Below are 54,498 nucleotides of genomic sequence, written 5' to 3'. Positions count from 1 at the left end.
GGCTACCGGGAGATCGCCGAGATCATGGATTGCCCGGTCGATACCATCAAGACGCGGATGTTTCACGCGCGTCGGCACCTCAAGCGGAGCCTGGGCGGCGAGCTCGCCGACTGGGTCTAGGCAGGACGATGAACGAGACACGCCTTTCCTTCGATGACCGGCACGCCGCGGCGCAGCAGGTGCTGCCATGGTTCGCGACCGGCCGCCTCGATCCCGCCGAGCATGGCGCGGTCGCCGCGCACCTCGACGAATGCGCGGCGTGCCGCGCCGATCTCGCGACCGAGCGGACGCTGGCCGCCATGGTGGCGGAGCAGCGGGACGGGGTGGTGCCGCCATGGGAGCGGTTCGCCGCCCGGCTCGATCCGAAGCTGGCCGCCCCCGTCGCTCGCCGTCGAACCCGCGACGCCCTCGCCGGACTGCGCGGTGCGGCGTCACGACCGAACACGCTGCGTTGGGTGATCGCGGCACAGTTCGCCGCCGTCCTGGCGCTCGGTGCGTCGCTCGCGACCGAGCCGCGCACCGCCCCCTACCGCGTACTCGGCGATGCGCCGGCAGGCCGCGCCGGCAACGTCCTGGCCATGTTCCGGCCGCAGACCACCGAGGCGCACTTCCGCGCGGCGCTTCAGGCGAGCGGCGCGCGGCTCGTGGATGGACCGACGGCGGCGAATGCGTATGTTCTGGAGGTGCCGGGCGGCGAAGGCGGCGCCGCGCTGGCGCGGCTGCGCCGTGATCCGGAGGTGACGATGGCGGAACCGATCGACCAGGCCGCCGGCGAATGACGATCCGGTCGATCCTGGCGGCCGGCGCGATGATGCTGGGGACCGCGGCCCCGGTCGCCGCGCAAATGCCGGCGGCGGCGGCGGTCGCCAAGGCTCCTTCGGACGACCGGCGCGTGCTGGTGATGCTTCGGCTCGCCCCCGATCATTATCGCCCGAGCGCCGATTACGGTGGTGGCCGGTACGGCGACCCGACCGCCGCCGCCGCGCGCCGCCGGCTCGCGGCCCGGATCGCCAGGGACCAGGGGCTGACGCTGGTCGAGAATTGGCCGATGCCGCTGCTTGGGGTCGACTGCGTGATCATGATCGTCCCCGACGGCCGGTCCGTCGCCGACACCGCCGACGCGCTGTCGCACGTCTCCGGGGTCTCCTGGTCGCAGCCGCTCCACGAATACGAGACGCAGGCCGCCCCGCCATCGCTCGACGATCGGCTCTTCAGGGCACAGCCGGCGGCGCAGCAATGGGGCCTGGCCCAGCTGCACCGGATGGCGACCGGCAGGGGCGAGACGGTGGCGGTGATCGACAGCGGCGTCGACGCCACGCATCCCGACCTGCGCGGACAGGTGCTGCTGACCCGCGACTTCGTCGGCGCGGGGACGCCCCCGGCGGAGACGCACGGTACCGGGGTCGCCGGGATCATCGGCGCGCGTGCGAACAACGGCATGGGCATCGCCGGCGTCGCACCCGGCGCGCGGCTGATGGGTCTGCGCGCGTGCCGTCAGCGTCCGGGTGCGGGCGGAACCGTGTGCGACACGCTCAGCCTGGCGCGGGCCATGGTCTTCGCGATCGAGCAGCGCGCCGATGTCCTCAACATGAGCCTGACCGGCCCGCCCGACCCGCTGCTGACGCGACTGATCCAGACCGGGCTCGCGCGCCGGACCGCGATCGTCGCGGCGGTCGACCCGAAGACCGGCGCAGGGTTTCCGGCGTCGGTCCCGGGGGTGATCGCGGTCTCGCAGGACGGGGTGACAGGATCGCGCGCCGGCGTGTACAACGCGCCGGGTCGGGACGTTCCGACGACCGAGCCGGGGGGGCGATGGTCTCTGGTCAGCGGCAATTCCTACGCCGCAGCACACGTCAGCGGGCTCATCGCGCTGATCCGCGAAGTCGCCCCCAGGGGCGATGCCCGTACCCTGGTCTCGGCGCATAGAGGTGGTGGCGAAATCGACGCTTGCGCCTCGATCCGGCGCGCCGCGGCGAAGCCGCTGGCGCCGTGCGCGCGTCGTTGAGGCGGCGCTGCTCGCGGCGGGGACCATCGCGAATCCGGCACGGGCGGAGCCTGGCTTCGATCTGAGCGTCGCCAGCGACGACCGGTTCCGCGGTCAGTCGATCAGCGGGGCGCGTCCGATCGCGACCGCCCAGTTGAGCTACGACGACGTGCGCGGACCCTATGCGGGCATCTCGGGCACCGTGGTCGCGACGGGGCGCGACGGCGTTCAGCCCCTGCGCTCGGTCCAGTACCTCGGTTACGCCTACCGCCTGACATCGGCAGCGACGCTCGACATCGGCGTCACTCGCCGCGTCTATACGCGCTATTTCACCGGGGAGTACGGCCGCCGACTGGTCGAGGGATATATCGGGGTGGTCGGGGGGCGGGTTTCGGGGCATGTGTACGTGTCTCCCGACTATGACGGGTTCGGCGGAGACTCGGTTTATGGCGAAATCGACGCGCTGCTGATCCAGCGGGACGACTGGTCGCTCTCGGCCCATGTCGGCGGGCTCGTCCCGCCGCGCGAGCCCGGCCACACCTCGGCGACGCAGGCGTTCGACTGGCGGCTCGGCGCGACCCGGACGATCGGACGTCTCGGGATCAGCCTGAGCTGGAGCGGCAGCGGCCCCGATCATGCCAGTCGCGCCTGGCGAAGCGGCGCGGTGCTCAGCGCGACGCGCAGCTTCTGAGCGCCCACCGCGCGGCAGGACCGCGTTCGCGTCCGAGACTGCAATGCGGGAAATTGGCGCGCCCGGAACGATTCGAACGTCCGACCCTCAGATTCGTAGTCTGATGCTCTATCCAGCTGAGCTACGGGCGCGCATTGGAGGGGGCCGTCTAGAGGGGCGCGGACGAGGACGCAAGAGCGTTGCGCCGGGTTTTTGCGCGCTCTAGACGCCGGCTGCGATGACCCGTCGCTTCCCTCCGCCGATCGCCGCGCTCCTGCTCGCCGGCTGCGTCGCCGCGGAGCGTGGCCCCATCCCGTCGCTCGCGCCGCGCGCGGCCGAGACCCACGGGTTCGAGGAACCCTCGGGGCCGGCGCCGGTCGCCGCGCGCGCCGATCCCGCGCTGGACGCCGCGATCGCCGACCTGACCGCGAAGGCCGCGGCGCAGGAGCGGGCGTCCGCGACAGCGCGCGCGGCGGCCGAGGCGAAGGTCGCCGCCGCCAGCGGCGCGGCGCCGGGCAGCGACGCCTGGCTCGACGCGCAGGTCGCGCTCGGCGGGCTCGACGTCGGGCGCGCCGCTGCGGGAGAGACGGTCACCGCGCTCGAACAGCTCGCCGCCGACCGCGGGGTCGCGGGCGAGCCGCCCTATCCCGCGCTGGACGCCGCACTCGCCGCCGCGCGGGCAAACCTCGCCGCCCTCGGCGAGGCGATCGCGACGCTGAACGGCCGGCTTAGGCGGTAGCGGGGGCCCAGGCGTCGAGGTGATGCTCGCCGCGCACCCAGCGCACCGTGCCCGAGGAGGCGCGCATCACCACGCTTTCGGTGGTCATCCGCCCGCCCCGCCGCTTGACCCCCGCCAGGAGCGAGCCGTCGGTCACCCCGGTCGCGGCGAAGATGCAGTCGCCCGAGGCGAGCTCGGACAAATCATATTGCTTGTCGAGATCGGTCACGCCCCACTTGCGCGCCCGCGCCCGCTCGTCGTCGTTGCGGAACAGCAGCCGGCCCTTCAACTGACCGCCGACGCAACGCAGCGCCGCCGCGGCCAGCACGCCTTCCGGCGCGCCGCCGGTGCCCATGTAGACGTCGATCGTCGTGTCCGGGTTGGTGGTCGCGATCACCCCGGCGACGTCGCCGTCGCCGATCAGCATGACGCCGCAGCCGATCGCACGAAGTTCGGCGATCAGCTTCTCGTGTCGCGGGCGATCGAGGACGCAGGCGATGATCTCGTCCGGCGCGACGCCCTTGGCGGCGGCGATCGCGTGGACGTTCTCGGTCGGCGAGCGATCGAGGTCGATCACGCCCTCGGGCAGACCGGGGCCGACCGCGATCTTGTCCATATAGACGTCGGGCGCGTTGAGCAGCCCGCCGTGCTCGGCGATCGCCAGCACCGCCAGGCTGTTCTGCCCCGCCTTGGCGCAGATCGTCGTCCCCTCGAGCGGATCGAGCGCGATGTCGATGGCGGGACCCTGCCCGGTGCCGACCTTCTCGCCGATGTAGAGCATCGGCGCCTCGTCGCGCTCGCCCTCGCCGATCACCACCGTGCCGTCCATGTAGAGCTCGTTGAGGGCGGCGCGCATCGCCTCGACCGCGGCGGCGTCGGCGGCCTTCTCGTCGCCGCGGCCCGCCAGCTTGGAGGCGGCGACCGCCGCCGCCTCGGTCACGCGGACCATCTCGAGCACGAGGACGCGGTCCAGGACCGAGCTGGCGGTGATCGTCATCGAAGGAATCCCCTGCATCTTTTCGCCCGCGCGATAGGCGGGGGGCGGTGGCGTGTCGAGAGCGGCGACGCTAACCCCTCGCCCATGGCCAAGCTCAAGGTCTTCCGCACCGCCGCCGGCTTCCACGACGCCTATGTCGCCGCGCCCAGCCGCAAGGCCGCGCTCGCCGCGTGGGGCGCGGACAAGGACCTGTTCGCGCGCGGCGCCGCCGAGGAGGTGACCGATCCGGCGCTGACCGCGAAGCCGCTCGCCACACCCGGCGAGGTCGTGAGGGTCTCGCGCGGCGATCGTGAGGCGCAGCTGGCGGCGCTGCCGCCGGATGCGCCGCGCGCACGTGCCGCGCCGGAGGCGAAAACCGCGAGCACCCGAGGTCGCAAGGCGACCTTGCCCAAGCCGAGCCGACGCGATCTCGACGCCGCCGAGCGTGCGCTCGCCGATGCCGAAGCGCGCCAGGAGACCGATCGCGCCGCGCTGGCGCGCGAGGAGGCCGCGCTGGCGCGGCGCCGGGAGACGCTCAAGCGCGAGCAAGCGGCGGAGATCGCCCGGTTGGAGCGCACGCGCCGCGAGGCGGAAACGGCCTATCGTGCGGCGCTCGACGGCTGGCGGAACGCAGGCTGACCCCGCCCGGTCGCGGGCCGCGTCGGTGGGACGTCAGGGCATGCGCGCGGCCTTGCCGACCCAGGGTTCCAGATAGGACCGTTCGAACTCGGCCACCCGCTGGAGCGCCGCCACGTCGAGAATCCGCAACTCTTTGTCGTGCAACTCGATGAGGCCCTCGCCGCGCAGCTTCTGCACCATGCGGTTGACGTGGACCGCGGTGAGGCCGAGCGCGTCGCCGATCTCCTCCTGGGTCAGCGGAATGCTGCACGCGCCGCCGGCGGCAAGGCCGACGGCCGATGCCCTGGCGTGCAGCTCGCACAGGAGGCGCCCGATGCTCTGCCGTGCGTCGGCGGCATAGACCAGCCATTTGCGGAGGACCGCCTCCTCGATCAGCTTCGCGCGCCACACCGCATCGAAGATCGGCTTCGACCCGCGCATGACGTCGGCCATCGGTTCACGCTCGATCGCGCCCACCGCGCAATCCGTGAGCGCGATGATCGCATGGTCCATCGCCGCGTCGCAGACGGCATGGATGCCGCAGTCGTCGCCCGGAAGCAGGAAGCCGGTGATCCGCCGCGCGCCACTGCGCCGAACCTCGTAGCGCGCGGCCCAGCCGGACAGGAGGACGTAGAGGAAGGTCGGGCGGATCCCCGCTGGCAACACGTCCGCGCGCCGGGCGACCGTGAACTGCTTCATGTCGAGCCGCCGGACGGCGTCGACATCCGCATCGGTCAAAGGTGCGAGCGAGGTGAGTCTGGTGACGAAAGCCGAACGATCCATCCGTCTGTTCAAAAGGTCGTTTGCCGCTCTGTCTTTAACCTAGCTTAGGTCCGCGCCGTTGTCCCAGCCCTTGCGTCGGACAGGGTAATACGGTCGACCGGTGCCGGCCCGGCTGATCTGGGATAACGCCAAATCTCATTTTGTTTTGTAGCTTTAAGCTCCGCGACATGTCGCGTTCCATACGGATAAGTCATGGGGCACTACTATTTCCGGCTTTGCGACCGCCTTGGTTGGCTCGAGGATCCCGATGGCGTCGAGCTTCCCGACGTGCCGGCGGTGCGCCGCGCTGCCGTGGACGCCGCGCGGTCGCTGATCGCCGACGACGTCCGGGGCGGCCTGCTGGACCTGAACGGCCGGATCGAGGTGCGCGACGGCGCCGGGCTTGCGGTGCTGACCGTCCGCTTCGAGGATGCAATCGAACGTCGGACCTGACCTCGGCGGAATCGAGCCCCGCCGGCCGGGGATCGGGCTACCGTGCCGGCCAGGCGATGCGGAAGACCGTGGGCCACAGCTTGCCGGTGACGTAAAGCCGTCGTGCCGCCTTGTCCCACGCGATGCCGTTGGGCACCGCCTCGGGGTCGGTCGCCGCGACCTCGCGAGCGAGCGCCGACAGGTCGATCAGACCCTTCACCGCGCCCGTCGCCGGATCGATCCGCACGATCGCATTGGCATGCCAGACGTTGGCCAGGATCTCGCCGTCGACGAGTTCGATCTCGTTGAGGTCGGCGAGCGGCTCGCCGCGCAGCGTGACGTCGATGGTTCGGGTAACCGCCAGCGTCGTCGGATCGAGGACCCGCAGCCGTGGCGTCCCGTCCGACATCACCAGCAGCGCGCCGTCGCTCGCGAGCGCCCAGCCCTCGCCCGCGTAGCGGAAGCTGCCGAGCCGCTTGAGGTCCGCCCCGCGCCAGCGGAAGCCGACGCCGTCCTGCCAGGTGAGGCTGACGATCTGATCGCCGACCTTGGCGATCCCCTCGCCGAAATAGGGCGCAGGGACCGCGACTTGGCGGAGCACCTTGCCCGTTGCCCGATCGACGCGGCGGATGAACGATCGCCCGACGAGGCCGGTGCTCTCGTAGAACACGCCGTCGGCGGCGAAGAAGCCCTCGGTGAACGCGGCCGGATCATGTGGCAGCCGTTCGAGCACCTGCGCGGCGACGACCGGGAGCGGCGAGTCGGCGGCCGAAGCGGCCGAGACCAGCGCCAGCGCGAGCGCGAGCAGGCGCCGGAGGGTGTTGCGCATCAGTCCCGCAGCAGTTCGTTGATGCTGGTCTTGGACCGGGTCTGCGCATCGACGCGCTTGACGATCACCGCGCAGTAGAGCGCCGGCTTGCCGTCGCCGCCGCCGGTCGAGCCCGGCACCACGACCGCATAGGGCGGCACCTCGCCGCGGAACACCGCTCCGGTCTCGCGATCGATGATCTTGGTCGATGCGCCGAGATAGACCCCCATCGACAGCACCGCGCCCGCGCCGACGCGGACGCCCTCCGCGACCTCGCTGCGCGCGCCGATGAAGGCGCCGTCGCCGATGATCACCGGATCGGCCTGGAGCGGCTCGAGCACGCCGCCGATCCCCGCGCCGCCCGAAAGATGGACGTTGCGGCCGATCTGCGCGCAGCTGCCGACGGTCGCCCAGGTATCGATCATCGTTCCCTCCCCGACATAGGCACCGATGTTGACGAAGCTCGGCATCAGGATCGCGCCCTTGCCGACGAACGCGCCGCGGCGGACGACCGAGCCGGGCACCGCCCGGAAGGCCGCGGCGCGGAACTCCGCGTCGCTCCAGCCGGAGAACTTCGACGGCACCTTGTCGAACCACGCGCCGTCGCCGGGGCCGTTCGACATCAGCACGTTGTCGTTCAGGCGGAAGCTGAGCAGCACCGCCTTCTTCAGCCATTGGTTGACCCGCCAGCCGCCCTCGCCGTCCGGCTCGGCCACGCGCGCCTCGCCGCAGTCGAGCAGCGCGAGCGCGCGGTTCACCGCCTGGCGGATCTCGCCCTCGGTCAGGAAGGTCACCTTGTCGCGCGCCTCCCAGGCGGCGTCGATCACCGGTTCGAGATCGGTCACTCAGGTCTCCAGAACGTCGTGCAGCCAGCGGGTGATGTCGTCCGTACGGTGATCGACGAACGCGCGGTCGGCGTCGTGATCCTGTTCGCTGCCGTTGTCGACCCAGACGGTCGCCATCCCGATCGCCTTGGCTGGGCGCAGGTTGCGCGCCATGTCGTCGGCGAACAGCGCGGTGGTCGGGTCGATCGCGAGGGCGGCGCACAGCCCCGAATAGGCGCTGGGGTCGGGCTTCGGGATCAGGTCCATCGCATGGACGTCGTGGATCGCCTCGAACGACGCGCCCAGCCCCAGCCGGTCGAGAACCTTGAGCGCATAGGGCTTGTCGCCGTTGGTGAAGACCAGCTTGCGCCCCGGCAGCCGCGCGATCGCGGCGGCGAGCGGGGCGTTCTCCTCCAGCACGTCCATCTCGATGTCGTGGACGTAGGCGAGGAAGGCGGCGGGATCGACCCGGTGCTCGCGCATCAGCCCGGCCAGCGTGGTGCCGTGGGCGAGGAAATAGTCCTTCTGCACCCGGCGTGCCGCGACCGCATCGAGCCCGAGCAGCTCGCCGACGAACGCGGTCATCCGCGCGTCGATGCGCGCGAACAGGTCCGCGCTCGCGGGATACAGCGTGTTGTCGAGATCGAAGATCCACGTGTCGATATGCGCGAGCGCGGGAAGCATGGCCGCCGCCCTATAGCCCAACTGCGCCGCGCCCAAGCGCGATTGTCTGGCGCTCACCCGCTGCACTCCCCAGATCGGGTGTATGACCACGCTCTCCTTTCTCGATCTCGTCCCCGTCGTCGAAGGCGGCACCGTCGCCCAGGCGCTCGCCAACGCCGCCGATCTCGCCGCCCATGCCGAGGCGCACGGCTATCACCGCTACTGGGTCGCCGAGCATCACGGCATGGCGGGGATCGCCTCCGCCGCGACGGCGGTGGTGATCGCGCATGTCGGCGCGGCGACGTCGACGATCCGCGTCGGCTCGGGCGGCGTCATGCTGCCGAACCACGCGCCCTTGCAGATCGCCGAGCAGTTCGGGACGCTCGACGCCTTGTTCCCCGGCCGCATCGACCTGGGGCTCGGCCGCGCGCCGGGGAGCGACCAGCGCGTCGCCCATGCGATCCGCCGCACGCTCGACACCGATTCCAACGCCTTTCCCAACGACGTGGTCGAGCTTCAGAGCTATTTCGCCGACGACGGCCGCACCGGCATCACCGCGACCCCGGGCGCGGGCGCGAAGCCGCAGCTGTGGATCCTGGGCTCCAGCCTGTTCGGCGCGCAACTCGCGGCGATTCTGGGCCTTCCCTACGCCTTCGCATCGCACTTCGCCCCCGATCTGCTCGACCAGGCGATGGACATCTACCGCCGCGACTTCCGCCCCTCCGCAACGCTGGAGAGGCCCTATGCGATGGCGGGGTTCAACGTCTTCGCCGCCGAGACCACGGCGGAGGCCGAGTTGCTCGCCAGCAGCCAGGCGCAGTCGTTCGTCGCGCTTCGGACCGGCAACCCCCGCCAGCTGCCGCCGCCGGTCGAGGGCTATCGCGAGAATTTGCCCCCCGCCTACCGGGCGGTGCTCGACAGCGTGCTGCAATGCTCGGCGATCGGCGATCGTGCCACGGTCGCGCGCGGGATCGCCGACTTCGTGCGGCGCACCGGGGTCGACGAGGTGATGGTGTCGACCAGCACCTTCAGCCACGAGGCGAGGAAGCGCAGCCTCGCGATCACCGCCGATGCGGTGCGCGAGGTGGCGCAGGCGGCCTAGCCCGCCGCGGGCAGCCGCAGGCGCACCAGCAGCCCGCCCAGATCTTCGCTCTCCTCCAGCGCGACGGTGCCGCCGTAGATCTCCGCCACGTCGCGGACGATCGCGAGGCCGAGCCCGGTTCCGGGCTTGCCGGTGTCCAGCCGCACGCCCCGGTCGAAGATCCGCACGCGGTCCTCCTCGGGGATGCCGGCGCCGTCGTCCTCGACGACGATCTCGACGAAGCCCGCCTGCGCGTCGGTGGTGACGAACACGCTGCCGCCACCATATTTCGCGGCGTTCTCGACCAGGTTGCCGACCATCTCGTCGAGGTCCTGGCGCTCGATGTGGGCGACCACGTCGCGTCGCCCGTCCATGTCGATCCGCACGTGCGGATAGAGCCGCCGCACCGCGCGCTCGACCGATTCGACGCTCGTCCACACCTCCGCCCGGCTGTGCGCCGACCCGCGCCGGCCCACCGCGCGGGCTCGCGCGAGGTGGTGATCGACCTGCCGGCGCATCGTCCGCGCCTCGCGCACCACGGTCGCCGACAGGTCGTCGGCGTTCGCGGTGGCTGCGTTCATGATCACGGTCAGCGGCGTCTTGAGCGCATGGGCGAGATTGCCCGCGTGCCGCCGCGCCTCCTCCGCCTGCACTTCGTTGTGCGCCATCAGTGCGTTCAACTCCTCGACCATCGGCGCGACCTCGCGCGGCAGGCGTTCGTCGACGCGGCTCGACTGGCCGGCGCGCATCTTCGCGATCTCGCCCCGCACGCGGCGCAGCGGCCAAAGCCCGTAGAAGGTCTGCAGCCCAGCCAGCACCAGCAGCCCGAGCGCGAGCAGCGCGAAGCTGCGGACCAGCGTCCGCCGGAGCGCGGCGACCTGCGCGTCGAGCCCCTCGCGGGTCTGCGCGACCTGGAAGCGCCAGCGCGTCCGCGATCCGGGCAGCGTCACATCGCGCTCGACGATCCGCAGCTTCTCGTCGGGGAACTGGGCGCTGTCGTAGGCGTGCAGATCGCGATCGTCGTGGGTTCCGCCATAGGCGAGTTGGCGATCCCACAGCGAGCGCGAGGGAAACGGATCGTGCCCCTTGGCCGATACCTGCCAGTAGAGCCCGGAATTGGGCTCCAGGAAGCGCTGGTCGGCAGGCTCGCGGTTGAACATCACCTCGCCGTCGGGACCGATCTCGCTGGTCAGGATCAGCGCGTTGAGGACATATTCCAGCTGATCGTCGAAGTTGCGCGTCACCGCCGTGCCCAGCACCCGGTCCAGCGCCCAGCCGCCGCCCGCGAGCAGCACCCCGATCCAGACCGCGGCGATGAACAGCATCCGCCGCCAGAGCGAGCCGCGCGCGCGCGCGGTCATTCGACGCGACCACGGAACGGGAGGACGGCAGCGCCGTTCTGCGCCCGAACGAAGCGACGGAGATCAGACGTGGCGCACAACATTCCCGCGACGATCCTCGGCATGATGGCGGGCGCAGGCGTCAGCATCGCGAGCGGAGCCCTCCTCGGCTCCTATGTGGTGACCGGGATCGCTCCCGCCTATGCCGCGTCGGCCCCGCCGCGCATCCGGCCGGAACGGGTCGCCGTCGATGAGGACACCTGGCCCGCCCCCGATTACATGGCGGCGGTGTCCCGGCCCGGCGACGCCGTTGCCGGCACCGGCGATCAAGGCGCGCCCGATCAGGATTGGGGCGTCCGCGCCTCGGGGTCCTCCAGGCTGTAGCCGAGCCCCCGGATCGTCGTGATGACGTCCTGACCCAGCTTCTTGCGGATGCGGGTGACGAACACCTCGATCGTATTCGAATCGCGATCGAAATCCTGATCGTAGATATGCTCGATCAGTTCGGTGCGGCTGACGACCTTCCCCTTGTGGTGGAGCAGGTAGCTCAGCAATTTGTATTCCTGCGCGGTCAGCTTCACCGGCTCGCCCGCGCGCGTGACCTTGCCGCTGCGCGTGTCGAGGCGGACGTCGCCCGCCGTGAGCTCCGACGAGGCGTTGCCCGACGCGCGGCGGATCAGCGCGCGCAGACGGGCGATCAGCTCCTCGGTCTGGAACGGCTTGGCCACGTAGTCGTCGGCGCCGGCGTCGAGCCCCGCGACCTTGTCCGACCAACTGTCGCGCGCGGTCAGCACCAGCACGGGCGTTGCCTTCCCCTCCTTGCGCCAGCGGTCGAGCACGGTCAGCCCGTCGATCTCGGGCAGGCCGAGATCCAGCACGATGGCGTCGTAATTCTCGGTGGAGCCGAGGAAATGCCCCTCCTCACCATCGGTGGCGAGGTCGATCGCATAGCCTGCCCCTTCCAGCGTGGATTTGAGCTGCTGGCCCAGGTTGGGCTCGTCCTCGACGATCAATACGCGCATGAAAGCTCCCGTCAGCGGGTCCGTCCGAGCACCGCGCCGGTGCGGGCGTCGACGTCGATCCAGATCACATTCCCATCGCGCAGGAACTTGAGCGTGTAAACCGCAGCCCCGTCGAAGTCGAAGCCGAGATACTGTGCCCCCGGCATGGTCGGGATCACCCGCCGCTCGATCTGGCGGATGGGCAGCACCCGCCCTTCGCGCCGCGCCTCCCGCAGGACGCCCGCATCGTCGCGCCGTTGCGCCACCGCCGCGCCGATCGGCGCGGCGAGCAGGAGAGCAAGCAGGAGGCGAACGATGGACATTGCGCCGAGCCTCTAGGAGAACCGCATTGAATACCCAATGAATGCATTCGCCTGGCGGAGGGAAGTGGCATGATCGCAACACTGATGCTCGCGCAGGCGATGGTGGCGACGATCGATTATCGGGTTTCGCTAGCCACGGGACCGGTCGTCGGGATCGAGATGACCTTCCCCGGCGACGACGACGGCCAGACCGACATCGACCTGCCGGAGAAATGGGCGGGCAGTTCGGAGCTCTGGCGCTCGCTCACGCTGGTCGGGGTCGACGGCGGGACCGTCATCAAGAGCGCCGACGCCGCACACTGGCGCATCCGCCATGAGCCCGGCACCCGACTTGTCGTCCGTTACCGGTTGGCCGACGGGCAACCCGGCCCTCCGGACGCCGCGACCTTCGAGAAGGCGCGTCCCGTGATCGAGCGTGACTGGCTGTCGATCCACAATCAGGGGGCGATCGCCATTCCGCACGGCCGCGAGACCGCGCCGGCGACCTTCGCCTTCGGCCCGATCGCGAGCGGATGGAAGGTGGCGAGCGATCTCACCGCCGCCGACCGTCCGCTCGTGGCGAACGACATCGCCGAGGGCGTGATCGTCGGGGGCGCGGCGATGCGCCTGGCGACCCGCACCGTCGGCGGCCGGACCTTGCGGGTGGCGGCGATCGGGCGCTGGCCCTTTCCCGATGTCGCGCTCGTGGACCCCGTCGCGCGGCTGATGGCGAGCGAGAATGCGACGCTGGGCGCAACCGCGGTTGACTATCTGGTAACGCTGGTCCCGCTTGCCGGCTCGGCGACCGGCGCGGTCAGCTATGGCGGCACCGGCGCGACGGCGGGCTTCGCGCTGGAGGCGACCGACAATGTGCCGCTGAACGACTTCACCCGCACCCTCGCGCACGAATACGCGCACCGCTGGTTCGGACGCGCGTTCGGACCGTCCGACGACAGCGCCCGCGGCTATCTGTTCAGCGAGGGCTTCAACGACTGGTTCGCGCACCGGGCGATGGTGGCGAGCGGGCTGTGGACGCCCGCGCAATGGGCCGACCAGCTCGACCTCGTCCTGCTCCGCTACGGCAGTTCGACGGCGCGCGGGCTGAGCGAGGCGGAGATCATCGCCAGGTTCTGGGACGATCCCGACGCGATGCAGCTCCAGTACGATCGCGGGAACCTGACCGCGCTGCTGCTCGACGCGCGCCTGCGGGCGGCGGGCAAGCCGGGGTTGATCGCGCTGCTTCGGCGGATGACCACGGTCGAGGGCGACGAGCGGACCCGGATCGAGGCCCTGACCCAGGAGGCGCTGCCCGGCGCCTTCGCCATCGCCGCGAAGGATGCGATGACCGCACTCCCCGCCGACGCGGTCGCCGGCTGCGGCGCGCTCGGCTGGATCGAACAGCCTGCCTACGGCCGCGGCTTCGACGTCGACGCGGCGCGCCGGGTGACGAAGGTCGAGCCCGGCTCGGGCGCGGCCAGGGCGGGCATCAAGACGGGGATGATCTACCGGCGTCGCGTCTCGTTCACCTATCTGGACGCCGGCAAGCCCTATGTCGCCGAGTTCGCCGACGGGGCGGCGACCCGCACGATCAGCTGGCTGCCGACGCTGCCGAAGACGGTGCGCTTCCAGAAGCTGATCCGCGCCGGCCTCGACACCCTCGCCTGCCGCACGGCGATTGCAGGATCGCCCGCCACCCCCTAGCTCGCGCGGCGATGCCCGCACCTATCCTCTCCTACGAAGACCTCGGCCTGGTTCAGGGCTCGGGGTGGCTGTTCCGCAACCTCACCCTCCACGTCGGCCAGCGCGACCGGCTGGCGCTGATCGGTCGCAACGGTGCGGGGAAGACGACGCTGCTGAAGCTGATCGCCGGCCGGATCGACGCGGACGAGGGGCGTCGCACCATCGTGCCCGGCACCCGCGTGATCCTGCTGGAGCAGGATCCCCAGGTGACCGGCTTCGCGACGCTCGCCGACTACGTCCTCGCGGGCGACGACGCGCCGCTGCCTTACGAGGCGGAGGCGATCGCCGACCAGCTCGGGATCGACCTCAGCCGCGAGGCCGCGACCGCCTCGGGCGGCGAGCGACGCCGTGCCGCGATCGTCCGCGCGCTGGCGCAGGATCCCGACGTGCTGCTCCTCGACGAGCCGACCAACCACCTCGACATCGCCGCGATCGAATGGCTGGAGGACTGGCTCGCGCGGTTCCGGGGCGCGTTCGTCGTGATCAGCCACGACCGCACCTTTCTGACCCGGCTGACGAAGCAGACCTTGTGGCTCGACCGCGGCACCGTGCGCCGCGCCGAGATCGGCTTCGGCGGGTTCGAGGCGTGGACCGACCAGGTCCATGCCGAGGAGGCGCGCACCGCCGAGCGGCTCGACGCGCGGCTCAAGATCGAGGAGCATTGGCTCCAGCGGGGCGTCACCGGACGGCGGCGGCGCAACATGGGCCGCCTCGCGCAACTGAAGGAGATGCGCGCCCAGCGCGCGGCGATGATCGGGCCGCAGGGGACGGCCGCGCTCCAGATGGCGGCCGACGACGCCAAGACCAAGGTCGTGATCGACGCGGAGCATGTCTGGAAGAGCTATCCGCGCCATGGTGTCTCGACTTCGCCCGACACGAACGCGGTCGGTGCGAGCGCATCCCGTTCCACGGTCGCGCCGCGCGAAGTCGAAGAGCCGGGACGGCGCACCATCATCAAGGATTTCACTTTCCGCATCACCCGCGGCGACCGGATCGGGATCGTCGGGCGCAACGGCGCGGGCAAGACCACGCTCCTGAAGCTGCTGACCGGCGAGATCGCGCCCGACGAGGGCCGGGTGAAGCGCGCCAAGACGCTCGACGGCATCGTCATCGACCAGCAGCGCAAGCTGATGGCGCCGGAGAAGAGCGTCCGCGACGTGCTGGCCGACGGCGGCGAGTGGATCGACGTGCTGGGCGTCCGCAAGCATATCCACGGTTACCTGAAGGAGTTCCTGTTCGATCCGTCGCTCGTCGACGCGAAGATCGGGACGCTCTCGGGCGGCGAACGGTCTCGGCTGTTGCTGGCACGCGAGTTCGCGCGGCACTCGAACCTGCTCGTGCTCGACGAGCCGACCAACGATCTCGACCTCGAGACGCTCGACCTGCTCCAGGAGGTGATCGCCGATTACAACGGCACGGTCCTGATCGTCAGCCACGACCGGGACTTCCTCGACCGGACCGTCACGGTGACGCTGGGCCTCGACGGGAGCGGCAAGGTCGATGTGGTGATCGGCGGGTTCGAGGATTGGGAGCGCCAGCGCAAGCGCCCCGCCGAAACGAGGAAAGAGGCGCCGAAGCCGGCGGCGGCGGCGCTGCCTTCGCCGACTTCGCGGGTGAAGCTCAGCTACAAGGACCAGCGCGATTATGACGGTCTGCCCGCCAAGATCGAACAGCTCGACGCCGCCATCGCCCGCGACGAGGCCGCGCTCGCCGACCCGGACCTCTACGCCCGCGAGCCCGCCGCGTTCGACCGGCTGATGGCCGCCATCGCCAAGGCGCGCGACGAGAAGGATGCGGCGGAGCTGCGCTGGCTGGAGCTCGCCGAGCAGGTCGAGGCGCTGGGGTGAGCGACATCCCTCCCGTTCGTTCCGAGCGAAATCGAGGGACAGGGCGGGAAGGCGCGGCAGGTGTCTCGACCCCGCTCGAAACGATGATCTCGCCGCCCTCCAAGAAGCTCTGGGCCGCGGAGGTCCCGCGCGCGGCCTGGAGCGTGGCGACCTGGCCTCGCCACCGCGCCGCGCTCGCCGCCGCGCCGCGGGGCGACGGTCGCCGCGTGATCCTCCTGCCGGGCCTCTTCAACGACGACCTGTCGCTGACGGTGATGCGCCGGTATCTCATTGGCCTTGGATATGGGGCCGAAGGCTGGCGGCTCGGCAGGAACCTCGGCGTCCGCACCGTCGGCCCCGAGGCGGGGCGACTGGTCCAGCGGATCGCCGCCGTGGGCGAGCCGGTGTCGCTGGTCGGAGTCAGTCTCGGCGGCATCCTTGCGCGGATGATGGCGCATCGTCATCCGGAGCTGGTGCGCGAGGTGGTGACCATCGCCTCGCCCTATGCCGGCGATCCGCGCGCGACGAACGTCTGGCGCGCGTTCCAGCTCGTCACCGGCGAGCGGCTCGACGACCCGGCCGTGGTCGCCCGTTCGGCGGAGATCGCGCGGCCGTTGCCGGTCCCGGCCACTGCCGTCTGGAGCGCGAGCGACGGGCTGGTGAACGGCGCGATTTGCCACGATCCGAGCGCACGCTCCGTCGAGGTGCGCAGCTCGCATTATCTCGTGCAGATGCGCCCTGAGGTGCTGATCGCGGTGGCGGAGGCGCTGGCGACACCCCCCTCGTGTTGAGCCGGGGTCCAAGGCGATGGCGGGTTCATCGCTGAGCGTTCACGCATTCGCGCTTCGGTCCACGCTGGGCCCGGCTGGAAGCCGGGGTGACGGGAGGGGATGGACCCGCTTCCCCTTCGTCCGGCTCGTCAGATGGAACCTTCCGCAGCGGTCGCAGCGATAATGGCGCAGCATCACGCTCGCCGCGCGCGCCGCAACCTCGGCCTCGTCCGCGCTCGCGAAGCGCGCCTTGCGCCGGCAGGTGCTCAGCTTCGTCCGTGCCACCGTTACCGCGCCTGGTACCCGTCATACCCGTCGCACTCGCGCGGGTCCCGGCGGCAGCGCTTCTGATACTCGCGCCGCTCGCGCCCCTCGCGCGCTTCCTTCTTCCGCATCTTGCGGCCGTAGTTGCGGTCGGCCTCGTCCTGGCTCGTCGTCGCCCAGTCGACGGTCTGCCCCGCGACCTTGAACGGCGCGGTGGCCACGCTCGCCACCGTGCGGACGCATCCGCCGGTCGCCATCAGCGGCACGATCGCCGCAAGACCTATCCATCGCTTCACGCTACGACACTCCCCACGACCCGTCGTCCCATTGCCGGAAAATCGGTGAACACTCCGTCGACGCCCATGCGCAGCGCGTCCGAGATCTCGGCTTCGAGGTCGGCGTACCGCTCCGGCACGAACATCCGTTCCGCCCGGTACGTCCATGGATGCACCCGCAGCCCCGCCGCATGCGCGCGGTCGACCAGCGAGGGGGAGAGCATCGCCTTGCTCGGTCCGATCCCCCAGGCGTAGCGCGCCACCTCCGCCAGACCCGCCGGCGTCGCCATCGCCGCATAGCTCGCGACCGACCCGTCTGCCGGGCCGCCGCTCGCGTCCATCAGCTGGATCAGCCGCACCGTGGTCATCTCCGCGAGCCGCCGCAGGTTCGCGACCTCGAACGACTGGAGATAGACCGGCGCTTCGGCCGAGTCCCACCCGACCGCCCGCAAGGCCGCCAACACCAGCGCGTCGGTCGGCAGACCGATCGCGGCGAAATAGGTCGGGTGCTTGGTCTCGGGATAGATCCCCACCCCGCGCGCCTTCGCGAGCGCGAGCACCTCCGCGAAAGTCGGCACCTCGTAGCGCCCGTCATATGCGGTATTGCCCGGCCTGAGCTCGGGCAGGCGCTCGCGCGCGCGCAGCGTCTTCAGCTCCGCAAGGGTGAAGTCCTCCACGAACCAACCCGCCACGTCGGCCCCGTCGATCGTCCGCGTCGCGCGTCGATCGGCGAACTCGGGACGGGTGGCCACGTCCGTCGTCCCGCCGATCTCGTTCTCGTGCCGGGCGACCAGCACGCCGTCCCGCGTCGGCACCAGATCGGGCTCGATCACGTCGGCACCCTGATCGATCGCGAGGTCGTAGGCGGCGAGCGTATGTTCGGGCCGCTCCCCGCTCGCGCCGCGGTGCGCGATCACGATCGGTCGGGAGAGCGGGGCCATGACGCCACCTTGCCCGAACCCCCGCCGAAATGCGACGGGATTGATCCTCCCCGGCAGCGCGAGGACACCCTATCTGAGGACCCATGCCCGAAAACGATTCCGTCCTCGCCGCCGCCGCCCAGTGGAAGGGTGCGCCGCTCGCGCTCGCCACCGTCGTCTCGACCTGGGGCTCCGCCCCGCGGCCGAAGGGCAGCCACATGCTCGTCCATGCCGACGGCCGCTTCGAAGGTTCGGTGTCGGGCGGCTGCGTCGAGGGCGACATCCTCGACACCGCCGCACAGGTGATCGCGGGCGCGCCGTTCGCGGTGAAGACCTACGGCGTCGCCGACGCGAGCGCCTGGGAGGTCGGGCTCCCGTGCGGGGGCGAGATCAGCGTCATGGTCCAGCCGGTCACGGCGGACGGCTTCGACCCCGAGCTGTTCGACCGCATCACGGAAGCGCGCGAGCACGGCCGCTCGCTGACCGTCACCACCGATCTGGCGACCGGCCACAGCGACCTGCGGCCGACCGGGACCGGCGAGGTCTTCGCCAATCGCTACGATCCGCCGCGTCGGCTGCTGATCGTGGGCGCGGTCCAGATCGCGCAGTCGCTGGTCGGGCTGGCGCACACGCTCGGGATCGAAACCGTGGTGATCGATCCGCGCGCGCGGTTCCTGACCGAGGAGCGGTTCCCGGACACGACCCTGGACGATCGCTGGCCCGACGAGGCGATCGCCGCCTACCGCCCCGGTCCGGCGACGGCGGTGGTGACGCTGAGCCACGACACCAAGATCGACGATCCGGCGCTGATCGCCGCGCTCGCCGCGGACACCGGCTATGTCGGCGCGCTCGGCAGTCGCCGGAGCCATGCCAAGCGACTGGAGCGGCTGGCGGAGGCCGGTGTGACGGAGGCGGACCTGTCGCGGATCGACGGCCCGGTCGGGATCGACATCGGCGCGATCGGCCCGTCGGAGATCGCGCTTTCGGTCGCCGCAGCGATGGTCCGCGCGTTCCATGGTCGCGGCTGAATCTTCCATCAACCCGTTCGTCCCGAGCGAAGTCGAGGGGGCCGGGCGTGTCCCTCGACTTCGCTCGGGACGAACGGAGAAAGGCGAGTGATCGCGCCTGAACGGACCGTCCTGGCGCTGCTTGCCGCGGGTCGATCGACGCGGTTCGGCGGCGCGAAACTGGATGAGGAGCTCTGGGGTAAGCCGTTGGGTCGGCACGTCGCCGACACCTTGGCGGGCGTCGTGTTCCTCGCTCGCGTGGCGATCGCGGGCGACGCCCGCCTCGATTACGCGGCGGCCGGGTTCGAGGTCATCGCGAACGGCGATCCGGCGCGCGACCAATCTTCCTCCCTCCGCCTCGCGGCCGGATTCGCGAGCGCAAGGGGCGCCGACGCCCTCCTGATCGTCCTTGCCGACATGCCCTGCGTCACCGCCGTCCACGTCCGGCGCCTGATGGCGGCCGCGGACGGCCCGGCGGCGGTGGTCGCCTCGACCCACGGCGGGTCGCCCAAGCCCCCCGCCCTCTTCGGCCGCGGGCGCTTCGCCGAGTTGCTGACCATCACCGGCGATCACGGCGCGCGCAATCTCATCCGGGCGGGTCGGCTGGAGGCGACCGACGCGGCGGAGCTCGTCGACGTGGATACCCGCGCCGACCTCGCCGCGCTCGAGCGATCTACCCGATCGTGACGCCGACCACGCGCCACTCGCCGCTCTCGCGGTCGAGCGACACCGTCTCGATCGCGTCCGCCTTGTTCGCGAAGCTCGTCCGGAACTTGACCACCTGATAGCCGTGCGGCGGCGCGGGCAGATCTTCCTGGCTCAGCAGGCTGCGCGAGACCACCGCGCCGAGCGGCTTGCGCGCCCGGTCCGACGCCGCGGACCAGACCTGGAGCGTGTTGAGCCGCCGGAACGTGGTCGCGGTCGCGCGGTAGCTGTCGGCCCAGCGGCCCTCGTCGAGCAACGCCACGAACCGGCGTGCCGCATCCACGACCGCTGGGTCCGCGGCTTCGGTCGCGAGTGCGGGCGATGGCGACGGAGCGGTCTGGGGTGCGGCGGCGAGCGCCAGGAGACCGAGGACGAGAGACATGAGGCAGACTCCGAGGATGATGCGGGAAGGACGGTCGGACCGCCCGGCGCCGACGACCGGCGCAACCTCCCGATCCGCCTCTCGGCTCGGACGCGCATCCCCGATTTCGTCGGACCCGAAGGATTTGGGGTGGCTCGTCCCCTCCCCTTCCGCCGCCAGCAGCAGCCGCGCCGCCTCGCGGCTGCTGGGCACCGCCAGCTTCTGGCGCGCCGCGCGCAGCCGCTCGTTGATCGTGTGGACCGACAGGTCGAGCGAACGCGCGATCGACTTGGCGTCATGCCCGCGCACTATGAGGCGCAGCGTCTGCTTCTCGCGTTCGGTCAGCGACCGGAGACCGTGCTCGACCCGCATGTCCATGACCGCGGGGTAGGTCGCGGCTCCAAAGCTCGCCACCCCTAAAATCTCGTAGTCTCTACTCGTGTCGCAGCGCGTCGATCGGGTTGAGCGCCGCCGCCCGGCGGGCGGGGAAATAGCCGAAGACGACCCCGATCACCGCCGAGATCGCGAAGGCGATCAGGTTGATCTGGAGATCGAAGGTCCACGGCACCTGCATGAGCGGGGTCACGCCGGCGATCACGAGCTGCGCCACTGCGAGCCCGATGAGCCCGCCCAGCATCGACAGCGCCACCGCCTCGACGAGGAATTGCGTCAGCACCTCGTTCGCGACCGCGCCGATCGCCAGGCGGATGCCGATCTCGCGCGTCCGCTCGGTGACGGAGACGAGCATGATGTTCATGATGCCGATGCCCCCGACGATCAGGCTGATCGCCGCCACCGCCGCGACGATCCGGGTGAGCAAGGTGGTGGTGGAGGTCAGCGTGTCGCGGATCTGCGCGGTGTCGAAGATGTTGAAATCGTCGTCGCGGCCGGGCTGGATGTGCCGCCGCTGGCGCAAGAGATCCGAGATCGAGGATTGGACCGCCTCGTTCGAATAGGCGCCGTCGACACCCACCAGCATCAGCCGCACGTCGCGGTTGCCGGTGAAGCGCCGCTGCACGGTTTTGATCGGCATGACGACGACGTCGTCCTGGTCGCCGAACCCGCCCTGCCCGCGCTTCGTCAGCGTGCCGATCACGGTGCAGGTGATGTCGCCGAGCCGGAAGCGCTTGCCGACCGCGTCCGCGCTGCGGAACAGGTTCTGGCGCACCGTATTGCCGATCAGGCAGACCGCCCGGCCTGCCGATTCCTCCGCCGGCATCCAGTAGCGGCCGGAGGCGAGCGGCCACGGCTGGACGGTCAGGAACGCCGCCGTGGTGCCGTTGATCGTCGTCGACCAGTTCGCGCCTTCGTAGATCGCGGTCGCGGTGGCGGAGGCCTGTGGTGCTACCGCGGTGACGCCGGCGATCTGGGTCGCGATCGCGTCGACGTCGGTCATGTCGAAGTCGGGCGGTCGCGGGCCGCCGCCGCCGCGCCCGAAGCCCTGGCCCGGGCGGACCTGGAGAACGTTGGTTCCGAGCGCGGAGATGCTCTGCTGCACCGCCGCCGTGGTCGCCTTCCCCAGCGTCACCATCGCGACGACCGCGCCGACGCCGATGATGATACCCAGGATCGTCAGGAACGACCGCAGCTTGTGCCGGGCGATCGATCGGATCGCGAGCGTGACGGTGGTGCCGAACATCAGGCCGGGGGTCCCGGCATGTCGCGACCCGGCAAAGCCGCGTCGTCGGACGGGCGCTGCCCGCCGGCCGCGCTTTCGCGAGTCTGCCGATCGTCGTCGGCAGCCGAGCTGCGTGTAATCCTCTCGACCAGCCCGTCCTTGAAGTGGATCACCGTCCGCGCGAACGCGGCCATGTCGGGTTCGTGCGTCACCATCAGCACGGTGATCCCGCTCTCGCGGTTGAGATCGGTCAGGAGCTCCATGATCTCGACCGAACGCTCCGAATCGAGATTCCCGGTCGGCTCGTCGGCGAGGAGCACGTCGGGCCGCGTCACCAGCGCGCGCGCGATGGCGACGCGCTGCTGCTGCCCTCCCGAGAGTTCGGCCGGGGTATGGTCCCACCAGTCGGCGAGCCCGACCTTGTCGAGTGCGCCCATCCCCAGTTCGCGCCGCGCCTTCTTGTCGTCGCCGCGGTAGAGCAGCGGCAGCTCGACGTTCTCCAGCGCGGTCGTGCGGCTGAGCAGGTTGAACCCCTGGAAGACGAACCCGAGATACCGGCGCCGGAGCAGCGCGCGCTGGTCGCGGTCGAGCGTCTCGACATGGTGGCCGCGGAACAGAAAGGTCCCGGCGGACGGCACGTCGAGGCAGCCGAGGATGTTCATCGTCGTCGACTTGCCCGAGCCGGACGGTCCCATCACCGCGACGAAGTCGCCGCCGGCGATGTCCAGGTCGACGCCCTTGAGCGCCTGGAACGCGGTCGGCCCCGAGCCGTAGGTCTTGGTGACCCCGCGCAGCGCGATCAGCGCGTCAGCCACCGCCCGCTCCGCTTCCCTGCCGCCGTCGCTGGCCGCCGCCGCGCTTCGCACCGCCGCCACTGTCCCCGCCCGCCAGTTGGCCGGTGATGACCTCCATGCCCGGCTTGAGATCGCCGGAGAGCACCTCGGTCCGGACACCGTCGGTGTCGCCGGTCGTGATCTGGACCGGCTGCGGCGTTCCGTCCGCCCCCTTGACGTAGACCGTCTGCCGCGCCCCGCGACCGACGGTCACCTGCCGCTCGCCCTGGCCGCGCCTCGGGCGGAAGGTCAGCGATCCCGCGATCCCGCCGCCGTCGCCCGCGCCCGCGGCGGTCGGCTTGAAGCGGAGCGCGGCGTTGGGGACGAGCAGCGCGTCCTCCTTCGCCGAGGTGACGATGTCGGCGGTCGCGGTCATCCCCGGACGGAGCTCGCCGCCGGTGTTCGCGACCGACAGATCGGCGGCGTAGGAGACCACCTGCCCCGTCGTCGAGGTCGTGCTGGTCGTCGACGAGGTCGCCGAACTCACCGTCAGGTTCGAGCCCAAGTCGACCCGCGTGATCTTGGCCGGGAAGGTCTTGCCGGGAAACGCATCGACGGTGAAGCTCGCGTCCTGGCCGATCTTGACCTCGCCCACATCCGCCTCGTCAATCGCGACCTCCAGCTTCATCCGGGTCAGGTCCTCGGCGATCACGAATAGCGTCGGCGTGTTGAACGACGCGGCGACCGTCTGCCCGGGATCGACCGCGCGGGCGAGGACGACACCGGTGACGGGCGAGCGGATGATCGCGCGGCTGCGCTGGGTGCGGCTCTGCGCCAGCGTCGCCTGCGCCGCGGCGACGTTCGCCTGCGCGACCTTCAGCGCCGCGACCGCGCGCTGCGCATTGGCGCGCCCGGTCTGGAGCTCGGTCGCCGAGGGAACGCGCTTGTTCGAAAGGCGATAGACCTCCTCAAGCCGGGCGAGCTGCGCATTCGCCTCCGACACGGTCGCGCGCGCCTGATTGACGCCGGCAACGTTGGCGGCGAGCTGGGCCTCGCCGGCGCGGATCTGGTCGTCGATCTGCTCGGGATCGATCAGCGCCAGCGGCTGGCCGGCGGTGACGTGGTCGTTGACGTCGACCACCACCCTGGTGACCAGTCCCGACAGCTGCGAGCCGACCGTCACCTGGTTGGTCGGCGCGAGCTTGCCCGTGGCCGAGACGCTGACCGTCAGATCGCCGCGCTGCACCTTGCGGGTGGCGTACTGGACCTCGCTCGAGCCGCCGAAGACGCGCCAGGCGAGCAGCGCCAGCAACACGACGCCCAGGAGGACCGCGCCCCACTTGGCCCAGCGCCGCCATGCCGGCTGCGGCCTCACGCCGAGGAAATCGTCTAGAACCTGGTCGGCCATCAGGGCGTGTCCGTCGGGGCTTGAGGGGCGGCGCTCGGGTCCCAGCCACCGCCGAGGGCGACGTAGAGCTGGATCAGCGCGGTCGCGGCGTCGGCGCGGGCCTGGCTCGCGCCGTTCTGGGCGGAGAGCAGCGCCGCCTCCTGTTGCGACAGCGTGGTGAAGTCGGTCAGCCCGGAGCGGTACTGGCTGCGGCTGAGGAGGGCGGAGGTGTTCGCTGCGTCGAGCGCGACGGCGAACTCGCGCTCGCGGGCGATCGCCGACTGATAGGCGACGAGCGCGTTCTCGACATCCTCCAGCGCGGTCAGCACCGAGGCGCGGTACGCCGCGAGCGCCCCGTCGGCAGCGGCCTCCGCGCCGCGGACCTGGCTCCTCAGCCGCCCGCCGTTGAAGATCGCCTGGGTCAGCCCGGCGAACAGCCCACCGGTGATCGTGCCGGCGAGATCGCCGATCCTGGTCGCGTTGGTGGAGATGTTGCCGCTGATCGCGAGCGCCGGGTAGAGCTGGGCCTTCGCCACCCCGATCTGCGCGGTCGCCGCCGCGAGCGTCCGCTCCGCCGAACGGACGTCGGGACGCTGGCGGAGCGTGTCGGCGGGCAATCCCGCGCCGATCGCGCCGACGCCGGCCGGGATCGGCCTCACCGCCGCGATCAAGGGCTTGAGCGCGCCCGGCGCTTGCCCGGTCAGCACCCCGAGCCGCGAGACGGCGGCGTTATACGCCTGCTCCAGTTGCGGGATCGTCGCCGCGGTCTGCGCGCGCTGGACCCGCGCCTGCTCCTGATCGAGCGAAGACACGAGGCCCGCCTGGACACGGAAGCCGGCGATCTCCAGATTGTCGTCCTGCAAGCCGAGGCTGGAGCGCGCGTTGGCGAGCTGCGCCTGGTAGAGCCGCGCAAGCACGTAGTTTCTAGCGACCTCGCTCTCGACCGACAGCAGCACGGTCGCCGAATCGAAACTGGACGCCTCATATTGCGCGCGCGTCGCCTCCACCGTGCGCCGCACCTCGCCGAACAGCCCGACCTGATATTGCGCGTCGAGCCCGAGCGAGAAGCTGTCCTGCGAGCCCCCGCCCAGCGAAGTGACGGTACCGTCCGGCAGCGTCAGCGTCGTCCCGCCGCCGCGCAGGTTCGCCGACCGATTGTACCCGGCCGAGCCGGACAGCGTCGGCAGCAGGCTCGTCCGGCTCTGCAACAGCGATTCGCGCGCCTGGCGCAGCCGCGCCGCCGCCTGCGCGACGTCGAGGTTGGCAGCGGCGGCCTGTTCGACCAACTGGCCGAGGACCGGATCGTCGAACCGGCCCCACCAGCGCGTCAGATCCTCCCGCGTCGGCGCGGCGGCGACCGAGTAGGCGTCGGGTACGCCAAGCTCCACCGCCGAGCGGAGACGGTAGTTCGGTCCTACGGTGCAGCCGGCCAGGATGAGCGGGAACAGGAGAAACCGGGATCGCATCGCCGCTGGAAATGGCCAGCACGGCTGCCGCGGTCCAGCGAAACTATGTCGCAAAGTGTCGTCGCCGCGGCTTTACTCCAGCTCCAGGATGACCTGATCGACCGCCAGGCTTTCGCCCTGCTGCGCGCTGATCGTCTTGACCGTCGCGGTCTTCTCCGCGCGCAGGATGTTCTCCATCTTCATCGCCTCGACCACCGCGAGCGGCTGACCGGCCTGGACCGTGTCGCCCTCCTTCACGTCGAGGCGCACGAGCAGGCCCGGCATCGGCGCGATCAGGAACTTGGAAAGATCGGGCGGGACCTTCTCCAGCAGGTGATGCGCGAGCCCTGCGGCATGCGCGGGCAGGACGCGCGCGACATGGGTCGCGCCGCGCGCGTTGAGGCGGAAGCCGGTGCGGGTGCGCGACAGCTTGACGGTGAGCGGCTCGCCGTCTTCTCCATGGATCGGTTCGGCGGTGATGACGCGGTCGCCGGGGGTATATTCCAGCGCAACCGCCAGCTCCTCGCCGTCGACCGTCAGGCCGTCGAGCGAAACCGTGACGGCATGATCCGCCTTGTCGATCCGCACCACCCAGTCGGCGGGCGGCGGCAACGGCGCGCCGAGCTGGCCGTCGACGCGGCGGGCGCGGTCGGCCTCGGCGGTCGCGGCGAAGGCGGCGACGCCCGCAAGGGTGCGGATCAGCTCCGGCGCGGCGGGCGCGCCGTGGAAGCCGTCCGGGTATTCCTCGGCGATGAAGCCGGTGGTGATGTTGCCGCTGCGGAAGCGGGGGTGCTGCATGAGCGCGGAGAGGAAATCGAGGTTGGTCCCCGGCCCCTCGATCTCGAATTCGTCGAGTGCGGCGACCTGCGCGTCGATCGCCTGTTCGCGGGTCGGCGCCCAGGTGACGAGCTTGGCGATCATCGGGTCATAGAACATCGACACCTCGCCGCCTTCGCGGACGCCGTCGTCGACGCGGACCACCACTCCGTTCGTGCCGAGCGAAGTCGAGGCATCGCTCGGTCCATGTCCCTCGACTTCGCTCGGGACGAACGGGGACTGGCGCTTGCTCGCCTCCGGTGGATTGTACCGCACCAGCCGCCCAATGCTCGGCAGGAAGCCGCGATACGGGTCCTCGGCATAGACGCGGTTCTCGACCGCCCAGCCGTTGATCCCGATGTCCTTCTGCCCGAACGCCAGCGGCTCGCCCGCGGCGACGCGGATCATCTGCTCGACCAGATCGAGGCCGGTGATCTCCTCGGTCACCGGATGCTCGACCTGGAGCCGGGTGTTCATCTCGAGGAAGTAGAAGCTCTCGCCGGTGGTGTCCGCGCCCGAGACGATCAGCTCCACCGTGCCGGCGCTGTAATATCCGACCGCCTTGGCGAGCGCGACCGCCTGCTCGCCCATCGCGCGGCGCATCTTGGGCGTGACGAAGGGTGACGGCGCTTCCTCGACCACCTTCTGGTGGCGGCGCTGGACCGAGCATTCGCGCTCGTTGAGGTACAGGACGTTGCCGTGCTGGTCGCCGAGCACCTGGATCTCGATATGGCGCGGGCTCTCGATGAACTTCTCGATGAAGACGCGGTCGTCGCCGAAGCTCGCCAGCCCCTCGCGCTTGGTCGCCTCGAAGCCCTCGCGGACGTCCTGCTCGCTCCAGGCGAGCCGCATCCCCTTGCCGCCGCCGCCCGCGGAGGCCTTCATCATCACCGGATAGCCGATGTCGGTGGCGATCTTCACGGCTTCGTCGGTGTCGGCGATCTCCCCCAGGAAGCCGGGGACGACGTTGACGCCTGCGGCCTTGGCGAGCTTCTTCGATTCGATCTTGTCCCCCATCGCGGCGATGGCATTCGGCGGCGGGCCGACGAAGGCGATCCCGGCCTCGGCGCAGGCCCTGGCGAAGCTCTCGCGCTCGGAGAGGAAGCCGTAGCCGGGGTGGATGCAGTCCGCGCCGGTCTCCTTGGCGGCGAGCAGGATCAGCTCGGCCTTGAGGTAGGATTCGGCGGCGGGGGCCGGCCCGAGCCGGACGGACTCGTCCGCCATCAGCACGTGCGGGGCGCGCGCGTCGGCGTCCGAATAGACCGCGACGGTGGCGATCCCCATGCGCTTAGCGGTGCGGAACACACGGCACGCGATCTCGCCGCGATTGGCGACCAGGATTTTCTTGAACATTCTTGCTTAGCCTTGCTCGTCAAATCTGGTTAGCAGCACCATCGCTGCCCACGGCGTAATCTCGTGACCGCTCTCGCAATTTGTCCACGTGCTTGAGTGATCGACGTACTCAGCCAATGTGCTTACGACAGCGTCGAAATGATCTTGCAGCTGGTCCGGTGCAGCGAGAGCGCCTTCAAGGCGGCCATCTATCTTCCAGCCGCCGAGTGCAGCGCTGCCCGACACAAAGATGGTATCAACCGTCCGTCCATTGACCTGAACTTTGATGAGAGCAGTGTCGGGGTACTCCCTCACTCCGCCGCCTCACACACCTCGTCACCCCGGGCTTGACCCGTGGTCCCGCTTCTTCCTGCTGCGTCAAGGCAGCGGGACCCCGGCTCAAGCCTGTCCTGAGCTTCGCCGAAGGGGCCGGGGTGACGGGTGGGGGCTTCCGCCGCCATTCCCTTCAGCCCCAGCTTGACGAACAGCGCCGCATCCCTGTCATCGCCGGCGTTGGCGGCGGTCAGCAGCTTGTCGCCGGTGAAGATCGAATTGGCCCCGGCGAGGAAGCACAAAGCCTGGGTCGATTCCGACATGCTCTCGCGCCCCGCCGACAGCCGCACCATGCTCCGCGGCATGGTGATCCGCGCGACCGCCACCGTCCGCACGAACTCGATGTCGTCGATCTTCGCCAGCGGCGTGTCGGCGAGCATGTCGCCCAGCACCGTGCCCTTGACCGGGACGAGCGCGTTGATCGGCACGCTCTCGGGCGGCTCGGGCATCGCGGCGAGTGCGTGGAGGAAGCCGACGCGATCCTCGCGCGTCTCGCCCATCCCAACGATCCCGCCGCAGCAGGTCTTCATCCCCGCCGCGCGAACATTGTCGAGCGTGTCGAGCCGGTCCGCGAAGGTCCGCGTGGTGATGACGTCGCCGTAGCGTTCGGGCGAGGTGTCGATATTGTGGTTGTAGTAATCGAGCCCCGCCTCGCCGAGCGCCTCGGCCTGGGCGGGGGTGAGCATGCCGAGCGTCATGCAGGTCTCGAGCCCCATCGCGCGCACCCCGCGGATCATCGCCGCGAGCGCGGGAATGTCCTTGTCCTTCGGGTTGCGCCACGCCGCGCCCATGCAGAAGCGGGTCGAGCCGTGGTCCTTCGCCTGCGCCGCCGCCTGGAGGACGGACTGCACATCCATCAGCTTGGTCGCCTTCAGCCCCGTCTCGGCGTGGACCGACTGCGAGCAATAGCCGCAATCCTCCGGACAGCCGCCGGTCTTGATGCTGAGAAGGGTGGAACGCTGCACCGCGACGGGATCGTGGTGCTGGCGGTGAACCTCGGCGGCGCGGAAGACGAGTTCGGTGAAGGGCAGGTCGAAGAGGGCCGCGATATCGGCGCGGGTCCAATGAGCACCGTTCGTGCCGAGCGAAGTCGAGGCATCGTTCACCGCATGTCCCTCGACTTCGCTTGGGACGAACGGATGTGTGGTCACGCTGCTCACTCCGCCGCTTCCGCGATGTCGTCGCCCTGGGGCGGCATGTTGTGGCCGAGGAGGCGGAGCACGTCCTCCGCCGCCTTGATCAGGTTGGTGCCCGGGCCGAAGATCGCCTGCACTCCGGCGTCGTAGAGCGCCTGATAGTCCTGCGCGGGGATCACGCCGCCGGCGATCACCTTAATGTCCGCGCGACCAGCGTCACGAAGGTGGCCGATCAGCTCGGGGATCAGCGTCTTGTGGCCCGCCGCGAGCGATGACGCGCCGACGACATCGACGTCCTTCTCCAGCGCGGTCGCGGCGGCCTCCTGCGGGGTCTGGAACAAGGAGCCCGCGACGACCTCGAAGCCGAGATCGCCGAACATCGACGAGACCAGGTTCGCGCCGCGATCGTGCCCGTCTTGCCCCATCTTGGCGACGAACATGCGGGGCTTGCGGCCGAGCCGACGCTCGGTCGCCGCCACGCCGCGCAGGAGGCGCGCCCAGCGCTCGTCGTCGGTGTAGGCCCCGCCGTAGATCCCCTTCACCGGGGTTGGCGCGGTGCCGTAGCGGCCGAACACCGCCTCCATCGCGCTGCTGATCTCACCGAGCGTCGCGCGAGCGCGGGCGCACTCGACCGCGAGCGCCAGAAGGTTCGTCTTCTCCCACCCGTTCGTGCCGAGCGAAGTCGAGGCACTACCCGGCGCTTGTCCCTCGACTTCGCTTGGGACGAACGGAGTCGAGATGCGCGCACCTTCGGTCAGCGCCGCCAGCGCCGCCTGGCAAGCGGCCTCGTCACGGCCCGCCTTGACCTGCTCGATCCGCCGGATCTGCGCCTCGCGCACCGCGACATTGTCGACGTCGAGGATGTCGATCGCGTCCTCATTGTCCTTGCGGTATTTGTTGACGCCGACGATCACGTCCTCGCCGCGATCGACGCGCGCGGCGCGGGCGGCGCTCGCCTCCTCGATCATCGCCTTGGGCCAGCCGGCGGCGACGGCCTTGGCCATCCCGCCTTCGCGCTCGACGCGCTCGATGATCTCCCACGCGCCGTCGACGAGCTGCTGGGTCAGGCTCTCGACGTAGTAGGAGCCGCCGAGCGGATCGACGACCTTGGTCATCCCGGTCTCTTCCTGGATCACGATCTGCGTGTTGCGCGCGATCCGGGCGGAGAAGTCGGTGGGGAGCGCGATCGCCTCGTCGAGCGCGTTGGTGTGGAGCGACTGGGTGCCGCCCAGCATCGCCGCCATCGCCTCGATCGTGGTGCGCATGACGTTGTTGTACGGGTCCTGCTCGGTCAGCGAGACGCCGCTGGTCTGGCAGTGGGTGCGCAGCATCTTCGATCGCTCGTCCTTCGCGCCCAGGTTCGTCATCACCCGGTGCCACAGCACGCGCGCGGCGCGGAGTTTTGCGATCTCCATGAAGAAGTTCATGCCGATCGCGAAGAAGAAGCTCAGACGCCCGGCGAACTTGTCGATGTCAAGGCCGCTGGCGACGCCGTACTTCACATATTCCATGCCGTCGGCGATGGTGAAGGCCAGTTCCTGGAGCTGCGTCGCCCCCGCCTCCTGCATGTGATAGCCGCTGATCGAGATGCTGTTGAACTTCGGCATCTCGCGCGACGTATAGCCGAAGATGTCCGAGATGATCCGCATCGAGGGTTCGGGCGGGTAGATGTAGGTGTTGCGGACCATGAACTCCTTGAGGATGTCGTTCTGGATGGTCCCGTCGAGCTGCGCGCGGGGCACGCCCTGCTCCTCGCCCGCGACGATGAAGAAGGCGAGGATCGGGATCACCGCGCCGTTCATCGTCATGCTGACCGACATCTGATCGAGCGGGATGCCGTCGAACAGGATCTTCATGTCCTCGACGCTGTCGATCGCGACCCCGGCCTTGCCGACATCGCCGGTGACGCGCGGATGATCGCTGTCGTAGCCGCGGTGGGTAGCGAGATCGAAGGCGACCGAGAGGCCCTTCTGCCCCGCCTTCAGGTTGCGGTGGTAGAAGGCGTTCGATTCCTCGGCGGTCGAGAAGCCGGCGTATTGGCGGATCGTCCAGGGACGACCCGCGTACATCGAGGCGCGGACGCCGCGGGTGAACGGCGCGAAGCCGGGCAAGCCCGGATCGTCGCGCACGTCCTCGGCCGTGTAGAGCGGCTTGACGTCGATCCCCTCCGGCGTGCGCCAAGTGAGGTCCTTGCCCTTGACCTCCTTGGCGGCGGCGGCGGCCCAGGCGTCGAGAGTGGGCGCTCCCGCGGGCGCCGAAGCGCTCGGCTTGGGCGCAGCGCCGGAGTCCTCGCCGGTGTTGGTCTCGATCGTCGGGTCGGTCATGGCGGAATCTACCGTTCGTCCTGAGTAGCCATTGAGCTTGTCGAAATGGCGTATCGAAGGACAGTCGGTCCCATCTCCTTCGATACGGGTCTTCGCTCCGCTCAGCCCCTACTCAGGACGAACGGAACACATGGCCTACATGCCCTTGAACACCGGCTTGCGCTTCTCGAGGAAGCTCAAGCCCCCCTCCTGCGCGTCCTGGGACGCGCCGGCGATCCGCTGGCCCTCGGCCTCGGCGCGGAGCGTCTCGTCGAGCGTGCCGTCGAGCGCGATCATGATGTTGCGGCGCATCGTCGCGAGCGAGACGGTCGGCCCAGCCGCCAGCCGGGTGGCGAGCGCCAGCGCCTCGTCCATCAGCGCGGCGTCGTCGACCGCCTTGTAGATCAGCCCCCAGCTCTCCGCCTGGTCGGCGGAGACACGCTCGCCCAGCATCATCATCTGGGTCGCGCGCGCCTTGCCGATCGTCTTGGTCAGCAGCCAGGTCGAGCCGCCATCGGGGACCAGCCCGATGTTGACGAACGCCTGGAGGAAATAGGCCGATTTGCCGGCGAGGACGAAATCGCCCGCCAACCCCATCGAGCAGCCGACCCCCGCCGCGGGACCGTTGACCGCGGTGACGACCGGGACCGGCAGGCGCAGGATCTGCGACATCAGCGGGTTGTAATGGTTCATCAGCGCATGATGGCTGCCGCCACCCGCGGGACTGGAGGTGCCGCGCGCCTGGAGGTCGGCGCCGGAGCAGAAGGCGCGGCCCGCGCCGGTCAGCAGCACGCAGCGCGCGCCGTCCAGATCGTAGAGCGCGGCGGTCAGGTCGTCGGCAAGCTGGATCGACGCGGCGTTGAGCCGCTCGGGCCGGTTGAGCGTGACGACCAGAACATCGCCCTTCTTCTCGGTCAGGATCGTTTCGTAGTTCGCCATTATCGCTCTCCCTTGTTTCTCAGTGACCGCCTTCGGGCGTTTCCATCAGCTCGACCAGCATCCCACCGAAGGTCTTCGGGTGGACGAAGACGATCGGCGTCCCGTGCGCGCCGGTCCGCGGCTCGCCCAGCACGGTCGCGCCGTTCGCCTTGAGGTGCGCGACCGCTTCGTGGATGTCCGGCACCTCGAAGCAGACATGGTGCTGTCCGCCAGCCGGGTTCTTCTTGAGGAAGCCCGCGATCGGCGACGTCTCGTCATAGGGCTCGATCAGCTCGATCTGGGTGTTGGGCGCGTCGACGAAGCACACCTTCACCCCCTGCGCGGGCAGGTCGAACGGCACGCCGATCTTGTCGGCGCCGAGGAGGAGCCTGTACGTCTCGACAGAGTCCGCGATCGAAGGCGTCGCGACGCCGACATGGTTGAGGCGGCCGAGGGTCATGGTCATTCCTTCGGTAGAGATCGGCGGACGATCGCTGCGCCTTCGATCATGCCCTCGACGCGGGCGAGCCTTCGATCGATGTCAATGACGGCGCTGGTCAGCGACTTGGCGGCGCTCGCCTGCACTTCAAGTTCCTTGTTGAGCGCGTCGATCCGCGTCTGCATGACGACAACATCACGAACGGCCCGCATCGCATCGGAGAATGCGCTCACTTGTGAAGACCCGCCGCGCGAAGCATCGCGTCGATCTCCCGGTTGTTCGCCTGGAGCAGAGCAATCGACCGATCCAGGCTCTCGTGCATCTTTGGAATTGCTTCGCTAGCCTCTGCAACAAGCGCGGACAGCTCGGCCTCCTGCTCGGGCGTGAGGTCGTCTTCTTCCTCCACCTTACGGCGAACATACTCTCCGACCGAAATGCCTCTCGCCGCGGCCCGAGAAGCGATCACGGCCTTGCGGTCCGGCGTCGTAAGAAAGGTCACACGTTCGGTCTGCATCGGAACTCTCCTTCACATCACCTTATAATGTGCAGGTTGACCGGTCACAACGGGATGTTGTCATGCTTCTTCCACGGGTTCTCAAGCGCCTTGCCGCGGAGCTTTCGCAGTCCCAGCGCAATGCGGCGGCGGGTCGAGTGCGGCTGGATCACCTCGTCGATGAAGCCCTTCGACGCCGCGACGAAGGGGTTGGCGAAGCGCGCCTCGTATTCCGCCGTGCGCGCCGCGATCTCCTCCGGGGTCCGGCCGCGGAAGATGATCTCGACCGCGCCCTTCGCGCCCATCACCGCGATCTCCGCCGTCGGCCAGGCGTAGTTGAGGTCGCCGCGCAGGTGCTTCGACGCCATCACGTCATAGGCGCCGCCATAGGCCTTCCTCGTGATGACGGTGATCTTGGGGACGGTCGCCTCGGCATAGGCGAAGAGCAATTTCGCGCCGTGCTTGATGATGCCGTTATGCTCCTGCGCGGTGCCGGGGAGGAAGCCGGGGACGTCCACGAAGGTCACGATCGGGATGTCGAAGGCGTCGCAGAAGCGGACGAAGCGCGCCGCCTTCTTCGACGAGTTGATGTCGAGCACGCCCGCCAGCACCATCGGCTGGTTGGCGACGAACCCGACCGTGCGGCCCTCGACGCGGCCGAAGCCGGTGATGATGTTGCCGGCGTGCGCGGGCTGGGTCTCGAAGAAGTCGCCCTCGTCGACGACCTTCCGGATCAGCTCGTGCATGTCGTAGGGTTGGTTCGCGCTCGGCGGGATCAGCGTGTCGAGGCTCTCCTCCGCGCGGTCCCAGGGGTCGGCGGTCGGGCGCTCGGGGACGGCGGCGCGGTTCGATTCGGGGAGGAAGTCGACGAAGTCGCGGGTCGCGAGCAGCGCCTCGATATCGTCCTCGAAGGCGTTGTCGGCGACGCTGGTCTTGGTGGTGTGGGTGACCGCGCCGCCCAGCGCCTCCTGCGTCACGACCTCGTTGGTCACCGTCTTGACCACGTCGGGGCCGGTGACGAACATGTAGCTCGAATCCTTCACCATGAAGATGAAGTCGGTCATCGCCGGCGAATAGACCGCCCCGCCCGCGCACGGCCCCATGATGAGGCTGATCTGCGGCACCACGCCGCTCGCGAGGACGTTGCGCTGGAACACCTCGGCATAGCCGCCCAGCGAGGCGACCCCCTCCTGGATGCGCGCGCCGCCGCTGTCGTTGAGGCCAATCACCGGCGCGCCGACCTTCATCGCCATGTCCATGATCTTGCAGATCTTCTGCGCATGGCGCTCGGACAGCGAGCCGCCGAAGACGGTGAAGTCCTGGCTGAAGACGAACACCAGCCGGCCGTTGATCGTCCCCGATCCGGTGACGACGCCGTCGCCGGGAAAGACCTGATCGGCCATGCCGAAATCGATGCAATTGTGCTCGACGAACATGTCGAGCTCCTCGAACGAATGCTCGTCGAGGAGGACGTCGAGCCGCTCGCGCGCGGTGAGCTTGCCCTTGGCGTGCTGGGCGTCGATGCGCTTCTGTCCGCCGCCGACACGGGCGGCCTCGCGGCGGCGTTCCAGTTCGGCGATGGTCGACGACATCCGGCTCTCCTGAAGGTCGCGCCTTGTGCGCCGGGCTCACGCGCCACGCAAATGTGAACTTGCGAAGTTGCGAATGGGCGGGATGCGAAGTAATCCTCCCCGTTCACGGGGAGGTGGCAGCCGAAGGCTGACGGAGGGGGCTCTCCACGAGCGATACAGAGGAGGAGAGCCCCCTCCGGCGCTCCGCGCCACCTCCCCGCACGCGGGGAGGATTGAATGCGGCAACGCCTGTACGCCGGTGGCCGACTCCGCGAGCTGCGTCGTGCCGCGGGGCTCGATCAGCGGGCGATGGCGGCGCGGCTGGGCGTGTCTGTCAGCTATCTGTCGCAGCTGGAGACCGGGGCGCGGCCGCTGACGCCGGTGGTGACCGCGGCACTCGCCCGCCACTATCCGGCCGCGCTCGCCGCGATCGAGGGGGCGGGGCCGGCGCAGCGGGCGGCGGCGCTGGCGGAGGCGCTGGCCGATCCCGCCCTCCCCCCGCTCGATCCGCAGGAGGCGGCGCGGCTGGCGGAGGAGCGGCCCGATCTGGCCGACCGCATCGTCGCGATCCAGGTGGCGCGGCGGGCGGCGGAGGAGCGGCTGGCGCTCGCCGAGGAGTCGCTGGCGGCGGGCGCGGGGGCGCAGCTGCCGTGGGAGGCGGTGCGCGACTGGTTCCACGAGGCGGGGAATTACGTCCACGAGCTGGACGAGGCGGCGGAGGCGTTGCCCGACGTGCCGGTCGAGGCGCTGGCGGCGGAGTTCGGCATCCGCGTCGCGACCGATCCCGACGAGAGCGCCCCCCTCGCCCGGTTCGACGGGCGGACGCTGACGCTCAACGCCGCGCTCCCCGTCGAGAGCCGGCGCTTCCTCGCCGCGCACCGGATCGCCGCGACCGCCTTCGCGGAGACGATCGAGGGCGTCGTCGCGGCGGCAGAGCTACCCGGCGGCGAGGCGCGGCGGCTGCTCGCGGTCGGGCTCGCCAATTACGCGGCGGGGGCGCTGCTGATGCCCTATGGCGCGTTCAGGGCGGCGGCGCGCGAGGTGCGGCACGACATCGACCGGCTGGCGCGGCGGTTCGGGGTGAGCTTCGAGCAGGCATGCCACCGGCTGTCGACGCTCCAGCGGCCGGGGGCGGAAGGGGTGCCCTTCTATTTCTGCCGGGTCGACATGGCGGGGAACATCACCAAGCGCCACTCGGCGACGCGGCTGCGGTTCGCGCGGTTCGGAGGCGCGTGCCCGCTGTGGCACGTCCACGAGGCGGTCGCGATCCCCGACCGCATCTTGGTCCAGCACGCCGAGACGCCCGACGGGGTGCGCTACGTCTCGATGGCGAAGGGGCTGGTCAAACCCTCGGGGCGGTTCGACCGGCTCGCGCGGCGCTACGCGGTGGTGCTGGGGTGCGAGGCGACCCACGCGGCGGACTTCGTCTACGCCGACGCGGTCGACCGCGCGGCTCCACCGACGCCGATCGGGATTTCGTGCCGATTGTGCCCGCGGGCCGACTGCGACCAGCGCGCCTTCCCGCCGAGCGACCGCGCGATCCGGGTGGAGCCGGACGTGCGCCGGGTGGTGCCGTATCGGGTGTTGTGAAGGGGGGGGTGGCGATGGGCTAAAGGTCATACCAAGGTTACACTAGGCGCTATACGCGGCGAAGCTCGGAAGGTGCGCGATGTGCGACGCATTTGTCATCTTCCGCACCGATCGGCGAACGGGGGCGCGAGCACGGATCGACGGTGGGAAAGAGCGGGTCCGGGTACAGCGGGATGGTGAGCTGTAGGACAGAGGGTCGGCGGGATCGCGGGCGCGAGCGTGGACAGGAATGCTTGCGGGCGGCGATGGCTCTGGGGGGCGACGCAGGGCCACAGCTGTGATAGCCCTCTGCTATGAATTACTCGCTCTTGGACATTGAGGACTACGACAACGCGCCAGCCGAGCCGCACCGAAAGTTCGCGGCGTTGGAGCAGGCGGCAAGACGCAGAATGAATGAGCTAATGGACAACACCCAGTCGGGCGATTTGTCGACCGAACTGCGCAATCAATACACGACTCTCATGATCGCGGCCGCCAACGCCCTTGACATCCCAGGCGTCAGGTATCCGGATGGCGAATACCGGAACGAATGGGAGGAGTACCAGGCTTTCTCGAAATCGGTGCAGGGTGTCGTCGCACGGATCATGCTCAACCATGAACTGATCGGCGGTGCGCACTCGGTTCAGCTGGCGACGGCAACGAAGGCGAAGATCAAAGGCCAGCTATCCGTGCTTCGTGGCCTCATCGAGAACTCCGATATGCCGGCGAGGCGGCGCAAGAAGCTCATAGGTCAGCTCGACGATTTTGCCGTGGAGCTAAATCGTCCTCGTCTGAGCTATGCGGCTGTAACTGTTGTGGCCACTGTCTTCCTCGCCGGCATGCAAGGCATTACCTCGACGCTGGCGGATGCGCCGAACGCTTATCAAACAGTCGGAACAATTTTAAAGTGGATTGGGCAGGATAAGGAGGCGGAAGAACGTGAGCGCGAACGACTCGGCGCACCCGTGAAGATGTTACCGCCTCCCGCACCAAAGCCTACGCCTCCCGCTCCGCAGCCGTCTTCAGTAGGCGGCTTCGCCGACGATTGGGATGACGACGTGCCGTTCTGAAAGCCGCTCTGATAAATCCTACCTTCGTCACCCCGGCCTTGAGCCGGGGTCCCGCCAACTTCCCACAGAAAAGAAGCGGTGCCCCGGCTCAAGGCCGGAGTGACGGTCGGAGGTAACACTCTCCCCTCACACCTTGACCACCCCCTGGTTGATCAGGCTGCGCGCCGTGTCGACGATCGTCTCCTCCGCCGGGCGCGGAAACCAACCCAACACCTCGCGCGCGTGGGTAGCGGGGGTGGCGCGGGTCTTGCCGAGTTCGCCGACGATCTGTCGGACCACGGGGTCGAACACCGCCACCAGCCGCAGCAGCAGCGCGGGGAGGCGCCGGGTCGGGACCTTGCGCGCCTCCGGGCCGAGCCGGGCGCGCAGCACCTGCGCGACGTCGTACATCGACATGAACGGCCCCGAGGCGATGAAGCGCTCGCCCGCGATCCCCGGCGCGGTCAGCGCGCGGACGTGGAGGTCGGCGACGTCGCGGACATCGACCACGCCGAAGCCGATCGGCGGGATGCCGGGCAGGCTGCCCGAGATCAGCCGCTTGACCACCTCGACCGACGCGGAGAAGTCCGCGCTCAGAATCGGCCCGAGCACCAGCGCCGGGTTGACCGTGACGAACTCCAGCGCGCCGCCCTCGCGCGCCAGCCATTCGCGCGCGGCGCGCTCGGCGACGGTCTTGGAGCGCGGGTAAGGCATGACGCCGGGGTCGTCGAGGTTGGACCAGTCCGCCTCGCCGAACGTGTCGCGACCCTTGTGGCCGTAGGCGATCGCCGCGACCGAGGAGGTCATCACCAGCCGCTCGACCCCGGCGTCGCGCGCGAAGCGGAGCGCCCGCAGCGCGCCGTCGCGCGCGGGGACGATCAGCTCGTCGGCGGTCTTGGCGGCGTTGGCTGGGATCGGCGAGGCGACGTGGACGACGTGGCTGCACCCCGCGGTCGCCTCCGCCCAGCCGGCGTCGTTGGTCAGGTCGGCGGCGAAGAACGTGAGGCTGTCCTGCGGGACGCCGAGGGCCGTGCGCACCTCCGCCTCGCGCGACAGGCTGCGGATGGTGGTGTTGACCTGCCAGCCGTCCCCGACCAGCTGCCGGATGATGAAGCCCGCGATATAGCCGCTGCCCCCGGTCACGAGCACTTGCTTCGTCATTCTTGCCTCTCCGCTGCCGTTAGATCGGTTGTAACGTGAAACTGATCGCTCGCCAAGCTTGCCAATCCTTCGATACGCGCCTTCGACTTCGCTGCGCTCCGCTCAGTCTCTACTCAGGACGAACGGGTGGGGTTACGAGCCGGAGTAGGAGGAGAGTTGCATGGCCGAGCAGCAGGTGTACCCCGTGCCAACCGAATGGGCCGAGCGCGCCCGCATCGACCGGATGGGGTACGAGGCGCTCTATGCCGCCGCCGACCGCGATCCGGACGCCTTCTGGCTGGAGCAGGCGAAGCGGCTCGACTGGGTGACGGCGCCGACCCGCGCGGGAAACTGGTCGTTCGACGAGGCCGACTTCGGCATCCACTGGTTCGAGGACGGCGTGCTCAACGCCAGCGCCAACTGCCTCGACCGGCATCTCGCCGAGCGGGGCGATCAGGTCGCGATCCTCTGGGAGCCGGACGATCCCGCCGGGGAGCCGCGACGCTTCACCTACCGCCAACTCCATGCCGAGGTCTGCCGCTTCGCCAACGTCCTCAAGGCCGAGGGCGTCCGCAAGGGCGACCGGGTGACGATCTATCTGCCGATGATCCCCGAGGCGGCGTTTGCGGTGCTCGCCTGCGCTCGGATCGGGGCGATCCATTCGGTGGTGTTCGGCGGCTTCTCGCCCGAGGCGCTGGCGGGGCGAATCGAGGATTGTGATTCGAAGCTGGTGGTCACGGCGGATTTCGGACGGCGCGGCGGCAAGGCGATCCCGCTCAAGGCCAATGTCGATGCCGCCGCCGAGCGCGCGCCTTCGCTCAAGCGCGTGTTGGTGATCCGCGCGACCGGCGGCGCCCCTTCGACAAGCTCAGGGCAGGCTGTGACGATGGGCGCGCGCGACCTGTGGTATCACGAGGCGGCCGAGAGTGCCTCGACCGACTGCCCGCCCGAGCCGATGGGGGCGGAGGACCCTTTGTTCATCCTCTACACCAGCGGCTCGACGGGGAAGCCCAAGGGGGTGCTCCATTCGACCGGCGGCTATCTGCTATGGGCGAGCCTGACCCACGACTGGTGCTTCGATCCGCGGCCTGGCCCAAACTCGGGCGAGGTCTGGTGGTGCGCCGCCGACATCGGCTGGGTGACCGGGCACACCTACATCCTCTACGGCCCGCTCGCGAACGGCGCGACGACGCTGATGTACGAGGGGCTGCCCAACTGGCCCGACGCCTCGCGGATCTGGCAGGTGGTGGATCGCCACCAGGTCTCGACCGTCTTCACCGCCCCGACCGCCTTGCGCGCGCTGATGAAGGACGGCGACGCCTTCGTCCGCGCGACCGATCGCTCCTCGCTCAAGCTGCTCGGCACGGTCGGCGAGCCGATCAACCCCGAGGCATGGCGCTGGTATCACGAGGTGGTCGGCGAGGGGCGTTGCCCGATCGTCGACACGTGGTGGCAGACCGAGACCGGGGCCGCGCTGATCGCCCCGCTGCCGGGCGCGACCGACCTGAAGCCCGGATCGGCGACCAGGCCGCTGCCGGGCGTCTTCCCGCAGCTGGTGGACGAGACCGGCCAAGTGCTGGAGGGCGCGGCGAGCGGGAACCTGTGCCTGACGCGGAGCTGGCCGGGGCAGATGCGCACCGTCTGGGGCGATCATGCGCGCTTCTTCCAGACGTATTTCACCACCTATCCGGGGAAGTATTTCACCGGCGATGGCTGCCGGCGCGACGAGGACGGCTATTACTGGATCACCGGCCGGGTCGACGACGTCATCAACGTTTCCGGCCACCGGATGGGGACGGCCGAGGTCGAGAGCGCGCTGGTGCTCCACCCTCTCGTCGCCGAGGCGGCGGTGGTCGGATTCCCGCACGACGTGAAGGGACAGGGCATCTACGCCTATGTGACCCTCAACGCGGGCGAGGTGCCCTCCACCGAGCTGGCGACCGAGCTGCGCAACTGGGTGAGGAAGGAGATCGGCCCGATCGCGACGCCGGACGCGATCCAGTTCGCGCCCGGACTGCCCAAGACCCGTTCGGGCAAGATCATGCGTCGCATCCTGCGCAAGATCGCGGAGGGTGACGTGACGTCGCTGGGCGACACGAGCACGCTGGCGGACCCGAGCGTGGTCGAGGATCTGGTCGCGAACCGGGTGGGCTAGAGCGCGTCGAAATCGATCGGGGCGTGGCGGTCGAGGGTGCGGTCGGCCGCGGGCAGCGGGTATTTCAGCCCGGTCGCGCAGTTGAACAGGACCACGCGCTCGTCCTCGTCGACCTCGCCGTCGCGCAAGGCCTGCCGGTAGGCGGCCAGCGTCGCGCCGCCTTCGGGGCAGAGGAGGAGCCCGTCCTTGCGCGCGCAGTCGTCGACCGCCTTGAGGATCGCGGGGTCGCCGACGCCGAGCGCCTTGCCGCCGCTCTCGCGGACCGCGCGCAGGATCAGGAAGTCGCCGACCGCCTTGGGCACGCGGATGCCGGCGGCGACGGTGGCGGCGTCCTCCCAGCGCTCGGCGAACTCGACGCCCTCCTCGAAGGCGCGGACGATCGGCGCACAGCCGCTCGCCTGGACGGCGTACATCCGCGGCCGCTCGGAGCCGATCCAGCCGAGCGCCTCCAGTTCGGCGAACGCCTTCCACATGCCGATCAGCCCGGTGCCGCCGCCGGTGGGGTAGAAGATCGCGTGGGGCAGCCGCCAGCCGAGCTGGGCGGCGAGTTCGAGGCCCATCGTCTTCTTGCCCTCGATCCGGTACGGTTCCTTGAGCGTCGAGAAATCGAACCAGCGGCCCTCCGCCGCACCCTTGCCGACGATCGCGCCGCAATCGTCGATCAGTCCGTTGACCCGGTACACGCGCGCCCCCTGCATGGCGATCTCGCGGACGTTCACCTCGGGGGTGTCGTCGGGGCAGAAGACGATCGTCTCGATGCCGACGCGGCTGGCATAGGCGGCGAGCGCGGCGCCGGCGTTGCCGTTGGTGGGCATGGCGATGCGGGTGACGCCGAGCTCCTTCGCCATCGCCACCGCCATGACCAGCCCGCGCGCCTTGAAGCTGCCGGTCGGCAAGCGCCCCTCGTCCTTGACCAGAACATCGGCGCTGCCGGCCGAACGGGGCACCGGAATCAGCGGCGTCTCGATCTCGCCGAGACTGACGATGTTCTCGGTATGGCGGACCGGGAGGAGTTCGCGCCAGCGCCAGAGATCTGTCCCGCGCGCTTCGAGCGCGTCGCGGGACAGCGCCGCCTTCACCGCGTCGAGGTCGTAGCGAACCAACAGCGGCTTGCCCGCGCGCGACAGGTTGTGGAGCGTGTCGGCCTCGTAGCGCTCGCCGGTCAGCGAGCATTCGAGGCGGGTGACGAAGGTGGGGCGGTCGGCGGTGAGATTGGGAGACATGCGCAGACCTCTACCCGATCCGTTCGTCCTGAGTAGAGACTGAGCGAAGCGAAGGCTCGTATCGAAGGACAGTCCGCCTCCAGTCCTTCGATATGCCACTTCGCTGCGCTCAGCGGCTACTCAGGACGAACGGTAGGTATGGGCTGATGGTCAGGCGCGTCCCCACCACCACACGCCGTCGCGCTCCTCGCGAACCGCCCGGCCCTCGACCACCAGGTGGCGGAGGTGCGCCATGGCCTCGCCGGTGGCCATGCCGATCACCTCCGGGCCGATCGGGCGGCGGAACAGCAGCTTGAAGGCGTCGACCGCGCGGATCGGCGCGATCGCGATCGCCGCCTCCAGCGCGTCCAGACGGTCGCGGTGTTCGTGGTCCAGCGCGTCGAGCCGGGCGTGGAGTCCGTAGAACGGATCGCCGTGGCCGGGGAGGACGAGCAGGTCGTCGGGCAGCGTCTTGAACTTGGCGATCGAGGCGAGCCAGTCGCCGAGGGGATCCTCGTCTGGCTGCGACATGTGGAGCGAGACGTTCGAGCTGATCTTGGGCAGCACCTGATCGCCGGCGATCAGTATGCGGCGGCCCGGATCAAGCAGGCAGGCGTGCTCCGGGCTATGGCCCGCGCCGGTGATCACGCGCCAATCGTGCCCGCCGATCGACAGCGTGTCGCCGTCGCGCAGCCGAGTGTAGGTGATCGGGAAACGCGCGATCATCTTGCCGAAATTGCCCCAGCCCGCGCCCGCGCCGCGGGCGAGTTGCGCCTCGTCCCAGCCGGCGCCGCGCCAGAAGGCGATCTGTTCCTCCGGCACCTCGTCGCGTGCGTCGGAGGACAGCATCCGGACCATCAGCCATTCGGTGCGGGTCATCAGCAGCGGCGCGTCGAACTTGCGACACAGCCAGCCGGCAAGGCCGATGTGATCGGGATGCATGTGCGTTCCGAGCACACGCGACACCGGCCGTCCTGCCAGCGCGCCGTCGAGGATCGTGCGCCACGCCTCCGTCGAACGGGGAGACGCGGTGCCGGTATCGATCGCCAGGACGCCGTGCCCGTCGTCGAGCAGCAGGCCGTTGACGTGCTTGAGCGGCCCCGACATCGGCACGCGCCACCAGCGGATGCCTTCGGCAACCTCGATCAGCTCGCCCGGCTCGGGCGCGCGCGCGCCGAACGGGAAGGTCAGCCCGGCATGGCTGGTCGGCGTCAGACCCTCATCGCCGATGAGGGAGCGGGTGAGCGCGGTCATGCCGCCGCCATGCATCGGCCGGCGGCGGGCGTCACGCAAATTATTGAAGCGATCGGCTTAGCTGGGATGCCGGCCGAACAAGGCCTCTTCGTCGGTCATCACGCCATGCTCGGCGATCTCCGCGTCGCGGGCGGCCTGCTCGCGCTCGGCGCGGAGCTGCTCCAGCAGCGCCTCGCGGTCGCCGTCGAGCCGGGTGTCCGTGACGTTGGGCTCGATCCCCGCCGCCTTCGCCGCCTTGGCGACCGCAGCGTCGAGTTCGCGCTGCGTGGTGAGGCCGAGGGTCACCGGGTCCTTCGGCGTGATGTTGGCGATGTTCCAGTGGCTGCGATCACGGATCGCGGCGATGGTGGTGCGGGTGGTGCCGATCAGATTGCCGATCGCGCCGTCGGTGATCTCGGGATGGTTGCGGATGATCCAGGCGATGCCGTCGGGCTTGTCCTGGCGCTTCGACACCGGGGTGTAGCGCGGGCCCTTGGTGCGACGCACCTGATCGGGACCCTTGATCATCTTCAGCCGATAGGCGGGATCCGCCTGACCCTTGTCGATCTCGTCCTGGGTCAGCTCGTGCGCGCGGACCGGATCGCGACCCGTCAGCTTCGTCGTCGCGGTGTCGTCGGCGATCGCCTGCACTTCGAGGATATGGAGCCCGCAAAAGTCGGCGATCTGGTCGAACGAGAGCGACGTGTTGTCGACCAGCCAGGAAGCGGTCGCATGAGGCATCAACGGCTGGGACACGGGAAGAACTCCGGAGACAAAAAGGGCCGCCCCTCTTCGGAGCGGCCTCGCCATGACGAACGATCTAGTGCGCAGCGCGCGGAAGGGCAAGAACAAGCGCGAACGGACGTTGCGACCACGCCCGCGCGCGCCGATATGACGAGGGTGAACTTCCAGCCCGTGCTTTCGACCGTCGCCGAGACGATCTCGACCGCGATCGCCCCGGTGTTCCTTCTCGCCGGGATCGGATCGTTCCTGAACGTGCTGACCGGCCGGCTGTCCCGCGTCATCGACCGCGCCCGCGCGCTGGAGGATCTGCACCCGACGGCAAGCGGCGGCGCGCGCGACCGTTACGTGCGCGAGCTCCAGTTGCTCGATCGGCGGATGACCGTCATCAACTGGGCGCTGCTGCTCGCGGTGGCGAGCGCGGTCGCGATCTGCGTCGTCGTCGCGCTGCTGTTCGTCGCCGAGCTGCTCCACTTCAGGTTCGGCCGCTACGTCGCCGGGCTGTTCATCTTCGCGATGGCGATGCTGACCCTCGCCTTCGTCGGCTTCATGGTGGAGGTGCGGCTATCGCTTCGCGCCACGCGGATCCGACGCGAACTCATCCAGACGTTCAAGGACCCGGACATTTGACCCTCGCCCTCAAGATCGTCGGCGGCCTGCTGCTGTTCGCCGTCGTCGCCCTCGGCCTGCTGATCACGGTCGTCCCACGCTTCCTCGATCGGATCTATTACGAAGGACCCTCGTCTGATCACTATGACGGCGCCCGCTTCTTCAATCCCGACGGTGACGCCGACACGTTCCGGATGCCGACCGGAGGGGGCGGGCGCGCGAGCTTCTTCTGGCGTTACCTGACCGGGAACGACGGCCGTCCGAAATGGCCCGAGCGCGTGCCGGTGACGCCGGGCAGGCCCGAGCCGCGGGTCGAGGGCGACCGGCTGGTCGCGACCTGGATCGGCCATGCGACCGTCCTAATCCAGACGCAGGGTCTCAACATCCTGACCGACCCGATCTGGAACGACCGCGCGGGGCCGCTCGGCTTCGGGCCGAAGCGCGTGGCCGAGCCGGGGGTCCGCTTCGACGACCTGCCCAAGATCGACCTCGTGCTGGTCAGCCACAACCATTACGACCACCTCGACCAGGCGACGCTCAAGCGGCTGTGGGACCGCGATCGACCCCGCATCCTGACCAGCCTCGGCAACGATGCGGTGATCCGGGGCGCGGGCGCCGACGCGACCGCGCTCGACTGGGGGCAGCGCGCGACGATCAAGCCTGGGGTCGAGGTCGTCGTGACCCGCAATCACCATTGGGGCAGCCGCTGGTTCACCGATCGCAACCGAGCCTTGTGGTCGAGCTTCGTCATCACGCTGCCATCGGGCGGCAACGTCTTCTTCGCGGGCGACACCGGCCTGGGCGACGGCGAGTGGCCGCGCGAGGCCGCGGCGCTTGGCCCGGTGCGCCTGGCGCTCATCCCGATCGGGGCGTTCCGCTTCGCCCATGGCCAGATGGGGGCAGGAAGCCACATCGGGCCGCTGGACGCCGTGAAGGTCTTTGCCCGGCTCGGCGCGGCGCGCGCGGTGCCGATCCACTGGGGGACGTTCCGGCTGAGCTACGAAGGGTACGACACCCCGCCGAAGATGCTCGCGGCGATGCTGCGCTGCTCGGGGGGCGACCCGGCCGCGTTCACCGCAGCGACGTTCGGGCGCGCGATCGAAGTGCCGTCCTATGCACCGCCCGCCGAGGTGGACGAGGCGAAGCTGGCAAAATGTGCGGCGAGTGCCGAGGTGCAGGCGCTGCCGTAGCGGGGACGCCCCCGTGCAGGCGGGAGCCTGGAACGGCGGGCGCATGGCGGGCGGCGCCGGGTCCCCGCCCGCGCGGGGATACCCGCGTTACCGCTGCGGCTGCGGACCCTCGCCCGGAGCGGCCTCGGGCGTCGCCCCGGGCGGCGTCGCGCCGGGCGCCCCGCCGGCACCCGCGCCGCCGCGCATCTGCTGCTGCATCATCTGCTGCATCTGCATCTGGCGGATCGTCGCTTCGGGCAGGAAGTCGATCAGCTCGACGTCGAACTGAAGCGTGGAGTTGGCCGGGATCGGACCCATCGCCTTGTCCTTGTAGCCGAGCTCGGGCTTGATCCAGAACCGGTACTTCGCGCCCTTGCTCATCAGCTTCAGCCCCTCGCCGAAGCCGGGGACGACGCCCGCGACCGGCAGCGGCGTGGGCTGGGTCGACTTGTCGAACACGGTGCCGTCGGTCAGCTTGCCCTCATACTGGACCAGCGCGACGTCGGTGTCGGTCGGGTGCGGCCCCGTTCCCGCCTTCAGCTCCTTGTAGAGCAGCCCGGACGGGGTCGCCTTCATCCCGCTGTTGCCCGCGGCAGCGAGCGCCGCGGCGGCGACCAGCGCGGCGACCAGCCCCGCGATCAGCCATAGCCAATAGGCGCGGCGCACGGGAGCGATCGGAACGGCGGTGACGGTCGACATAAGCGGCCCTTCAGGTGGCCGCCTGCGTCACGGCCGCGAGGAGATCAGGTGGGCGGGAACGGGCGGCGCTTAGCGCGCGCCGTCCCGCTCGGCGCGCTTGCGATCAAGCTTGCGCGAACGACGGATCGCGGCCGCGCGCTCGCGGGCCCGCTTCTCCGACGGCTTCTCGTAATGACGGCGCAGCTTCATCTCGCGATATACACCCTCGCGCTGCAGCTTCTTCTTGAGCGCGCGGAGGGCCTGATCGACGTTGTTGTCGCGAACGATGATTTGCATGTTGTAGAGTGGCTCCGGAGCGAATGGCAAACGCGGCGCGAGCGTAGGCCCGTACCGCGAACGGAGCGCCGGTAGCAGAGGGCCGCTTCCCGCACAAGCCGGTCCTTGACCCCTGTCCTCCCCCGCGTGCCGTGGCGCGCTCGCCACAGCTGTGACGTGCCTCGCGATTGTTGCAGCCGCGCAATCCGCGCGATACGCCACGGGCGCAGCGTCTTGCGCATGTTAGCCGCATCCGAGAGCGATTTGGACCTCGCCACCCGTCTCCTCGTCGTCGACGACGACCCCGGCATCCGCGAACTCACCGCCGAGTTCCTGGCAGGGCACGGCTATGTCGTCGACACCGCCGAGGACGGCGCGGCGATGCGGCGGGCGCTGGCCAAGGAGAGCTATGCGCTGATCGTGCTGGACGTCATGATGCCCGGCGAGGACGGCCTCACCATCCTGCGCTCGCTGGACCGTGCAACCAGCCCCGCGGTCATCATCTTGTCGGTGATCGGTGAGGAGGTCGACCGCATCGTCGGGTTGGAGATGGGCGCGGACGATTACGTCGCCAAGCCCGCCAATCCGCGCGAGCTGCTGGCGCGCATCAGGTCGGTCCTGCGCCGCAAGGACGCCGCGCCCGCCGCCCCGGCCGCGCCCGGCGACCGGACCTATCTGCGCTTCGCCGGCTGGCGGCTCGATCCGATGGCGCGCCAGCTGAACGATCCCGACGATGTCGTGATCAACCTCTCCGACGGCGAGTTCCGGCTGCTCGTCGCGTTCGTCGAACACCCCCGGCGCGTGCTGACCCGCGACCAGTTGCTCGATTGGTCGCGCGGGGCGAACGTCGACTTCTTCGACCGCGCGATCGACGTCCAAGTCAGCCGGCTGCGGCGCAAGCTCCAGCGGCCCGGCAGCAGCGAAGAGCTGATCCGGACGATCCGCAACGAAGGCTATATGTTCACGGCCGACGTCGAGCGGCGCTGACCAGACGGTGGACGCGGCGACCCGAAGCGACGTCAAGCCCTCGAGCATCGTCTGGCCGATCCTGGCGCTGGTGCTGGCGTCGGTGATGGCGGCGACGACCGTCATCTTCGTCGTCACCTTCTCCGGTCCACCGCCGCGCGACCCGCCACGCGGGCTCCAGAGCATCGCGCGCGCGATGCGGGCGGGTGTGCCGCCGGCCGAATCCTGGCCGCCGCTGACGGTGCGCAGCGCCGCGCTGGCGCCGCTGCCGGTGCAGGACCGCGGCTTCCCGATGCGCGACAATCCGGTGATCCGCGGCCAGCTCGCGCGCCTGCTCGGCGCGAAGCTGGAGGACGTGCGCGCGTTCACCAGCCTCCAGCCTCCCGGCATCCCCGATGCGTTCGTCGGTCGGTTCCTGTTCGCGTGGCGGACCGGCGCCGGCTGGCGCGTGGTCGAGAACGCCCGGGCGCCGTGGTTCCTGCGCTGGCACTGGACGACGCTGGCGGCGACGCTCGCGACGCTGCTTGCCCTGGCGCTGCCGACATGGGCGCTCGCCCGTACGATCTCACGCCCGCTGCGCCAGCTCGCCGGCGCCGCCGAACAGGCCCGCGCCGGCGCGGCGCGGCCCGCCTTTCCGACCGGCGGGCCGGCGGAGGTGCGGGCGCTGACCGCCGCGGTCTCCGACATGCACGATCGGCTGATCGAACACGCCGAGTCGCGAACCCGGATGCTGGCGGCGATCGCGCACGATCTCGGCACTCCCCTCGCCCGGCTCGCCTTCTGGGTCGAGCATCTGCCGGAGCGCGCGCGCGACCGCGCCGTCGCGGACATCGACGAGATGCGCGCGATGATCGGCGACGTCCTGGGGTTTGCCCGCGACGAGGCGGGCGCACGCGATGCGACGCTGGTCGAACTCGGCAGCCTGCTCGACAGTCTCGCCGAGGACATGGGCGTCGACGGCGCGGCGGTGACATCGACGCCGGGGCCGCGCGCGGTGGTCCGCGGCGATCCCCGTCAGCTCCGCCGCGCCTTCGCGAACCTGATCGGGAATGCGGTGCGGTACGGCGGCGCGGCGGCGGTCACGTGGCGGGTGGCGGGCGGCGAGGTGCTGGTGCTGATCGAGGACGAAGGCCCCGGCATCGACCCGGCGCTCGCCGACCGACTGTTCGAGCCGTTCGTCCGCGGCGAGGAGTCGCGCAGCCGCGCGACCGGGGGAACGGGCCTCGGGCTCACCATCGTCCGCGCGATCCTGACCCGGCATGCGGGACGGGTGCGGTTGGCGAATCGTGCGGAGCGCGGCGCGGTCGCGACCGTCACATTGCCGCTCGCCCGGGCCTAGCGGCCGACACAAACCGACACATGATCGCCGAACGCCGACATCCGGCGGCGACGTTCCGCCGCCAGAAGGCCGGCAGGGATCGCGGCGTATCGGCGATCCCGCAAGTTGGCGCGGCGTCTCCCTGTCGTCGCGCCGCCCCGGGCGGACTCCCGGCCGCCCGGGGCCCCCTTGTTTGCAAGCGGGCCGCACCCCGCTAACCGCGGCCTATGACCGATCTCGTCCTGTTCGACAGCCTGACCCGCTCGCTTCGCACGTTCGTGCCGATCGACCCTGCGAACGTGCGCGTCTACACCTGCGGGCCGACGGTCTATAACTACCAGCATATCGGCAACATGCGCGCGTTCCTGTTCGCGGACACGCTGACGCGGGTGCTTCGCTGGAAGGGGTTCCCGACGACCCACGTCATCAACATCACCGACGTCGGTCACCTGACCAGCGACGCCGATGCGGGCGACGACAAGATGGAGACCGCCGCCGCGCGCGAGGGCCGTTCGATCTGGGAGATCGCACAGCATTATACCGACGCCTTCAAGCGCGACGTGGCGCGGCTCAACATCGTCGAGCCGACCCGCTGGTCGGTCGCGACCGAGCATATCGCCGAGATGATCGCCTTCGCCGAGCGGATCGCGCCGGCGCACTGCTACGAACTGGCGGACGGACTCTATTTCGACGTCTCGACCGTGTCGGACTACGGCCGGCTCGCCGGGTCGACGGGCGACGAGCGTGAGGCGCGGATCGCGGCGGTCGCGGGCAAGCGCCACCCGCAGGATTTCGCGATTTGGCGCAAGAGCGCGCCGGGCGAGCGGCGGCAGATGGAGTGGGACTCGCCCTGGGGAAGAGGCGCGCCGGGTTGGCACCTCGAATGTTCGGTGATGAGCAAGAAGTATCTCGGCGATCAGTTCGACATCCACACCGGCGGCATCGACCACCGCGAGATCCACCATCCCAACGAGATCGCGCAGAACCAGGCGCATTGCGACTGTGCGGACACCGGCGCGAACTGGTGGATGCACAACAACTTCCTGGTCGAACGCGGCGGGAAGATGAGCAAATCGGCCGGCGAGTTCCTGACGTTGCAGGCGTTGGTCGACCGCGGGTTCCATCCGCTGGCGTACCGGATGATGTGCCTCCAGGCGCATTACCGGAGCGAGCTGGAGTTCTCGTGGGAGAGCTTGCAGGCGGCGAGCGTGCGGTTGAAGCGGACCGTTCAGGCGATCGAGGGGCTTCGCGCGCGAGCCGGTGCGACAGGTGATCCAGGCGGCAGTGCGGCCGCGTTCCCCGAGCGGCTTGGCTGGGCGGTCTGCGATGACCTTAACACAGCGAAGGCCCTCCCTCTGCTCGATGAATTGCTGGCAAACAAGCGCCTTGCACCCGCGGGCCGGCTCGCGGCTTTGTCCGACTTTGACGACGTGCTCGGTCTCGAACTGGCGACGCTGACCCGCGCCGACCTCCGCGTTCGCCCAGCTGCGGCGGTGGTGGACGAGGCCGACGTCGATACCCGGCTCACTGAACGGCTCGAGGCGCGCAAGGCAAAGGACTTCGCCCGCTCGGACGCGATCCGGGACGAGCTGGCGGCCGTCGGGGTCGAGGTGATGGACGGCGATCCGCTCGGATGGGATTGGAAGCCGACGGTTTAGTCCCACCCTCCGTCACCCCGGCCTTGTGCCGGGGTCCACGGGTGTGCCGGGCGGATCGCTTCGGCGCTGAGCCTACTACCCGAACCACGGTGGACCCCGGCACAAGGCTGGGGTGACGAGGGAAGTCTGCCTGCTTAAACCACCCCAATGAAAGCCGTCCTCCCGCCCCTCGCCCGCCCCTTACTTGAGCCGCATCTGCCGCCGGACCTGGACGTGACGTGGTTCGCCTCTCCCGCCGACGCCAAGGCGGCCATCGCCGACGCCGAGATCGCCTGGGTCGACATGAACGAGACTGCCGACGTCCGCGCCACCGTCGCCGCGAGCGGGCGTAACCTCAAATGGCTGTCGACGATCTACGCCGGGCTCGACGCCTTCCCCCTCGACCACCTCCGCGCAAATCATGTCACCGTTACCAACGGGGCCGGGATCAACGCTTATGCCGTCGCCGAATATGCGGTGATGGGCGTGCTCGCCGCCGCCAAGCGCTTCGACGAGGTCGTGCGCGCGCACGACCGGCGCGAGTGGCTCAAGCGGCCCCCGGGGCGAACCGAGCTGTTCGAGACCGCGGCGCTGGTGATCGGCTATGGCGCGATCGGGCGGCTGATCGGCGAGCGGCTGGCGGCGTTCGGGGTCACGGTCACCGGGGTCACGCGGTCGGGCAAGGACGGCACGATCACCCCCGACGGCTGGCGCGCCCGGCTCGGCGAGTTCGACTGGGTGATCCTCGCCGCCCCGTCGACCGGCGAGACCAAGGCGATGATCGGCGCGGCGGAGCTGTCCGCCATGAAGCCGAGCGCCTGGATCGTGAACATCGCACGGGGCGACATGATCGACGACGACGCGCTGGTCGCCGCGCTTATGGCCGGGACGATCGGCGGCGCCTTCCTCGATCCGACCCATCCGGAGCCGCTGCCGCCCGAGCATCCGCTCTGGAGCGCGCCCAACACGATGATCACGATGCACCTGTCCGGGCAGAGCCAGACCAAGATGTTCCCGCGGGCGGCGGCGCTCTTTCTGCGGAACCTGGCGGCGTACCGCGCCGGCGAGCCGATGGCGAACGTAGCCGATCTGGCGGCGGGTTACTGAAGCGGCCGGTCCCGCGTCGTCAGCAGCGGCGGCGCATAGGGGACCGCGGCGCCGGCCGGGATCGCGGCCAGTTCCGCCGCCATCGCCTTGGCCCGGCTCCGCCCGCCCGCATGCGTCCGGCTGCGGAACGGTCCGCCGTCGATCTTCGGCGCCTCCTCCGCCCAGAACCGGATCGCGACCTGAGGATCATAGCCGGCGTTCCTCAGGAGATGGATCGAGAGCAGGTCCGCCTCGTCCTCGGTCCGGCGGATGAGTCGCTGGTTGCGGCCGACCTCGCTCAGCACCCCGCGGTCGACGTGGGCGGCGTCGAGCCGAACGCGATGACGGAGGATGTCATGGGCGAGCTCGTGCGCGACGATCGCCGCGACCTGATCGTCGGAGAACAACGCGAAGAAGCGCACGCCGATCCGCACCACCTGCCCGTCGGCGTCGGCGGTCAGGGCGGGGCCGAGGACCAGCTCGAACCGGGAGGCGCAGCCCGGCGAGGGCGCGATCGTCATCGTCCGCGATCGACCGTCGCGCAGCAGCGTCAGCACCAGCGGCTCGCCGGCGGCTTGCGCCTCGATCATCGACTCGGCGGCGTCGCGGTGCGCGCTCGAGGCGGTCGGCGACTCGCGGGCCGGCAGCGTCACCCCGGCGACCGCAATCAGCGCGTCGTCGGCGCGAACCCCCGCGCGCTCGGCCGCGCTGCCGGGCACGACCGTCTCGATCCCGATCGGGGCGACGAAGCCGAACGTCGCCCGTGCGGCGGCGCGGTAGGCGGGATCATATTGATCGACCGCGTGGAGCACGAGGCCGGGCGCGGGCGCCACCTTCGGGCAGATCGGCGCGTTGGCCGTTGCCAGCCGGTGCGCGATCGTCGCGAGTCGCGCATCGACGCCCCGCAAGCCCGCGAAGTCGAATGCCGCAGCGAGCAGGGAGGCGAGCATCATGCCGCCCAGCCGAGCGTCCGCGGATCGATCACCGCGTCGATCAGCGCATCGTCGACGGGGACGTGACCGTCGAGCATCAGCACGGCGAGCCCGTGCGCGAGCGACCATGCCTGGAGCGCGGCGACCTGCGCATCGACACCGGGCGGGGCGTAGCGTTCGGCGTTGGCGCGAAGCATCGACTTCGCCTCGTCATCCTCCGGAACGACGACGCCGCCGGACGCATCCGCGGGATGGGCGAAGACCAGGCGGAACAGCGCCGGGTTCCTCAGCGCGAATCGGACGTACGCCGCGCCCGTCGCGCCGAATCCGGCCGCGCCGCCGCCGACCGCCTCGGATGCGGCGCGCTGGTCCGCCGCGAGGGTGCGGAACGCCTCGCCCGCCAGCGCCTTGAGCAGGGCGTCCTTGTCGGGGAAGTGGCGGTACACCGCGGTCGCGCTGACCCCGACCGCGCGGGCCAGCGCACGCAGCGACAGGTCGCCCTCCTCGCGCAGCGCCGTCATCCCCGCCTCGATCAGCGCGGCGCGGAGATCGCCATGATGGTATTTGCTGTCTGCCACCGATCGGCCCTAACGCGACCGAGCGATGTTGACAACGTAAACACGTCGGTTATGTTGACGCCATCAACATGGGAGTCGAGCAATGGCCGATGTCGAAACGCTGATCCGTGCCGTCGTGGGGCGCGGGGTCGAACTGGTGTCGGACTTCAACCGCAAGCGCCTGCCCCAGCCCGAGCAGCCGCATCCGTTCCTGACCGGCATCCATCAGCCGATGACCGGCGAGATGACTCTGGTCGACCTGCCCGTGACCGGAGCGATCCCGCGCGAGCTGGACGGCCGCTACCTGCGGATCGGGCCGAACCCGATCGCGGCCAATCCGGCCGCGCATCACTGGTTCACCGGCGACGGCATGGTCCACGGCGTCGCGCTGAAGGACGGCAAGGCGCTCTGGTATCGAAACCGCTGGATCCGATCGAAGTCGGTCGCCGGCGCGCTCGGCGAGACCCCCGCACCGGGGCCCCGCCACGGCGGGCTCGACACCGTCAACACCAACGTCGTCGACATCGCCGGGCGGACCTGGGCGCTGGTGGAGGCGGGCAGCTACCCGGTCGAACTCGACGAGACGCTCGGCGAGCAGACGTACAACCCCTTCGACGGGACGCTCGAGGGATCGTTCACCGCGCATCCGCACCGCGACCCGTCGACCGGCGAGCACCATGCGATCTGCTACGAAGCGAGCGATCCCGGCACCGTCCGCCACGTCGTCGTCGATGCCGAGGCGCGGGTGATCCGCGAGGAGCCGATCCGTGTCCAGCACGGCCCGTCGATCCACGACTGCGCGATCACTGAGCGTTATGCGGTGATCCTCGACCTGCCCGTCACCTTTTCGATGAAGGCGGTGATCGGCGGACATCCGTTCCCGTACACCTGGAACGCCAGGCACCAGGCGCGGGTCGGGCTGCTGCCGCGAGGCGGGGTCGATGCCGACGTGATCTGGTGCGCGGTCGAGCCGAACTACGTCTTCCACGTCGGCAACGCCTTCGACGCCGATGACGGGCCGGTCTTGATGGACGTCTGCGCCTACGCCTCGATGTTCGACGACGGCCTCCAGGGCCCGAACGGGCGCGCGCTGGGCCTCGAGCGCTGGACGATCGATCCCGTCGCGCGGACGGTCGCGCGCCGGACGATCGACGCCGCACCGCAGGAGTTTCCCCGTCCGGACGAGCGGCGCTTCGCCCAAGCGTACCGCTACCTCTACACGATGGCGCTGCCCGAGACCGAGCAGGACGCCTTCATCGGCGCGACCCGTCTCTACAAGCACGACCTGGAGACGGGAGCCCGCGAGGCGCACGAGTTCGGCGTCGGACGCTATCCCGGCGAGTTCGTGTTCGTCCCGGCACACGAGGCAGCGGGCGAGGACGAGGGCTGGCTCGTCGGACTGGTCGTCGACCTGCCGCACGAGACCACCGATCTGGTCATCCTCGACGCCCGGAGGTTCGCGGAGGCGCCGGTCGCGAGCGTCCGCATCCCCCACCGCGTGCCGCCGGGATTCCACGGCAACTGGATCGGGCGTTAGGCCCGGCCGATGAGCCCGCGGGCGATCGTGTCG

56 protein-coding genes, 1 tRNA gene and 1 pseudogene (2 of these 58 cut by a window edge) are annotated in these 54,498 nt (G+C 69.9%); 24 read left to right on the top strand and 34 right to left on the bottom strand.

Features of this window, described 5'->3' with window-relative positions:
* The 4 genes in view from AC4GYY_RS02425 to AC4GYY_RS02410 are tightly spaced (at most 8 nt apart) and all read left to right on the top strand, a layout consistent with a single transcriptional unit that may run on beyond the window.
* Nucleotides 1-120: the 3' portion of an RNA polymerase sigma factor gene (locus AC4GYY_RS02425; protein ID WP_491118478.1), read on the top strand. Its footprint begins 486 nt before the window's first position; the window shows 120 of its 606 coding nt (coding positions 487-606); the start codon falls outside the window, past its left edge; its stop codon occupies nt 118-120.
* Between the two features lie 8 nt (nt 121-128).
* Nucleotides 129-779: an anti-sigma factor family protein gene (locus AC4GYY_RS02420; protein WP_491118476.1), complete on the top strand. Its 651-nt coding sequence runs from the start codon at nt 129-131 to the stop codon at nt 777-779.
* Nucleotides 776-2,005 (top strand): S8 family peptidase, encoded by a 1,230-nt coding sequence (locus AC4GYY_RS02415; protein WP_491118474.1) that lies wholly within the window; start codon nt 776-778, stop codon nt 2,003-2,005. Before AC4GYY_RS02420 ends, AC4GYY_RS02415 begins: the two co-directional genes overlap by 4 nt.
* The gene (locus tag AC4GYY_RS02410; RefSeq protein WP_491118472.1) at nt 1,899-2,675 is read left to right on the top strand and encodes a TorF family putative porin; all 777 of its coding nucleotides are present in this window, start codon (nt 1,899-1,901) and stop codon (nt 2,673-2,675) included. Before AC4GYY_RS02415 ends, AC4GYY_RS02410 begins: the two co-directional genes overlap by 107 nt.
* Nucleotides 2,676-2,729: 54 nt before the next feature.
* On the opposite strand, the gene AC4GYY_RS02405 is transcribed toward AC4GYY_RS02410, so the two are convergent.
* Nucleotides 2,730-2,806, bottom strand: a tRNA-Arg gene (locus tag AC4GYY_RS02405).
* Between the two features lie 86 nt (nt 2,807-2,892).
* Between AC4GYY_RS02405 and AC4GYY_RS02400 the strand changes: the two genes are divergently transcribed.
* A complete protein-coding gene (locus AC4GYY_RS02400) occupies nt 2,893-3,393 on the top strand; it encodes a hypothetical protein (RefSeq protein WP_491118470.1) in 501 nt (166 codons plus the stop codon).
* Here the strand turns inward: AC4GYY_RS02400 and glpX are convergent.
* Nucleotides 3,383-4,369 carry a class II fructose-bisphosphatase gene (glpX, locus tag AC4GYY_RS02395; protein WP_491118468.1) on the bottom strand — a complete coding sequence of 329 codons (987 nt, stop codon included), beginning with the start codon at nt 4,367-4,369 and terminating at the stop codon, nt 3,383-3,385. The genes AC4GYY_RS02400 and glpX overlap by 11 nt on opposite strands.
* A gap of 84 nt (nt 4,370-4,453) precedes the next feature.
* Here glpX and AC4GYY_RS02390 point away from each other — a divergent pair, with 84 nt between their 5' ends.
* On the top strand, nt 4,454-4,987 hold the full coding sequence (locus AC4GYY_RS02390) for a hypothetical protein (RefSeq protein ID WP_491118466.1): 534 nt from the start codon (nt 4,454-4,456) through the stop codon (nt 4,985-4,987).
* A 33-nt stretch (nt 4,988-5,020) separates the two neighbouring features.
* Here AC4GYY_RS02390 and AC4GYY_RS02385 read toward each other — a convergent pair whose 3' ends face one another.
* Entirely contained in the window at nt 5,021-5,749 is a 729-nt protein-coding gene (locus tag AC4GYY_RS02385) for a Crp/Fnr family transcriptional regulator (protein WP_491118464.1), read from the bottom strand.
* Nucleotides 5,750-5,941: 192 nt separating this feature from the next.
* Here AC4GYY_RS02385 and AC4GYY_RS02380 point away from each other — a divergent pair, with 192 nt between their 5' ends.
* On the top strand, nt 5,942-6,181 hold the full coding sequence (locus AC4GYY_RS02380; RefSeq protein WP_491118462.1) for a DUF6894 family protein: 240 nt from the start codon (nt 5,942-5,944) through the stop codon (nt 6,179-6,181).
* A gap of 37 nt (nt 6,182-6,218) precedes the next feature.
* On the opposite strand, the gene AC4GYY_RS02375 is transcribed toward AC4GYY_RS02380, so the two are convergent.
* From AC4GYY_RS02375 to AC4GYY_RS02365, 3 genes are read right to left on the bottom strand one after another with little or no spacing between them, the layout of a single operon-like run.
* A complete protein-coding gene (locus AC4GYY_RS02375) occupies nt 6,219-6,989 on the bottom strand; it encodes a glutaminyl-peptide cyclotransferase (protein ID WP_491118460.1) in 771 nt (256 codons plus the stop codon).
* Entirely contained in the window at nt 6,989-7,813 is an 825-nt protein-coding gene (dapD, locus tag AC4GYY_RS02370; protein WP_491118458.1) for a 2,3,4,5-tetrahydropyridine-2,6-dicarboxylate N-succinyltransferase, read from the bottom strand. Before dapD ends, AC4GYY_RS02375 begins: the two co-directional genes overlap by 1 nt.
* Entirely contained in the window at nt 7,814-8,476 is a 663-nt protein-coding gene (locus AC4GYY_RS02365) for a pyrimidine 5'-nucleotidase (RefSeq protein ID WP_491118456.1), read from the bottom strand.
* 82 nt (nt 8,477-8,558) lie between these two features.
* Here AC4GYY_RS02365 and AC4GYY_RS02360 point away from each other — a divergent pair, with 82 nt between their 5' ends.
* Nucleotides 8,559-9,557: an LLM class flavin-dependent oxidoreductase gene (locus AC4GYY_RS02360; protein WP_491118454.1), complete on the top strand. Its 999-nt coding sequence runs from the start codon at nt 8,559-8,561 to the stop codon at nt 9,555-9,557.
* Here the strand turns inward: AC4GYY_RS02360 and AC4GYY_RS02355 are convergent.
* Entirely contained in the window at nt 9,554-10,897 is a 1,344-nt protein-coding gene (locus AC4GYY_RS02355; RefSeq protein WP_491118452.1) for a sensor histidine kinase, read from the bottom strand. The genes AC4GYY_RS02360 and AC4GYY_RS02355 overlap by 4 nt on opposite strands.
* A 69-nt stretch (nt 10,898-10,966) precedes the next feature.
* On the opposite strand from AC4GYY_RS02355, the gene AC4GYY_RS02350 reads away from it, so the two are divergent.
* A complete protein-coding gene (locus AC4GYY_RS02350) occupies nt 10,967-11,260 on the top strand; it encodes a hypothetical protein (RefSeq protein WP_491118450.1) in 294 nt (97 codons plus the stop codon).
* Here the strand turns inward: AC4GYY_RS02350 and AC4GYY_RS02345 are convergent.
* Together AC4GYY_RS02345 and AC4GYY_RS02340 are read right to left on the bottom strand one after the other, a co-directional pair.
* Nucleotides 11,218-11,898, bottom strand: a complete 681-nt coding sequence (locus tag AC4GYY_RS02345) for a response regulator transcription factor (RefSeq protein WP_491118448.1) — start codon at nt 11,896-11,898, stop codon at nt 11,218-11,220. The two genes, AC4GYY_RS02350 and AC4GYY_RS02345, sit on opposite strands and share 43 nt — an antisense overlap.
* Nucleotides 11,899-11,909: 11 nt before the next feature.
* Nucleotides 11,910-12,200 carry a PepSY domain-containing protein gene (locus tag AC4GYY_RS02340; protein ID WP_491118446.1) on the bottom strand — a complete coding sequence of 97 codons (291 nt, stop codon included), beginning with the start codon at nt 12,198-12,200 and terminating at the stop codon, nt 11,910-11,912.
* Between the two features lie 69 nt (nt 12,201-12,269).
* Here AC4GYY_RS02340 and AC4GYY_RS02335 point away from each other — a divergent pair, with 69 nt between their 5' ends.
* From AC4GYY_RS02335 to AC4GYY_RS02325, 3 genes are all read left to right on the top strand, one after another.
* Nucleotides 12,270-13,880 carry a hypothetical protein gene (locus AC4GYY_RS02335; RefSeq protein ID WP_491118444.1) on the top strand — a complete coding sequence of 537 codons (1,611 nt, stop codon included), beginning with the start codon at nt 12,270-12,272 and terminating at the stop codon, nt 13,878-13,880.
* Between the two features lie 11 nt (nt 13,881-13,891).
* Complete coding sequence (locus tag AC4GYY_RS02330) at nt 13,892-15,766, top strand: ABC-F family ATP-binding cassette domain-containing protein (protein ID WP_491118442.1); 1,875 nt, start codon at nt 13,892-13,894, stop codon at nt 15,764-15,766.
* 83 nt (nt 15,767-15,849) lie between these two features.
* Nucleotides 15,850-16,536 (top strand): esterase/lipase family protein, encoded by a 687-nt coding sequence (locus AC4GYY_RS02325; protein WP_491118440.1) that lies wholly within the window; start codon nt 15,850-15,852, stop codon nt 16,534-16,536.
* Nucleotides 16,537-16,802: 266 nt separating this feature from the next.
* Here AC4GYY_RS02325 and AC4GYY_RS02320 read toward each other — a convergent pair whose 3' ends face one another.
* Nucleotides 16,803-17,036, bottom strand: coding sequence for a hypothetical protein (locus AC4GYY_RS02320; protein ID WP_491119275.1), 234 nt, complete (start codon nt 17,034-17,036; stop codon nt 16,803-16,805).
* A gap of 35 nt (nt 17,037-17,071) precedes the next feature.
* Complete coding sequence (locus AC4GYY_RS02315) at nt 17,072-17,995, bottom strand: glycerophosphodiester phosphodiesterase (protein WP_491118438.1); 924 nt, start codon at nt 17,993-17,995, stop codon at nt 17,072-17,074.
* Nucleotides 17,996-18,078: 83 nt separating this feature from the next.
* Here AC4GYY_RS02315 and AC4GYY_RS02310 point away from each other — a divergent pair, with 83 nt between their 5' ends.
* Nucleotides 18,079-19,002 (top strand): XdhC family protein, encoded by a 924-nt coding sequence (locus tag AC4GYY_RS02310; protein ID WP_491118436.1) that lies wholly within the window; start codon nt 18,079-18,081, stop codon nt 19,000-19,002.
* A gap of 87 nt (nt 19,003-19,089) precedes the next feature.
* Complete coding sequence (locus AC4GYY_RS02305; RefSeq protein ID WP_491118434.1) at nt 19,090-19,668, top strand: nucleotidyltransferase family protein; 579 nt, start codon at nt 19,090-19,092, stop codon at nt 19,666-19,668.
* On the opposite strand, the gene AC4GYY_RS02300 is transcribed toward AC4GYY_RS02305, so the two are convergent.
* The 14 genes and pseudogenes from AC4GYY_RS02300 to AC4GYY_RS02235 all read right to left on the bottom strand — a co-directional run bounded on the left by AC4GYY_RS02300 (nt 19,655) and on the right by AC4GYY_RS02235 (nt 34,632).
* Complete coding sequence (locus tag AC4GYY_RS02300; RefSeq protein WP_491119274.1) at nt 19,655-20,425, bottom strand: helix-turn-helix domain-containing protein; 771 nt, start codon at nt 20,423-20,425, stop codon at nt 19,655-19,657. The two genes, AC4GYY_RS02305 and AC4GYY_RS02300, sit on opposite strands and share 14 nt — an antisense overlap.
* 55 nt (nt 20,426-20,480) lie before the next feature.
* A complete protein-coding gene (locus tag AC4GYY_RS02295) occupies nt 20,481-21,686 on the bottom strand; it encodes an ABC transporter permease (RefSeq protein WP_491118432.1) in 1,206 nt (401 codons plus the stop codon).
* A gap of 98 nt (nt 21,687-21,784) precedes the next feature.
* A pseudogene (locus AC4GYY_RS02290) lies at nt 21,785-22,480 on the bottom strand (ABC transporter ATP-binding protein); the annotation flags it as partial.
* On the bottom strand, nt 22,473-23,846 hold the full coding sequence (locus AC4GYY_RS02285) for an efflux RND transporter periplasmic adaptor subunit (protein WP_491118430.1): 1,374 nt from the start codon (nt 23,844-23,846) through the stop codon (nt 22,473-22,475). The pseudogene AC4GYY_RS02290 and the gene AC4GYY_RS02285, both read right to left, overlap by 8 nt.
* A complete protein-coding gene (locus AC4GYY_RS02280) occupies nt 23,846-25,291 on the bottom strand; it encodes an efflux transporter outer membrane subunit (protein ID WP_491118428.1) in 1,446 nt (481 codons plus the stop codon). The genes AC4GYY_RS02285 and AC4GYY_RS02280 overlap by 1 nt, the downstream gene beginning before the upstream one ends.
* A gap of 72 nt (nt 25,292-25,363) precedes the next feature.
* Entirely contained in the window at nt 25,364-27,439 is a 2,076-nt protein-coding gene (locus AC4GYY_RS02275) for an ATP-binding protein (RefSeq protein WP_491118426.1), read from the bottom strand.
* Nucleotides 27,440-27,445: 6 nt separating this feature from the next.
* Nucleotides 27,446-27,733, bottom strand: a complete 288-nt coding sequence (locus AC4GYY_RS02270) for a hypothetical protein (RefSeq protein WP_491118424.1) — start codon at nt 27,731-27,733, stop codon at nt 27,446-27,448.
* Nucleotides 27,730-28,857, bottom strand: coding sequence for a biotin synthase BioB (gene bioB / locus AC4GYY_RS02265; protein WP_491119273.1), 1,128 nt, complete (start codon nt 28,855-28,857; stop codon nt 27,730-27,732). Before bioB ends, AC4GYY_RS02270 begins: the two co-directional genes overlap by 4 nt.
* A gap of 50 nt (nt 28,858-28,907) precedes the next feature.
* The gene (scpA, locus tag AC4GYY_RS02260) at nt 28,908-31,211 is read right to left on the bottom strand and encodes a methylmalonyl-CoA mutase (protein WP_491118422.1); all 2,304 of its coding nucleotides are present in this window, start codon (nt 31,209-31,211) and stop codon (nt 28,908-28,910) included.
* Nucleotides 31,212-31,346: 135 nt separating this feature from the next.
* On the bottom strand, nt 31,347-32,129 hold the full coding sequence (locus AC4GYY_RS02255) for an enoyl-CoA hydratase-related protein (protein ID WP_491118420.1): 783 nt from the start codon (nt 32,127-32,129) through the stop codon (nt 31,347-31,349).
* Nucleotides 32,130-32,148: 19 nt separating this feature from the next.
* A complete protein-coding gene (gene mce, locus AC4GYY_RS02250) occupies nt 32,149-32,568 on the bottom strand; it encodes a methylmalonyl-CoA epimerase (RefSeq protein ID WP_491119272.1) in 420 nt (139 codons plus the stop codon).
* A 2-nt stretch (nt 32,569-32,570) separates the two neighbouring features.
* The gene (locus tag AC4GYY_RS02245; protein ID WP_491118418.1) at nt 32,571-32,732 is read right to left on the bottom strand and encodes a hypothetical protein; all 162 of its coding nucleotides are present in this window, start codon (nt 32,730-32,732) and stop codon (nt 32,571-32,573) included.
* A gap of 44 nt (nt 32,733-32,776) precedes the next feature.
* Nucleotides 32,777-33,061: a hypothetical protein gene (locus AC4GYY_RS02240; RefSeq protein WP_491118416.1), complete on the bottom strand. Its 285-nt coding sequence runs from the start codon at nt 33,059-33,061 to the stop codon at nt 32,777-32,779.
* A 44-nt stretch (nt 33,062-33,105) separates the two neighbouring features.
* A complete protein-coding gene (locus tag AC4GYY_RS02235; RefSeq protein ID WP_491118414.1) occupies nt 33,106-34,632 on the bottom strand; it encodes an acyl-CoA carboxylase subunit beta in 1,527 nt (508 codons plus the stop codon).
* Between the two features lie 216 nt (nt 34,633-34,848).
* Here AC4GYY_RS02235 and AC4GYY_RS02230 point away from each other — a divergent pair, with 216 nt between their 5' ends.
* The gene (locus AC4GYY_RS02230; RefSeq protein WP_491118412.1) at nt 34,849-36,201 is read left to right on the top strand and encodes a helix-turn-helix domain-containing protein; all 1,353 of its coding nucleotides are present in this window, start codon (nt 34,849-34,851) and stop codon (nt 36,199-36,201) included.
* A 293-nt stretch (nt 36,202-36,494) separates the two neighbouring features.
* Nucleotides 36,495-37,250, top strand: a complete 756-nt coding sequence (locus AC4GYY_RS02225; protein ID WP_491118410.1) for a hypothetical protein — start codon at nt 36,495-36,497, stop codon at nt 37,248-37,250.
* A gap of 126 nt (nt 37,251-37,376) precedes the next feature.
* Here the strand turns inward: AC4GYY_RS02225 and AC4GYY_RS02220 are convergent, their stop codons facing one another.
* Complete coding sequence (locus tag AC4GYY_RS02220) at nt 37,377-38,390, bottom strand: SDR family oxidoreductase (RefSeq protein WP_491118408.1); 1,014 nt, start codon at nt 38,388-38,390, stop codon at nt 37,377-37,379.
* 160 nt (nt 38,391-38,550) lie between these two features.
* Here AC4GYY_RS02220 and acs point away from each other — a divergent pair, with 160 nt between their 5' ends.
* Nucleotides 38,551-40,524 (top strand): acetate--CoA ligase, encoded by a 1,974-nt coding sequence (acs, locus tag AC4GYY_RS02215; protein WP_491118406.1) that lies wholly within the window; start codon nt 38,551-38,553, stop codon nt 40,522-40,524.
* Here acs and AC4GYY_RS02210 read toward each other — a convergent pair.
* From AC4GYY_RS02210 to AC4GYY_RS02200, 3 genes are all read right to left on the bottom strand, one after another.
* Nucleotides 40,521-41,747 carry a threonine synthase gene (locus AC4GYY_RS02210; protein WP_491118404.1) on the bottom strand — a complete coding sequence of 409 codons (1,227 nt, stop codon included), beginning with the start codon at nt 41,745-41,747 and terminating at the stop codon, nt 40,521-40,523. The two genes, acs and AC4GYY_RS02210, sit on opposite strands and share 4 nt — an antisense overlap.
* A gap of 150 nt (nt 41,748-41,897) precedes the next feature.
* Entirely contained in the window at nt 41,898-42,980 is a 1,083-nt protein-coding gene (locus tag AC4GYY_RS02205; RefSeq protein WP_491118402.1) for an MBL fold metallo-hydrolase, read from the bottom strand.
* Nucleotides 42,981-43,037: 57 nt separating this feature from the next.
* Nucleotides 43,038-43,715: a cell cycle transcriptional regulator TrcR gene (locus tag AC4GYY_RS02200; RefSeq protein ID WP_491118400.1), complete on the bottom strand. Its 678-nt coding sequence runs from the start codon at nt 43,713-43,715 to the stop codon at nt 43,038-43,040.
* Nucleotides 43,716-43,859: 144 nt separating this feature from the next.
* Here AC4GYY_RS02200 and AC4GYY_RS02195 point away from each other — a divergent pair, with 144 nt between their 5' ends.
* Nucleotides 43,860-44,330, top strand: coding sequence for a DUF2721 domain-containing protein (locus AC4GYY_RS02195; RefSeq protein ID WP_491118398.1), 471 nt, complete (start codon nt 43,860-43,862; stop codon nt 44,328-44,330).
* Nucleotides 44,327-45,499: an MBL fold metallo-hydrolase gene (locus tag AC4GYY_RS02190; RefSeq protein WP_491118396.1), complete on the top strand. Its 1,173-nt coding sequence runs from the start codon at nt 44,327-44,329 to the stop codon at nt 45,497-45,499. Before AC4GYY_RS02195 ends, AC4GYY_RS02190 begins: the two co-directional genes overlap by 4 nt.
* 87 nt (nt 45,500-45,586) lie before the next feature.
* On the opposite strand, the gene AC4GYY_RS02185 is transcribed toward AC4GYY_RS02190, so the two are convergent.
* Nucleotides 45,587-46,177 carry an FKBP-type peptidyl-prolyl cis-trans isomerase gene (locus AC4GYY_RS02185; protein ID WP_491118394.1) on the bottom strand — a complete coding sequence of 197 codons (591 nt, stop codon included), beginning with the start codon at nt 46,175-46,177 and terminating at the stop codon, nt 45,587-45,589.
* 69 nt (nt 46,178-46,246) lie between these two features.
* Nucleotides 46,247-46,453: a 30S ribosomal protein S21 gene (rpsU, locus tag AC4GYY_RS02180; protein WP_055878578.1), complete on the bottom strand. Its 207-nt coding sequence runs from the start codon at nt 46,451-46,453 to the stop codon at nt 46,247-46,249.
* 219 nt (nt 46,454-46,672) lie between these two features.
* On the opposite strand from rpsU, the gene AC4GYY_RS02175 reads away from it, so the two are divergent.
* The 4 genes from AC4GYY_RS02175 to AC4GYY_RS02160 all read left to right on the top strand — a co-directional run bounded on the left by AC4GYY_RS02175 (nt 46,673) and on the right by AC4GYY_RS02160 (nt 51,460).
* Nucleotides 46,673-47,419, top strand: a complete 747-nt coding sequence (locus AC4GYY_RS02175; protein WP_491118391.1) for a response regulator — start codon at nt 46,673-46,675, stop codon at nt 47,417-47,419.
* Nucleotides 47,420-47,426: 7 nt separating this feature from the next.
* Entirely contained in the window at nt 47,427-48,737 is a 1,311-nt protein-coding gene (locus tag AC4GYY_RS02170; protein ID WP_491118389.1) for a sensor histidine kinase, read from the top strand.
* Nucleotides 48,738-48,943: 206 nt separating this feature from the next.
* The gene (gene cysS / locus AC4GYY_RS02165; protein ID WP_491118387.1) at nt 48,944-50,374 is read left to right on the top strand and encodes a cysteine--tRNA ligase; all 1,431 of its coding nucleotides are present in this window, start codon (nt 48,944-48,946) and stop codon (nt 50,372-50,374) included.
* A 147-nt stretch (nt 50,375-50,521) separates the two neighbouring features.
* Nucleotides 50,522-51,460, top strand: coding sequence for an NAD(P)-dependent oxidoreductase (locus AC4GYY_RS02160; protein WP_491118385.1), 939 nt, complete (start codon nt 50,522-50,524; stop codon nt 51,458-51,460).
* On the opposite strand, the gene AC4GYY_RS02155 is transcribed toward AC4GYY_RS02160, so the two are convergent.
* Together AC4GYY_RS02155 and AC4GYY_RS02150 are read right to left on the bottom strand one after the other, a co-directional pair.
* The gene (locus AC4GYY_RS02155; protein ID WP_491118383.1) at nt 51,454-52,392 is read right to left on the bottom strand and encodes a M48 family metallopeptidase; all 939 of its coding nucleotides are present in this window, start codon (nt 52,390-52,392) and stop codon (nt 51,454-51,456) included. The genes AC4GYY_RS02160 and AC4GYY_RS02155 overlap by 7 nt on opposite strands.
* On the bottom strand, nt 52,389-52,949 hold the full coding sequence (locus AC4GYY_RS02150; protein ID WP_491118381.1) for a TetR/AcrR family transcriptional regulator: 561 nt from the start codon (nt 52,947-52,949) through the stop codon (nt 52,389-52,391). Before AC4GYY_RS02150 ends, AC4GYY_RS02155 begins: the two co-directional genes overlap by 4 nt.
* An 82-nt stretch (nt 52,950-53,031) precedes the next feature.
* Here AC4GYY_RS02150 and AC4GYY_RS02145 point away from each other — a divergent pair, with 82 nt between their 5' ends.
* Nucleotides 53,032-54,465, top strand: a complete 1,434-nt coding sequence (locus AC4GYY_RS02145) for an 8'-apo-carotenoid 13,14-cleaving dioxygenase (RefSeq protein WP_491118379.1) — start codon at nt 53,032-53,034, stop codon at nt 54,463-54,465.
* On the opposite strand, the gene AC4GYY_RS02140 is transcribed toward AC4GYY_RS02145, so the two are convergent.
* On the bottom strand, nt 54,462-54,498 hold the end of the coding sequence (locus AC4GYY_RS02140; protein ID WP_491118377.1) for a Leu/Phe/Val dehydrogenase. It continues 1,016 nt past the right edge of the window; the window shows 37 of its 1,053 coding nt (coding positions 1,017-1,053); its start codon lies beyond the right edge, outside the window; it ends in the stop codon at nt 54,462-54,464. The two genes, AC4GYY_RS02145 and AC4GYY_RS02140, sit on opposite strands and share 4 nt — an antisense overlap.

It is taken from the genome of Sphingomonas sp. SP6 (assembly GCF_058313435.1).
This window is presented reverse-complemented; position numbering and strand designations above follow the sequence as displayed.

Coding starts and splice junctions, on each gene's coding strand:
- AC4GYY_RS02420 (WP_491118476.1), top strand. CDS start 129: ATGAACGAGACACGCCTTTCCTTCGATGACCGGCACGCCGCGGCGCAG.
- AC4GYY_RS02415 (WP_491118474.1), top strand. CDS start 776: ATGACGATCCGGTCGATCCTGGCGGCCGGCGCGATGATGCTGGGGACC.
- AC4GYY_RS02410 (WP_491118472.1), top strand. CDS start 1,899: ATGCCCGTACCCTGGTCTCGGCGCATAGAGGTGGTGGCGAAATCGACG.
- AC4GYY_RS02400 (WP_491118470.1), top strand. CDS start 2,893: ATGACCCGTCGCTTCCCTCCGCCGATCGCCGCGCTCCTGCTCGCCGGC.
- glpX (WP_491118468.1), bottom strand. CDS start 4,369: ATGACGATCACCGCCAGCTCGGTCCTGGACCGCGTCCTCGTGCTCGAG.
- AC4GYY_RS02390 (WP_491118466.1), top strand. CDS start 4,454: ATGGCCAAGCTCAAGGTCTTCCGCACCGCCGCCGGCTTCCACGACGCC.
- AC4GYY_RS02385 (WP_491118464.1), bottom strand. CDS start 5,749: ATGGATCGTTCGGCTTTCGTCACCAGACTCACCTCGCTCGCACCTTTG.
- AC4GYY_RS02380 (WP_491118462.1), top strand. CDS start 5,942: ATGGGGCACTACTATTTCCGGCTTTGCGACCGCCTTGGTTGGCTCGAG.
- AC4GYY_RS02375 (WP_491118460.1), bottom strand. CDS start 6,989: ATGCGCAACACCCTCCGGCGCCTGCTCGCGCTCGCGCTGGCGCTGGTC.
- AC4GYY_RS02365 (WP_491118456.1), bottom strand. CDS start 8,476: ATGCTTCCCGCGCTCGCGCATATCGACACGTGGATCTTCGATCTCGAC.
- AC4GYY_RS02360 (WP_491118454.1), top strand. CDS start 8,559: ATGACCACGCTCTCCTTTCTCGATCTCGTCCCCGTCGTCGAAGGCGGC.
- AC4GYY_RS02355 (WP_491118452.1), bottom strand. CDS start 10,897: ATGACCGCGCGCGCGCGCGGCTCGCTCTGGCGGCGGATGCTGTTCATC.
- AC4GYY_RS02345 (WP_491118448.1), bottom strand. CDS start 11,898: ATGCGCGTATTGATCGTCGAGGACGAGCCCAACCTGGGCCAGCAGCTC.
- AC4GYY_RS02340 (WP_491118446.1), bottom strand. CDS start 12,200: ATGTCCATCGTTCGCCTCCTGCTTGCTCTCCTGCTCGCCGCGCCGATC.
- AC4GYY_RS02335 (WP_491118444.1), top strand. CDS start 12,270: ATGATCGCAACACTGATGCTCGCGCAGGCGATGGTGGCGACGATCGAT.
- AC4GYY_RS02330 (WP_491118442.1), top strand. CDS start 13,892: ATGCCCGCACCTATCCTCTCCTACGAAGACCTCGGCCTGGTTCAGGGC.
- AC4GYY_RS02325 (WP_491118440.1), top strand. CDS start 15,850: ATGATCTCGCCGCCCTCCAAGAAGCTCTGGGCCGCGGAGGTCCCGCGC.
- AC4GYY_RS02320 (WP_491119275.1), bottom strand. CDS start 17,036: ATGGCGACCGGCGGATGCGTCCGCACGGTGGCGAGCGTGGCCACCGCG.
- AC4GYY_RS02315 (WP_491118438.1), bottom strand. CDS start 17,995: ATGGCCCCGCTCTCCCGACCGATCGTGATCGCGCACCGCGGCGCGAGC.
- AC4GYY_RS02310 (WP_491118436.1), top strand. CDS start 18,079: ATGCCCGAAAACGATTCCGTCCTCGCCGCCGCCGCCCAGTGGAAGGGT.
- AC4GYY_RS02300 (WP_491119274.1), bottom strand. CDS start 20,425: ATGGACATGCGGGTCGAGCACGGTCTCCGGTCGCTGACCGAACGCGAG.
- AC4GYY_RS02295 (WP_491118432.1), bottom strand. CDS start 21,686: ATGTTCGGCACCACCGTCACGCTCGCGATCCGATCGATCGCCCGGCAC.
- AC4GYY_RS02285 (WP_491118430.1), bottom strand. CDS start 23,846: ATGGCCGACCAGGTTCTAGACGATTTCCTCGGCGTGAGGCCGCAGCCG.
- AC4GYY_RS02280 (WP_491118428.1), bottom strand. CDS start 25,291: ATGCGATCCCGGTTTCTCCTGTTCCCGCTCATCCTGGCCGGCTGCACC.
- AC4GYY_RS02275 (WP_491118426.1), bottom strand. CDS start 27,439: ATGTTCAAGAAAATCCTGGTCGCCAATCGCGGCGAGATCGCGTGCCGT.
- scpA (WP_491118422.1), bottom strand. CDS start 31,211: ATGACCGACCCGACGATCGAGACCAACACCGGCGAGGACTCCGGCGCT.
- AC4GYY_RS02255 (WP_491118420.1), bottom strand. CDS start 32,129: ATGGCGAACTACGAAACGATCCTGACCGAGAAGAAGGGCGATGTTCTG.
- mce (WP_491119272.1), bottom strand. CDS start 32,568: ATGACCCTCGGCCGCCTCAACCATGTCGGCGTCGCGACGCCTTCGATC.
- AC4GYY_RS02245 (WP_491118418.1), bottom strand. CDS start 32,732: ATGCAGACGCGGATCGACGCGCTCAACAAGGAACTTGAAGTGCAGGCG.
- AC4GYY_RS02240 (WP_491118416.1), bottom strand. CDS start 33,061: ATGCAGACCGAACGTGTGACCTTTCTTACGACGCCGGACCGCAAGGCC.
- AC4GYY_RS02235 (WP_491118414.1), bottom strand. CDS start 34,632: ATGTCGTCGACCATCGCCGAACTGGAACGCCGCCGCGAGGCCGCCCGT.
- AC4GYY_RS02230 (WP_491118412.1), top strand. CDS start 34,849: ATGCGGCAACGCCTGTACGCCGGTGGCCGACTCCGCGAGCTGCGTCGT.
- AC4GYY_RS02225 (WP_491118410.1), top strand. CDS start 36,495: ATGAATTACTCGCTCTTGGACATTGAGGACTACGACAACGCGCCAGCC.
- AC4GYY_RS02220 (WP_491118408.1), bottom strand. CDS start 38,390: ATGACGAAGCAAGTGCTCGTGACCGGGGGCAGCGGCTATATCGCGGGC.
- acs (WP_491118406.1), top strand. CDS start 38,551: ATGGCCGAGCAGCAGGTGTACCCCGTGCCAACCGAATGGGCCGAGCGC.
- AC4GYY_RS02210 (WP_491118404.1), bottom strand. CDS start 41,747: ATGTCTCCCAATCTCACCGCCGACCGCCCCACCTTCGTCACCCGCCTC.
- AC4GYY_RS02205 (WP_491118402.1), bottom strand. CDS start 42,980: ATGACCGCGCTCACCCGCTCCCTCATCGGCGATGAGGGTCTGACGCCG.
- AC4GYY_RS02185 (WP_491118394.1), bottom strand. CDS start 46,177: ATGTCGACCGTCACCGCCGTTCCGATCGCTCCCGTGCGCCGCGCCTAT.
- rpsU (WP_055878578.1), bottom strand. CDS start 46,453: ATGCAAATCATCGTTCGCGACAACAACGTCGATCAGGCCCTCCGCGCG.
- AC4GYY_RS02175 (WP_491118391.1), top strand. CDS start 46,673: ATGTTAGCCGCATCCGAGAGCGATTTGGACCTCGCCACCCGTCTCCTC.
- cysS (WP_491118387.1), top strand. CDS start 48,944: ATGACCGATCTCGTCCTGTTCGACAGCCTGACCCGCTCGCTTCGCACG.
- AC4GYY_RS02160 (WP_491118385.1), top strand. CDS start 50,522: ATGAAAGCCGTCCTCCCGCCCCTCGCCCGCCCCTTACTTGAGCCGCAT.
- AC4GYY_RS02155 (WP_491118383.1), bottom strand. CDS start 52,392: ATGATGCTCGCCTCCCTGCTCGCTGCGGCATTCGACTTCGCGGGCTTG.
- AC4GYY_RS02145 (WP_491118379.1), top strand. CDS start 53,032: ATGGCCGATGTCGAAACGCTGATCCGTGCCGTCGTGGGGCGCGGGGTC.